Source organism: Sulfitobacter sp. SK012 (assembly GCF_003352085.1).
Taxonomy (GTDB): Bacteria; Pseudomonadota; Alphaproteobacteria; order Rhodobacterales; family Rhodobacteraceae; genus Sulfitobacter.
In genome coordinates, this window is sequence record NZ_CP025805.1 from 57,672 (window position 1) to 115,342 (window position 57,671).

A 57,671-nucleotide genomic window follows, 5' to 3' on the forward strand; every position below is an offset into this window, starting at 1 on the left:
CGGGCCAGATATCCTGACACTTCGGGTTGGAGATATGCATTCAGCGCTGTGGTCGAGAACCGCTCGAATTCGCGAATTTCTGGCAGGATCTCGGAGGAGCACGACACATGCGCGTTTGGCCATATTCCACGGACAGCCGCGACTGCCAGTACTTCGTTTTCGGGGTTTGCATAGGCATTTGCAAAAAGCACCGCCACTGCCAGACAATCATCCGCAATCAGTTGCTTTGCCGCCGCGCGCACGGCACCCAGATCAACAGGCAAGCGCACAGTGCCATCGGCCAAGGTACGCTCGGGCACCTCCAACCGCTGCGCGCGGTCCACGATCGGGATGAAATCACCGCGCAGCCCCCATGTGCGCGGACGGTCGCGGCGGCGCATTTCCAGCACATCGCGCAGACCTTGCGTGGTGATCACACCGATTTTTGCACCTTTACGCTCCAACAGCGCGTTAGTACCAGCCGTTGTACCATGCACGATAACCGAAACATCGGCCAGATTATCCACCCGCGCACCGATCCCGCTGAGGAACCCCACCGACTGGTCAGGGCGCGATGTCGGCACTTTTGCCACTTCTGCCAAACCAGTGGCCTCATCCAATACGAAGATATCTGTAAATGTACCGCCGACATCGACGCCGATCATCTTGCTCATGGAACTTCCTCCTGCCATGCGGTGCCGTATGTCTCGGACGCCTTTTTTGCTGACACCAACCCTGCGGCCACATCACGTGCCACCGCTGCGGGTGCACGCTTTGACGCAGGGCCATAGCCACCGCCGCCGGGTGTCTCCAACCGGACGGATTGACCTTGTTCCAGCTTGATTCCAACCATCTTGGAGGCCATGTTCGGATGGTGCCACCCGTCTGCCTGCTCATAGCTAAACACGTTAAGCGCGGCGTCACCGCCCCCCGCGACGCCCGTCGGCGCATAGCGGCCACGCTCGCCAAACAGAAACGCCGTTGCGCCGTTGCCTTCCAGCACTTCGATCTCGTAGACCGCTCCCATTCCGCCGCGGTGCGTGCCAGCGCCCGCACTGTCAGGTCGCAAAGCCCATTGCTTGAACATCACAGGATAGGCGGATTCGAGGATTTCCATCGGCGGTATGGTCGCTGTCGAGATCGGTGCATTGCCGTGGTTCAACCCGTCACCGTCAATTGCACCGCCATGCCCGCCGCCGTAAAAGCTGAACATTACCCACGGCTTGCCGTTTTCGCGCGTTCCAGAAATCGACAGCGCGTTTATAGTTCCATAGGCATTTGCAACAACGCGTTCGGGAGCTGCACCAGCGGCAGCCGCGAAAATCACGTCAATCATGCGCAGAATCGTCTCGGTGTAGCCACCAACGGGCGCAGGGAAGGGCGCTGATAAAAGCGATCCTTCGGGAATTTTAACCGTGATAGGCCGCATCACGCCAGCATTGGCAGGCAGGGCAGGGAATATATGCTTGATCGCCACATAGGCCGTTGCAACGGCTGTCGGCAGCGCGATGTTCACCGGCCCTGCGCAGCGTGGCGCTGTTCCCTCAAAATCCAGAGTCATCGTATCGCCGGAAATCTCCAGCGCGACAGTGATGGGCAAAGGCACATCCGTAATGCCATCGTTGTCGAGGTAATCTGTGGCCGTCCAGCGTCCATCAGGCAAGGTTGTCAACTCGGCGCGCATCAGCGTCTCGGCGCTGTCTTGCAGCGCGTCGAGGCCGTCGCGAACAGTCCCCGCACCGTATTCGCCCAGCAGCTCGTCCATCCGGCGCACGCCCAGATCAAGCGCACCCAGTTGCCCGTTCAGATCACCCTGCGCCGACTGAGGCAGGCGTGTGTTGCGCATCAGAATGTCGACAATGTCGGTCTGGATCACGCCGCCCTTTGCCAGTCGAACTGGCGGCAGGACAAATGCCTCTTGGAATGCGTCTGTCGCCGCGGGATTATAGTTTCCGGGCACCGCACCACCCACATCATGCCAATGCCCGACTGAGGCCAGATAGCAGAACAGCTTGCCCTCGTGATAGTAGGGCCTAACAAGGCGCATGTCGCTCAGGTGTGTGCCGCCTATATGGGCATCGTTGAAGATATAGATGTCGCCGTCTTTGAGGTCGCAATTCTCGGCTGCCTTGTCGATCACGGCTTTCACGGCAAAACTCATGACGCCGACAAAAATGGGAAGGCCGGATTTGCCCTGCACCAACGTGTCGCCGGACACGGCGTGGTACAGGCCATGCGAGGCGTCATGCGCCTCTGCGATAATGGGGTTAAAAGCGGCGCGAAATAGGGTCGCGTCCATCTCATCGGCAATCTGCTCCATCCGGCCCGCCAAAACGGCCAGTGTTACGGGATCAATAGTGGCGCTCATGTCTTCACCTTATGCTCAGCTATGTCGTTCCAGACGTCCTGCCGCGTGAGCAGTCCCGCCGTTATCTCGAAGCGGTCAATAAATCTGATACCCTCAAAGGACGTGCCGTCCGGCCATTCGCCACTGAGGCTTCCGCGACAGTAAACGATTGCGTGTTCAGCCGGTGATTGCAGCGCATCAAATCCGTCATAGGTCTTTGTGACAAAGCGGTAGCGCGGTGCTGCCCACTGTATCAGCGCATCCAGACTGTGCATCTGCGGTGCGCCGGGAAATGTCATGGTAAAGTCGGGCCCGAGCATTTTCTGCGCAGCCTCTAGATCGCGGGCCTCCATCGCGCTGAGAAAAGTGCGGGCCACATTCACCGGATCGGGCAGGGCCGGGGCAGGTACGCGGTGCTCGCGTCCTCGCATATAAGACGTGTGAGGCATCTCGTGGATCATCACCGTCACGGCCTCGGGAGGCGCAGGGACAACCATTCTGATGGCATCTGTGAGCACGTGGCCCATCCGGCTTTTGTCGTTTTCGGTGTACCCTTCAAGCACACGAAGCTCGAGTATCGGCATGTTGGCTCCCTCAGTAGATGTTTTTCTATAATACAGATATGGATACAGAGATAGAACAAATATTTCAGAACCTATAAGACAGTTTTCTTGCATTTACACAAAATACCGTTACGGTTGACCCAACTTCAGAGGTAATTCAGCAATGTCTGCGAAACTTGGCGATGCATCAGTGAGCAGCCTTCCGGAGGGGGGCAAGTCGCGGCGCGTCTACTTGCAATTGCTCGATGGCATCACCCGTGGCACATACGCGAACGGTGCTATTTTACCTGGGGAGCAGAAGTTGGCGGCCCTTCTGGATGTGTCGCGTGTTACCTTGCGGCGTGCGCTTGATGCGTTGGAGGGGGAAGGGCTGATTGATCGCCGTGCCGGTGTCGGGACGCGGGTGCGCGCAACGGCAGAGCGCCCTTCTATGGCTGCGGACTTTACTACCCTAATGCCTCAAGTGGTCCAAATGGGGCACGAGACAACAGCGCGGCTGATATCGTTCAGCTACAGTTTGCCGCCCGCTGCAGTTGCGGACGCCATGAAGATATCGCGGACCACAAATGTTCAGGCGGCCGTGCGGTTGCGATTGATCGAGGGGCAGCCGTTTTCACACCTGACGACTTATGTTCCCGAAGATATAGCACAAAATTATTCGGAATCAGAGCTGGCTACGACACCCCTTTTCAGTTTGCTGGAGCGGTCGGGTGTTGAAGTCGAGACAGCTGATCAAAGCGTCAGTGCGACATTGGCATCACCAGAGGTAGCAGGTCATTTGGGTCTGAGCGTGGGTGCGCCATTGCTGATGCTTGACCGTGTGGTGCGCGATGCCAACGGCAGGGGGGTGGAGTATCTCGCGGCACTTTACCGGCCTGATATGTTCAAGTTGGAAATGACGCTCAGCCGTGTGGGCGCAGGGGATGCCCGCCATTGGGAGCCTGTTGTAAAACCGGGCCGTCCGGAGGCTGCTGAATGACGGTGCCGCGTACCTTGATGGATAAAGTGTGGGACAGCCATGAGGTGTTGTGCCGTGACGATGGCACCTCGCTTTTGTGGGTCGACAGGCATCTTGTGCACGAGGGGTCGCATCATGCGTTTGCCAAACTTGCCGCGCGCGCGATGACGGTGGCACAACCAGAGCTGACATTTGGCGTTGTGGATCACTATGCCCCGACGCGACTCGGAGAGATGGCCCCTGACATACGCGCGATGATTGCGACGCTGGATCAAAATGCGCGCGATGCTGGCATCCGTTTGTTCGACCTGCACGATCCTGCGCAGGGTATTGTTCATGTAATCGGGCCCGAGCAGGGGCTGACATTACCCGGCCTTCTGATCAATTGTGGTGACAGTCATACGTCCACGCATGGCGCATTTGGTGCGTTGGCCTTTGGTGTGGGGGCCACGGAAGTCGCCCATATTCTGGCGACCCAGACCATTTGGCAAAAGCGGCCGAAAACCATGCGGATAACGTTTGACGGCGCGCTGGGTGCGGGGGTCACTGCCAAGGACTTGGCGCTGCACTGGATCGGCGAGTTGGGGGCGGACGCCGCACAGGGATTTGCCGTTGAATATTTGGGCGAGGCTGTTGCGGCGCTCAGCATGGAAGGGCGAATGACCCTGTGCAATTTGAGCATCGAAGGGGGGGCCCGTATGGGCATGGTTGCCCCTGATGCGGTGACATTTGAATATTTGCAAGGACGCCCGTTTGCGCCGCAGAATGACGCATGGGCCGCTGCGGTGGCAGAGTGGCAGGACCTCTATTCGGACGCTGACAGTGCGTTTGACCGCGAAATCACGTTTAATGCAAACCGCATCGCGCCCACAGTAACATGGGGCACATCGCCCGAGGATGCCTTGCCGATCACTGGTGCTGTCCCGTTTCCCGACAACCAAGGGGCTAAGGCTGAAAGTACGCGCGCCTCACTTGATTATATGGGGCTTGAGGCGGGAATGCCGCTGTCGCGCATTGCGGTGGATCAGGTATTTATCGGTTCCTGCACAAACGGGCGTATCGAGGATTTGCGCATGGCGGCGCAGGTTTTGAAGGGCAGGCAGGCTGTCGTGCCGGGCCTTGTCTCACCGGGTTCAGTGCTTGTGAAGAAGCAGGCCGAAGAGGAGGGGCTGGCGCAGATTTTTGTCTCTGCGGGGCTGGAATGGGCAGGGTCGGGTTGTTCAATGTGTGTGGGGATGAACGGTGATCTGGTTGAGGCTGGAAAACGCTGTGCCTCTTCCACCAATCGCAATTTCAAAGGCCGTCAGGGCCGTGGTGCGCGCACCCACCTGATGAGCCCTGCAATGGTGGCTGCCGCAGCGGTCACAGGCCATTTGACAGATGTACGCCCCTTGTTGGAGGGCCGGATATGAGTGGTTGGGAAACACTGAGCGGAACTGCCGTTGCATTGCAGCAGTCCAATATCGACACGGACCAACTTATCCCCGCGCGGTTTATGTCCCAGCCCCGCAGTGCGGGCTATGGCGGCTTTTTGCTCCATGATGTGCGCGCTGCACAGGACGGGCATCCGTTAGGGCAACACAAGCCAAAGGTGCTGGTGACGGGGCGCAATTTCGGCAGTGGTAGCAGCCGCGAGGCCGCAGTGTATGCGCTGGTGGATTTTGGTATCAAGGCGGTTTTTGCACCCAGTTTTGGCGATATCTTTATGGGCAACGCTGTAAACAACGGCTTGTTGGCGGCGCAGATTGGTACGGACATTGCGTCAGTTCTGATCGCAGCTTTGGGAGAGGATGCAGGTGCTGCTCAGGTTGACCTTCGCACGGGGCGCGCCACGATCGCCGGTCAGGACGTGGCTTTTGATCTGGACCCTGTAAGCCGTCAAAAATTGATAAATGGCTGGGACGACATTGACATGACCCTGCATCACTCGGAACAAATCAAGGCGTTTCGCGCGGCCCGACTGGCTGCGCATTCATGGGCACTGCCCGCAACATAAATCACCACCAATGGCGCAAAATGCGTCGATCATCAGGGAGAAAGAACAAATGAAACATACAATACTCGGCGGCATCCTCGCCACAACTGCACTGGCGGGTACTGCCTATGCCCAAGAAACGCTGACTGCTGTTCATGCCTTTCCTGAATCGCTCATCTATACAAAGAGCTTTTTGGAGTTTGTGGATAAGGTGAACACCGCAGGTGAAGGTGTGATTCAGATCGAAGTGCGCGGCGGACCCGAAGCGATCGGCATGTTCCAGCAGCCCGATGCGGTGCGCAGTGGCGTGGTTGACATGGTATACACACCTGGCAGCTTTTACGCCGGTGCCTTGCCTGAAAAAGACGCGCTTGTGACCTCGAACAAAGTTGCATCCGAAGTCCGCGAGAACGGCGGAATTGAACTGATCGACCAGATCCACCAGGAAAAAATGGGTGTGAAATATCTTGGCTGGTTCGATTCAGGTGTGTGCTACAATCTTTGGACACGTGACGCCCCAACCCTCGACGATGGCGGCAACCTTGATGTGTCGGGGCTCAAGCTGCGCGGCAATGCCGTCTATAACGCCTTCTTCTCCGACTACCTTGGCGCGCAGGTGATCGATCTTCCAACCACGGAGGTCTATTCTGCACTCGAACGTGGTGTTGTAGATGCAACGGGTTGGACACAGATCGGCCTGATCGACCTCAAATGGAACGAGTTCCTGAACTACCGCATCGAGCCATGCTTTTTCTCGACCGATCTGGGCACAATTGTGAACCTCGAAAAGTGGAACAGCCTGTCCGAAGAAGCGCGTACAATCGTGCAGGACGTGGCGATTGCTCACGAAGCAGAGTCTGCTGAAAAACTGGGTGCTGCGCGAGACGAGGATTTCAAAGCCCTCGAAGAGGCGGGCATGACAGTGATCACGTTGGAAGGGGATGCTGCCGATGCGTATCTTGGGGCCGCCGTGTCTAACACATGGGACCGCATGAGAGGTCTGATGGAAGAAAGCCCGCAGGGTGCTGGCAACTATGACAAGCTGATCGAGCTTTTCTATACTAAGTAAGCCAATTGCGCGCCGGAGCATACCCTCCGGCGCGCTTCTTTTTCAGGGGGCCATAATGAACGTCATCGGCAGGCTATACCTAGGGACACTATACGCTATGGCCGGGATCGCGGGTGCCATGCTGATCTGGCTGATGATTTCGGTCATTACCTCGGTTGTGATGCGTAATTTAGGGCTGCAACCCTTTGCATGGCTTTTCACCTCAAGCGAATATGCAATCCTTTATATGACGATGCTGGGGGCGCCTTGGCTTGTGCGCGAAAAGGGTCATGTCCATATCGAATTGGTGACTGCGGCGCTGCCACCTGCGGCGCGCCGTGTTGTAAGCCGCAGTGTAGCTGCCGCATGTGTTGGTGTCTGCGCGTTGCTGGCCTGGAAAGGTGGCGAGTTGATGCTCACCAACATTGTGCGCAACGATCTGGATGTGCGCGCTTATTATTTCCCCAAATGGATACTAACGGCGGCCTTTCCCATTAGCTTTGGTCTTATGGCTGTTGAATTCAGCCGCTTTGTTGTTGGCTCCGATCTTATGCACTCAGGCGAAGCAGGAATTCACGAATAATGGAATGGTTTGAAGCGCTTGGTCTGTTGTTGGGGTCTATTCTTGTTCTGATGGCCATCGGGATGCCCGTGGCGCTGGCCTTTCTGGCGGCCAACATTCTGGGCGCATGGTTGTTCATGGGGGGCGCGAGGGGCGTGACCCTGATGCTCAACAACGGCTTTGGCAGTTTGACGAATTTTGCACTGGTGCCGATCCCGCTATTTTTGCTCATGGGGGAGGTATTCTTTCACACCGGTCTGGGTGCGCGGATGTTCAATGCTATCGACAAGCTGTTGGGCCGTTTGCCCGGCAGGCTCAGCTATGTAACGGTATTGGGCGGTACTGCATTTTCCACGTTGTCCGGATCATCGATGGGATCAACGGCCCTGTTGGGGTCATTAATGGTGCCTGAAATGACCACACGGGGTTACAAAAAGAAAATGTCCATTGGTCCGATCCTTGGCACCGGCGGATTGGCGATCATCATCCCGCCCTCTGCATTGGCGGTGCTGCTTGCAACGCTGGCACGGGTGGATGTCGGCGCGTTGTTGATCGCGGGTATCATTCCCGGTCTGATCCTCGCCTGTTTCTACATCGCCACAATCTTCATCCAGACCAAGATGGACCCCGACGCAGCACCTGCCTACGATGTTGAGACGCTGAGCCTTGGCTATAAAACGGGTCTGCTCATCAAGGACATCCTGCCAATGTTGTCGGTGATGGTTTTGATCGTCTTTGGCATGGTGGGAGGATTGATCACCCCGTCCGAGGCTGCCGCATTCGGCGCGCTTGGGGTGCTTATCCTTGCTGTCATATTCCGCTGTCTTACGTGGGAAGTGATGAAACGGTCGGTTGTGGGGGCGCTGCGGGTGACGCTGATGGCATATCTCATCGTGTTTGGCTCTGCCACGTTCAGCCAGCTGTTGGCGTTCTCGGGCGCAAGCTCGGGGCTGATCCGCTGGGCAACCTCCTTTGATCTGGCACCCATCGCGATGCTGCTTGCGATGTTTACGGTGCTCTTGCTGTTAGGCATGTTTATGGAGCAGATATCCATGATGCTGCTCACTGTGCCGATCTTCTTCCCGCTCGCACTCACGCTGGGATTTGATCCGATCTGGTTTGCGCTGATCATTCTGCTGGCGCTGGAGATTAGTTTCACCACGCCGCCCTTTGGACTTTTGCTGTTTGTTATGAAGGGGGTTGCCCCCAAGGACACCACGATGCGCGAGATTTACGGAGCCGCGATCCCGTATATCGGCTGCTCGATGTTACTTGTTTTACTGCTTATCTTATTTCCGCAATTGGCTTTGTGGCTGCCAGGTTTGGGATAGCGCGCAATGGTATATTTGTGATGGATACGGCGTTGTTGCACAGATCGTCTCTTCACTGATATCATGTCGGTTTGTTCAATCCAGGATGTCGTAAATGCCGCATAAGTTCAACGTCGGTCGTCGTGACAAGATCCCAAAACAAAAGCATAGCGTGATCAACTGGCCCGAGTACAACGAAGGTCTGCGACGGCGCGCTGATCTGGCGGTTTGGATCAGTGAAGATGCACTTAGCTTGTGGTCGGCACAGCGCCGAAAGACGCGTGGTGGACAGCCGCGCTATTCGGATCTGGCGATTGAGCTTTGCATGACGCTCGGTATGGTGTTCCAACAACCGCTGCGCCAGACGCAAGGATTGATGCGCAGTATCGCGGCTTTACTGGGAGTCGAGATTGCGGTGCCTGATTTCTCGACGCTCTCGACGCTCTCGACGCTCTCGCGCCGGGGCAACGGCTTGGTTTTATGCTTTTGCTCATGCCATTTGCCCTCACCGAAGATCTTCAGGCCAGTACTGTCCACGACCGAATGGATTGGGTAGTGTCGCAAACTTTCGGAAGACTGTTGCGTTTTGTAACGCCCCGGTTCAATGGGTGCGCTTTCCAAGTCCAATATCAGGATTGAGACGTTGATCAGTTTCAAAGGTGCGCCTTACCCAAAACCTTTGATCTTGTACGCTGTCTATTTCTACGTTCGGTTTGGCGTTTCGTATCGCGATCTCGAAGAAATCATGGCTGAGCGTGGCGTGGCAGTGGATCACGCAACGCTCAATCGGTGGGTCGAAAAATATGCGGGGGCTATCGCTGATGAGGCCCGTCGTCGGAAGCTGCCAACCGGTCAATCCTGGCGGATGGATGAAACCTATATCAAGGTCAAAGGCAAATGGACGTAACTCTATAGAGCGGTCGACAAATGCGGCAAAACCCTTGATTTCATGCTATCTGAGCGTCGCGATGAAGCAGTTGCGACCGCGTTCTTCGCTAAAGCCATCAGCAACAATGGCTGGCCGGACAAGGTCGTCATCGACAAAAGCGGATCGAACGCGGCGGGGCTGTTCAACATGAATTGCCTGCTGGTTATGAATAACTGGTGCTGGTTGATCGACGTCCTGCAGGTGAAATATCTCAATAATATCATTGAGCAGGACCATAGCTTTATCATAAGAATTACGCGCCCTATGCAGACATTTAAATCGCTCAATTCAGCGGCAGCCACTCTGGCAGGCATCGAAGTCGTTCACATGATCCGTAAAGGGCAATTTGGCCGATCAGGACTGTCCGGCTTCGCGCAGTTCGGCGTGCTCGCGGGATAATTGTATCGAGCTGAAGCCTCAGCTCGCTTCACTCGAAAGCTTGCGACAGAACCTTTATGCCCGCCGGGCGCACGCTGTCATTTTTGGTCATGCCACCATTGCATGCCAACAATCCAAAGGGCGCGCAGATCAAGCATGATCACGGCAAAGCCCAGCGGGATCATCCAGAATCCGAGGATTGGCAGAAACCCAAAGACCCCCCCAGCAACAAGTAAAAGACCAATCAATGTTCTGACCCCAGGTGGAACGCGATCTCTGACCCATCGGAGCAATTTTGCAAGAGACCTTTGGAAACTCTGCGCTCTGTCTCCAGGCATTGATGGCATCTCCCTGTCTGTTACCGGATCAACACGCACGACTGATGTGTTATCAAGCGGTGCCTGGCCAGAATTGATCTGGATCATCTCGAAGCGCGTACGGCCTATTATCAGGCGTTGTTGCGTGTATACGCCGCGTTCTGCTAGGGATCTATTTACCTGACCGATTGGACGCTCCTGATGCCGCATAAGTTCAACGCATCGCGTCGGCATAAGTTTGAGAAGAAGCGGTATCGCATTACGACCTGGTCCGACGACACCGAAAGCCTGCGACGGCGTGGGGATGTGACGATTTGGTTGAGTCCCGGCAAACAACAGCCCAAACAAACGTAATCCGTTAGTATCCGACAAGCTGAAATGGTGCCCACAACGACGGATGGGCGAACTCGTCTCGGCTGGGGTCGGTGATAATGTCTTGCATGGATGCACGAAGGGCTTCAGCGCGCGACATTGTATGGGTTTCTTCCAGCCTGATGATGGCACCGGTTGTTAAGCGAACAGCGATGTCATCATCAATTGGCCAGTGCGACACCAAAAGTGAACCCGCCCCTGCATAAAGAAACGAACGGGCCAGCCCTGAGAGCCCTTCGGATCCTGAATAGTTGCCAGCAGCCGTGTCGCATGCGGATAGAATAACCCAATCCGCATTCAACTTCAGTTCGGCGGCCTCAGATGCGGTCAACAACCCGTCATCCATTCTGCTTGCGGGTAGACCAACATCATTGCTGTTTGCACCCGCGTTGCCAAACTGGATTGCACGTGCACCGCCGACAGGTGGGCTGAGGGCCAAAGCAGGCTCCATCACGTCATCAAATGCACCCGCCAACAATCCATGGGTGGCCAATAAGACAACACGGGCACGGCCCAACTGTCCGCTTTCGGAGGCTTCAACAAGCGCTGTTTCGTTTGCACGAGCCCCAAGAAGGTAACTTTCCTGCCCTGCACCTAGAATTTTTGCGACCGCTTCGACTTCTCTTCGGGTTCCCGGCAAACGTGGGAGATTTCGAACAGCGCCTAGATCAACTTGCCCGCTTCTTGAAACAAGCATTTCGACGGCAGGAAGCCCCCGATTGTCATTGTCAGGAACACCCGAGAAATTGGGATCTCCGACGCCAAAAAAGGGCGACCGATCATTTTGATCCTCCTCGGATGTTATCCTTCCCTTCAACATCGACACCGCTGGCAGGACTGACAAGGCGCGTTCGATCCCCAACCAACTTGTGCGCCGAAGCGCTGCAGGGTCGGAATTGTCGCCTTCGGGTTCCTCCATGACTAACGTGGCAAAGGGCACGTTGAACAAGGGGCCTTGGGGCACGATGATCCATTTCTGTCTATCCGCGAGCACTTCGGCAATATCTGCTGCACCAAACAATTCTTGGAAGAATTCATAGGCAAAGGCCCGGTCAAAGGCGGCAACTTGTTTCACTTCCTGCGGCTCTGTTTCCCCATCAAGGCTAAATGCACCGCGATTGCCGCCCTCCAAATTTGAACGCAATGTGTTGACCATCTGCTCCAACACACCGGTCTTCACGTCTGTTTTGGCCCAGGCATAGCTGTCCTGCGATATCGCCCAGGCAATCGTTTTCTGGCCCCTTGTGGTTCCGACCGAAAACACGATCAACACTTCATCAGGCCGTAATATCTCGCGCTGAATGGTTTCTATTGACACTGGGCTCTGACGGATCAATTGAACAATGCTTGGATCAAGTTGGCGCAATTCTTCTAATGCCTCTGCCGCTTCTTTGCGCTTGGTATACAGAAGGTCACCCCATTTCTGGCGTTGGGCTTCAAAGGCGTCGTCGCCGATAGCGGCACTTCCCTTACTAAGCATTTCCTGAAATCTGGCTTGGGCAAACTCGGCCTGTTCGGTTGTGGATTCCCACTTTTCATACGGCGCCTGAAGCTTGGCTGTCTCTGCAACACGTCGGCGCGCAGTCGTACGCACGGCGGCCATAGATGTTGAATTAACAGCCTTTTGAGCCAGCAAGAATCCTTCCTTAAGCAAGAGTTCCGGCTTGTTCTCGGGCAATGTCGTTGTGCCTGATTTAGCAGCGTCATGCAGGCGTGCCACACGTGTGAACAAATCCGATTTGTTGGTATCCTTCACCATGACGTCTGCTAGCCCTGCGTTAATCTCCCGAAGCAGGGTCAATGCAACATCATAATTATTTCGTTCCCACTCAAACCTAAGAAGGCGCGAATTCATGTAAGTTAGGTATACATCTTCTTCAAAGTTCCCGTTCTTTACGCGCATAAAGTCAATTGCATCCGTCAATGCGCTGCGGGCACCCGCCTCGTCGCCTTTTGCCACTTTCGTTTTTGACATACTCTCAGCAACGTCAGCATAAAAACTCATCGGGCCATCCGCATAATACGAAAGCAATGTCACATATTGAAACTCGGCTTCATCATACTGGCCATTTTCAAGAAAATATCCGGCGAGACTTCGTCTGGTGTGGTGGTCTTCAAGCTTGGCGTGACCCAACAGATCATCTCCAAGTTCTGCCCTTCTTAGCTGGATGCCTTCTTCGACTGGCAACAGGTCAATCGTACGTTCCCGAATTTCGATCATTTCACGGTCATCAGGCGACAATCTGCCAAGAGCCTGTCTGTAAGCACTGATGGTCACTGCTTTGTGTCTACCAAACACTTCGTTGTATTCATCGATGTGCCCCGAAAAGCGTAGAACATGCAGGAATTCCCGACGTGCATAATTTGCCATTTCGGATTCTTCGCCCAAAATGCGATCGATTGTCGCGACGATGTATCGCCCCAACACAAGCGCCTCTGTTTCGAACCCTGCGGCAAACAGATGCGAAAAGAGACTTACACCCTTCCCCAAGGTGACAGAATTTTCGGGGCCATAAATTCTTTTGCTCAGTCTATAAATTCCGCGTCTTTCGACAGTGTAGTCGAGCCTGGCAAGCACCCGGGCGGCTTCGTAGTCAATGAGACATTGAAGGCGAAGTTTAAGGAAGTCATCGCCAAGACCGAGGCACAGGTCCCAGTGTTCTCTGGCAGGTACGATCGCGCCCATAAAGTCGCCTTTTTGAATAAGCTCGCGTGCAAGTGAATTAAGATCGACGATCCGCGCTTTCGTGCGTTTGATAGACGGATTTTCAGACTTGTTTGCATCTGCCGGATAACCCACACCTATCTTATAAGTGGAGCTCAGCTTGCCTTGCGCCTTTTCATTGCCCTGTTGCGCAGCAAAGCGATACAAGCGCTCAGCTTCTTCAACATCTTGCGGAACACCTTTGCCAAACTCGTACAGTTCACCAAGATCGTATTGCGCATCCGCACTTCCTTGTTCCGCAGCAAGGCGATACCAACGAACGGCCTCTGTCATATCTCTCGGAACACCTTGGGCTGCTTTATACATATAACCAAGACGGGTTTGCGCATCTGCGCTGCCTTGTTCCCCGGCAAGACGGTACCAGCGCACAGCCTCTGCTAAATCTTGCAGCACGCCATTGGCACTGGAATACATATAGCCAAGACGCAACTGCGCATCTGCATTACCCTGTTCGCCCGCAAGACGGTACCAACGCGCTGCTTCGGCCATGTCTTTTGGTACGCCTTTGCCATACTCGTACATATCGCCAAGATTATACTGCCCTGACACATAGCCTTGTTCAGCGGCCAAACGATACCAGCGCACAGCCTCACCTAAATCTTTTGAAACCCCATTGCCGTATTCGTACATGGTACCAAGATCAGATTGCGCTAAGACATCTCCCTGTTCAGCGGCAAGACGAAACAATCGCGCGGCCTCTTCTGGGTTTTTTGGAACGCCTTCGCCATTTCTAAACATATCGGCAAGACTGGTTTGCGCATCTGCAGAGCCCTGATCGGCAGCAAGGCGATACAATCTGGCCCCCTCGGCCAAATCTTTCGGGACGCCAATTGCAAATTGATGAAAAACGCCAAGGACGTATTGCGCTGTAACGTGGCCCTGTTCCGCCGCAAGACGATACCAATGCACGGCCTTAACCAAGTCTTTCGGAACACCTTTCGCAGTGTAATACATATGGCCGAGTAGGTATTGCGCCCTCGGATTGCCATCTTCGGCCACGGGCTCCAATTCCTTCCACGCAGTTATAAAATCATCAGATTTTACTGCTGCATAACCTTTGTCAAAATCTTGTGCGAAAACGGTCGACGCCACAAAGATCAAAACGGCGGCGGCACGAAGTATTTGCAGCATTCAAGACCTCCTTGGGTTCGCCCCCAATCACTACTCAACAATGGTTATGCCGGAAAATGCGGTCGTTGTGATCTTCGCAACCTTCCAGAATTAGCCGCCTCAAAATAGTGTCCTATACCTAGAACTGCCCGTCGATTGCTAAGCAGTTCCGAGCCTCAATTGTCCAAGGCGCGACCTGCTTGCCGGAACGCCTCCCGACGCGGCAAAACGCGCCAGCTAAATGTTTCGACCCATATACCCGAAATGCCAAACCCACTCATAGATCCACGGGTGTCGGGGCGCGTTGCAATCTGACTTAGAAAATTCATTGCTTGGTTGGTCGCAGCACCACCGCGTGTTCCACCGGCAGCCGCGCCGCAGTTTTCAATCAAACCCTCAAGGTTTAACGCCTCACTGTTGGCTTTCCCCTCAGTGATAATCACAAATAGCCGCTCGTCGCCTGCGCCATCCCCGTCCGGGCAGTCAGAACACATCGTCATATCATCCCCCAGTCGGCGTGACACGGCATTGCCTTCGACGCGCTCATAATCCGCAAAAATGCAAAATTTCGAGTCGATATGCACACGGTTCACATCCCGCGCCCCCGCCGTTTCGCCCTGCACGGAAAAGCTAAGCTGATCGCATTGTTTCAGGTCGGCCCCTGCTATCAAAGGCTGTTTCGTTTCAGCGGTGATCTGCGACACAGCCTTGCGGCACTCCCGTTTTGGCGAAATCGGTCTACCAATTGCTGCTAGGTCCTGTACCGACACGGGGTTGTGTGCTGCGATAACCCGCACAGGATTGGGCGAAAGCGGAGAGCCGTTTTGTGCGACACCGTCCAGCATCCGCGCCAATGCTTCCGCACGCGCGATCCGCGTCAAAAGCGGGACAAGGTCGCCCTCCCCCGGTGTCCATGTCAAGCCAACCAATGTGTCCCCTGCCGTAACCCGCGGACCGAACCAAAGCGATGTCCCATCCCATATTACCTCAACCGAATAATCACTGTCTGAAAGCACAATACCCTGCTCAGCGTTGGCGTTCACACGTTCCAAAGCCGCGTCCAAAGGCAACTTTGTCGGGTGATCATTCCCTAGAGCGGTCCCATTGACCAAATCTTGCGGTACACGCAGGTGGGTTTTTGCGTCTACCGGACGTGCGATTATTTGGGCAAATCGGGCCTCTTTTACCAATTCGCCCAGAAATTCACACGGCCCGTCACTGCGTGGAATGCAATCTGCCGCGACAGGACGCAGATAGCTCAATGTTGGTGTCGTATCTTCAGTTTGGGCAAAGCCGATGATGGCCTCTGGTCCGTCAGCAGCATCCGCAACCAATCCGACAAGCGTGCCCTCAGGTATGCCATGCACCAAACCAGCAGCCAGTTCATCAACCGAGACGGCGTAGCGCCGCAAGCCCGTGGTCGCTTCCCCGCCAAATACTGCCGCATCAATCAACGGGCCTTCCCAAGATGGGGTCTGAAGCCGCGCCCCTCCAGGAATATGATCCGCATTCATATCACTTAATACGGCTTGGAAAAGTTGCCGAAAGCTAATCGCCTTTTGGGCTTGCAGGCGCGCTGCCAGTGTCGCCGAGAACAGGCCATACCAAGCCTCTGGTTGGCCTTCGGGGGCTAAATTAATCTCGCGTGCCACTTCAGTGGATCGCGCTGAATAAAAGGCCAGAAAACTGCCATCACTCGGTTGATCAACCGTGGTTGCCGCTTCGATAATCTGTGCCTCGGGCCTTGGACTGCTGGCTACCGCAATGCCTAGAATTGCAGGGTCCACAAAACGCGCAGCAGTTCCGGGAGCAGCGGCCCTAAGGCCAGAACCAGAATGACACGAATCCATCACCAACCAGACATTAGCGCCTTTGGTACGAATCTTCTTGACGGCAGCACCTATTTCATCGTCGAGCAATGCATTCGGGATGGTGTTTTGGCCCGGTTGCGCACGGCCTGTGTCAGCGGGCAAAAAAACCTCATCCAGACCATCTGTTTCGTCTCCATTTCGATCCGGCTGACGCGTCCCGTGACCAGAAAAGTGAATATAAACAAAATCACCTTTTTGCGCAGCCTCAGCAAGGTCTTCAAAAGCCTTAAGGATTGCAGCCCGCGTCGGAGCGATCCCACCCTCAACGCCATCTGCCAGAATTCTAATATCAGTCACTTCACGCAACCGCAGCATGTCTCGCAAAAGTGCTACGTCATTTGCCGGGCCTTTGAGGTCAACTATCCCTGTCTCATCATCGTAGTCGGATACACCAACCAACAAGGCGCGCGTTTCCGCAATTGACGCAGATGCCAGAAAAATTGCGCAAAAAACAGTGAATAATATTTGTTTCAAATTGTGCCCCAGTGTTTCGTAGGTCATGTACACACTACTCATGTCTGGCCGGAATACTAGTTTTTCGCACCCGCTCCCGTTTACTTCCAGCAATGTGCCCGTAAACTGTGGTTTGCTACAAAATGCACCGATGGCCTAAAATTTTCCGAGGGTACTATGTTTCAGCGACTTCAGTATGTTCTTTTGACCACAGCACTTCTCGCTTTCCCTTCAGCGCCGGTTTCAGCACAGGATGTCTATGTCAGGGCAGCACAGATCGATTTTTCTGCTCAGGCAGATGTCGTCGCAGTTCTTGCAGAAATTGATGGGTTGATTGCAGAAGTATCAACCCAGACGAACGCTGATCAGCGTCTGGTCTTTGATCTTGCCAGAGCCAAGGCTGATATCCTTATCAAAGCAGATCGGAAGCTTGAGGCAGCTGGTGTGCTGTCTGAGCTGGCGGCCCTTGCTGCACGGTTTCGCCAAGAACTGCAAAAAAATGTTGCGGCATTGCACCGCGAAGCAGCCAGTTTGCTCCGCCAGACGAACAACAATCGTGCCGCACGTGTCCAGCTTCTTGCATTGCTCGAAGAACAACGTGACGGCGCACAACCAGCGCAGGTTATAGCCAGTACGCTGGAAGAAATTGCAGAGGTTTCGGATTTGATGAATCGCGCGGCGGAGGCAAAGCAGTACCGTGACGCCGCCGCACAAGCACTGTCCCCGGATGCGGTTCCAACGCGCGGTGAAGGTGTGGGGTACCGTGAAGTTGAAGTGTTTTATGCAACGGATCGCGCGCGCAGTGGCAAAGAAATTCCAGACGAATTTTACGGCTGGGATCGTGGTGAACTTGAGCTTGGATTGGCAACTGTCACTATTCCAGACACACATATAAAGGGGTTGGTCGAAGCTCCTTCGGTTTGGCGATTGGAATTTGGCCCTTCCCCCGCAAAACACGTTGTGTTGCAAAGTGTGGTACCTCTTGAAAGCGAAGTATTCTTTACTGCTATGCAAGATCGGCTGGAGATGCGCCGCAACAAAGAGCTGTTCGTCTTCGTGCACGGATATAATGTGCAATTCGATCAAGCCGCCAAACGTGCCGCACAAGTCGCGTATGATATGAACTACGGTGGGCTGCCGGTGCTCTATTCATGGCCCTCGGCTGGATCTACGATTAGCTACATCTCTGATACAGCCGTTGTGCGCCTCAGCGGTCGGCGTTTGTCGCTGTTTTTGGAGGATCTGGTTGCCCAATCTGGCGCGCAAACGATCCATATTCTGGCGCATTCCATGGGCAACCGCGCCTTGACAGATGCGTTGGAGTTGATGGCCGCGCGGCGCGGACTAACGGAATCCTCCAAACCCCTTTTCGATCAAATCCTCTTTGCTGCTCCAGATGTAGACGCCGGACTTTTCATCCAAATGATGCAGACAATTCGGCCTATCGCAAAACGCCTGACACTGTATGCGTCCGAGAACGATTGGGCATTGGAATCTTCGCGCCGTCTACACGGGAACGCACCAAGGGCCGGACAAGGCGGCAATTATACTTTGTTCAGCGCGAATATCGACAGTATCGATATGTCTGAACTAGGCGAAGACATGTTGGCGCATAGCTACTTTGCAGATGACAGTTCCGCGCTTGCCGACATGATGGCCTTGTTCTGGCGCAACGTAGATCCATCACTGCGATGCGGCTTAGAGGCAAAAAAAACCTCGGCAGGAGGTTCGCAAAATTGGGTCTATAAGCGTGGTCAGTGTGAAAGTCAGACGTTGATTGACATCATGGCTTTGATGCAACGTGACAATGTACAGACCGAGCAAGAATTGCGGCAGATGTTGACGCGGTCGGGCGCGGATGCAGGAAAACTGGATTCTCTTGTACCGATGTTACTTGGCAATCTCGAGAAGTAGCGCGTGTTTGACCCCTGAAATGGGTATAGCTCCTAGCCTAAGTCAACTTGGCGGGCTTTGGCATGTTTGATCATCTCGCTCGGGCTTTTAGTTGGGCAAGGTTTTCATAACCACCTCAGCACTGGAGATGCGGCGAAAATCAAACAGCGCCGGACGTTGCACTTGCAGCAAATCTGCATCGTCACTTTCGACAAGCGAAAAAGAACCACGGGCAAGCGGAACGAACCCGCCTGTTTGCAATTCGCTGTAAAGCAGCGGCACGCGTTGTGTTGTAAATTCAAATAATTCGGAAAAGCTGGTGGCACCGTCCTTTGGTGCGCGGTCGGCATGCTCTGCTTCCAAACCTTCCCGCAGCATTGCATAGCTTAGTGCCCCGTGCAGCAACTGGTCACTTTCAAGCGCCAGTTCCTCAGATTGACTGGCTGCCAGAACCCGCATCGATTTGTCATAAGCCAGCTGCCCCAATCCGCGGCTTCCCATAGGGCCGGGTTTGAAACCGCCTCCTTCTACCGACGCAGCCGAGTTGCAGGCATCAATCACCAATAGCATATCACGCACATCGATCTGCATTAGAAGGTCTGCCAGACGGTCGCTATTGAGGGTGTTATTCAGCGTCGTGTCATCGATCATCCGACCCGTGGTGCCTGCGCCAAACTCTTGGGTAAAGAAATGAAATTGCCCGTCCTGAGTGGCAAGCCCATGACCAGCCAGAGCCAGATAGACAAGATCCTGTGGGCGCGCCGGTGGAAACGTCATGGCAATTTCTAAAACGTCTTGAGGCAGGTCATCCGGCAGGGGCAGTCCCGCGATCCTTCGTAACACAGCCTCAATAACGTCGCGCCGTGCCAGCTGAGGTTGGCCATCATCGCGTGAAATCAACGCGATTCTGTGAATTTTTTCGAAATCTCCACTGGCCTCAAGCCCTTGCGAGATCAGCTGGGTATTTGCCTCGGCATCCGAGGCCGCATAGCTCAAATTCCACGAGGGGTTCGCATAAGCATTTACCCCGACGGCGATGACATAGGCCTGCCGCTGTGTTTCAGTTTCCTGACCCAGACTTTCAAACAAGCGGGCCTCAGTTTCGCTTTTGATCCTGTCATTGTTGAAGGCGTAAGTCGAAAACACAAATACCGATTGATCTGGCGGCAGACGAATACCGTTGAACTGCACCGTAATGATGTCGGTTCCATCGAAACTATTTGTCGATGACGATCCGACCAATTGCCCATCGCGGAAAAGTTTGACGCTGCCAATGCCGCTTGCGACGCCGTTACGATATCTCTGCGTCAGTTCAATATCGACCGCGACGCGCGCAATCCCGTCTGCATCTGCACCCAAAGGTCTGATTTTCGCTATCCGGATATCGGGTGTGACGCGATTGCGTTCTGATGGCAGCGGAACCGCTGGGAATGCTTCAGCCAGCACCTTGCGGCTCAGAAGGCGCGGTTCATAGTAGTCCAGATAGTAAGTCTCAACAGGTTCGGGGCTGAGGGGGGCATCCGGCAGAACCCAGCTCAGGCCCACCACATTCCCTGGATCGGTGGCATCGTATCGCCCTTCAGGGCTTGCGACCGCCCATCCACCATCCCGCATCGAGACCAATCTGACCAAAAGCTCGCCTGTTTGTATCTTCCACAACGAGACAAATCCGGTCCTTTCGGCCAAGGCGACCAATGTGCCATCCGGCGAAAAGGCGACGCCCATCCTCCCCACGATCCGCGCATCAAGTAATTGACTTTTGCCAGTTGCGGCATTCCACAGCAAAGTTTTGCTAACAATTCCCGTCGCGACAATGCTCGACAAGTCAGAAGACGCGACAGCAGCTAATGGATCAATTCCCGAAAGTGACAGCGTAGCCTGCTTGGACCCGTCTTCAGACATTAGAACTGCCGTGTCATCCTCACCAATCCTGAGTAGCATGCTCTTATCCGCGTCCAACCCATAGCCGGGAACGCGAACCGGCAGAGGGCCCTCTTCGAAACTGCGGCGGTATTGCTCTGGAAGAGGACCGTTGTTGGGGCCTTTTGAGGAAATGCCGTCTTCGGTCAAAAAAACGCGGCTCATAAAACCGTGTGACACATGCTTTGTTACCCGCCCGGTTTCCAATGACCAAAGTGCGGTAGCGTCCCGAAAAGTCACCGCCAAACTTTTGCCATTCGAGCTAAACTGAACGCTCTGCGGCACGCGCATCGTCGTTGCGGGGCCTGCGCGGGGAACCAAATCGGGCACAGACCACCGGGTCATAATGCCAGGGGACGCCATCGCTGCTTGCGTGGTTGTAACTGCGAACTTCCCGTCGCGTGACAAAACCAAATGTTCAACATGCGCACCCGTCCCATTCTGTCCACCTGAAAACTCCGCTTGTCTTTGTACTGACAAGGTGTGGGGCGAGAGCACGAATAATTGCGCCGGAACATCCTTGCGGCCAACGTATCCAATCCCGTTCATCGCCACTAAAACCGCGCCGTCATGCAATTGGGTAATGCCGCGAATTGCGTATTCACCCAGTTCAATTTTGGAAAGAACGTTACCATCCGACGCGATTTTGTGCAGCCAGCCATCTTCTGTACCCAAATAAAGGGCACCGTCTTTTGCACAGGCGGCGTACGAAACAGGCAGATCAACCGAGATCATACGCGCTTGCCGCTCTGCCCCGAGGGACAAGAAAGCAATCTGCGAACGGTTCCCTTCCGTTTTCCGCAGGACAAACTGACCGTCGCACATGAGCGCTTGAGAAAAGTGGCGCCATGGCGTGTCGATCAATTCCGGCCACGTTCCGGACTGTGCACTAAAGCCCGAGCAACGACGGTTAGTGCAAGAAAAGAACCCCTCGGCATTGGCATCCGCTTGAAAGAAGATTGGGCGGCCGCTCAGAAAATCAGACCTATGAACAAGATCGCCAGACACTGTTTCGAACTGATAAAAACTCTGAGAATCTACGACGTAGAGATATCGACTATCCTCAGAAAAAAGCAGCGTGGACCCATAATCTGCCACAAGCAGTCCGTTGATTGCGCGGTTGGTTTGCATATCCCAAAGCCAAACAACACCATTGTCGCCTGCAGTGGCCATCAGACGCCCGTCAGACGAAATAACAACGTCCGAAATTTGGTCAGGGTGTCCCAGCCCCGCAACCAATCGCGGTATCAGTGTCGTCGTTGGTGGGGTTGGGTTTTGCGGCTCAGTTTGAGGTTGTTTATCAAGCGCGAACAGCTCTGTCCGGCCACTAAACCAAGTCACCGCCAACCTTGTCGCGTCTCCATTTAGCGCGGCCAAGGTTCCGTCTTTCCCCAAATCAACGCTACTCAAAAGTTCGGCATCGCGTGACGGAAACAAACGAAATACGCGCAATACCTGATCCTCCCGATCGGTATAATCCACAAGCGCTACAACCAATCCTGCATCCGAAAAACGCAGGCCTGCGATATACTGCCGCTTGTCTGGTTCAGGAAGATACAGGTCATACGCCACCTGTCCGGCGTAAAGATCATAAACTCTTATGACCTCATTAAATTCATCGTCACGGTATCCTTCAACCGCCATCAAACGCTCATCGTCGGACACAGCCACCTGACCCGGCATGAACACCTCACCACCAGCAATGCGGTTGATTTCGGATCCGGTTTGATCATAGATCGCCAGCCCATCACGCACGACCAGAGCAAATTCACCCGAACTGAGAGGGGCCCCGCTGGCAGTTCCAAAATCAGACGCAATTTCGAGCACCTGTTTTGTTTCAGAATAAACGACATGTGCAGTCTGGTACTTTGCCCCAAAAAGATGAACGCGGTGACTGCGATCCACCGCATTGAACGAGATGTGATTATTCGGAAAAAGCGGCAGCATGTCTGAAGACAGGTCAGGTCCACCGATGCCATTCAGACGACGTGTTTCAAAGAACTGGTTTTGACCATCCACAACAACCACCAAGTGAACACTTTCTCCGTCATCTGATAGGACTGCATTCGAAAAACTACGGCTGAACGCGCCGGCACCGAGACTGGCAATATGCGCGCCGTCAGCCGCGCCAAAGACAGAAACGCCACGCATAGCTCCCCGCAGCACCCGATTGCCGCTGAGATCAAAACCAATCGAATTCGGATTGGCGCCATCATCGAATATGCTCCATATCGGCACCGATGGAGCAGTACCAAAATAATTTTGAATGGTCGACTGGGACCAAGCAGGCAAGCACACCAAAATCGCGATGGCGCAAATCAGTACTGAAGTCAGGCGACGAACAGTTCGATACATTGGCAAATCCTGCGCTGGTTTCATTAAGACTACAACACGTGTTCAGTGTCGCCGTGGAAAGAACCATAGTCGATCATAAACAATACCCGTTTCCAAATTTGAGCAGCCCACCAGGGTTCTGTCGCAAAGTTTTCGCGGTTGGTTGGACTGGCTCGCGGGGGTTCTGTTGCAAAGTTTGGCAAATAGCGGATTCATAGCTGACGCTAGACACAGTTATCCAGCGAGGGCGGCGAATTGCTGGAATGCGGATTGTCAGTTTCTTGATGAACCGGTGGTCCTGCTCAATGATTTTGTTCAGATATTTGACCTGCAGGATTTCGATCAGCCAAAACCACCCGTTCAAAATCAGTAGGCAATTCATGTTGTGCAGCCCTGCGAGATTTGCCCCACTTTTGTCGATTACAACTCTGTCGGGGAAGCCGTTGTTGCCGATTGTGCGTGCAAAAAACGCCGTTGCTGCAGCCTCATCCCGGTGCTCCGAAAGCATAAAATCAAGGGTTTTCCCGAACTTGTCGATGGCTCGGTAATAATACGTCCACTTGCCTTTCACCTTGATATAAGTTTCATCCATGCGCCAGGATACAGCAGTCTTTCGCTTTCGTTTGTGCGCTTCCATCGCAATCAAGGGGGAGAACTTTATCACCCAACGGTTCAGCGTTGCATGGTCAACTTCGGCCCCACGTTCCGCCATAATCTCCTCCAGATCACGATACGAAACGGCATATCGTACATAGAAAAACACAGCGTACAGGATCACGGATCTGGGATAGTGGCTGCCTTTGAAATCAATCGTCACGTTTTGATGCTCACCCTCGAATTCAAAAGGCGGCGTCTACCACAGATTACCAAGCAGGCCCATATTCTAAAAGTTTGCGACAGAACCTTTCCGAATGCACTCTTTGGGTCTGGGCAAGGATGTAGGTGCCTAACACGGCACACTATCGGTCTTTACCTGATCTTAAGAATCACCTTTCCCGCGAGTTGGCGGGAGGCAAGGGCCGCGAACATATCGTTAACATCGTCGAGGGCGTGCGTTCCCTCAATCGGGCAAATCAGCGTTCCGTCCATAATCATGTCGAGCACCGACCTAGACCCCCGCATCCAATCCTCAGACCCATAGTCCATGTGGCCCAAATGCATGCGGGTAAATGTCAGTGATTTTTTGACCAATTGTTCCCAGAGGTTCGCAAAGGGTTTCCCTTCAGCCTCACCATAGCTGACGACATGCCCAAGCGGGCGGATAGTTTCAAAGCTGCGATCGAGGATAGAAGCGCCTGTGGAATCAATAACTTTGTCGACGCCGCGCCCTTTGGTAAAATCCGCGACGGCTTCAACAAAATCCTCTTTGCTCCTGTTAATGACAAGGTCCGCCCCAAAATCCAGCGCACGTTTTTCTTTGCCTGCAGTGCCAACGGTTCCGATCACCTGCGCGCCGGCGGCTTTGGCCAGTTGCGTCAGATACAGCCCAACGCCGCCGCCAATCGCATGGATAAGAACGGTATCACCCGGCTGTGTCTTGCTTACCGTATGGAGCAGGTTCCAAGCGGTCATGGCCTGCACATAAAACGCCGCACCGACATCAAATCCGATACCTTGCGGCAGTTTGATCAACCGCTCGGTCGGAACCGCGCAATACTCTGCAAAGGAACCGGCGTCCTCGCTGAAAGCTGCGACCCGGTCCCCTATGGCAATACCGGTCACATCTGGCCCGATCTGCGACACTGTGCCAGCCAGCTCAAGCCCCGCGACCAGTGGATAACCTTTAGGATGGGGGTAAATGCCGCTGCGCATCATTAGATCGGCATAGTTCAATCCGGCGTAGGCAACTTGGACGACGACTTGGCCAAGAAACGAGGTGGGCGCGGGAACGTCCTTGATCACCGTTGATTCTGGTCGTCCATCGGGTGTTTCAAAAACTACCGCGCGCATTGGGTTCCCTTTCAGTCAATGGAGTCTTGAGGCATGACGCACTGCTCGAAACCAGTCGGGCGTTCGATTGATGTTTGCGGCTCTATCATTACGCTATTGTGAATATGTCCAGCCCAAGAGAACAGGTTTGCGAAAGCGGACCGCTTTACATTCATTCGAACCGCCCAAAAAATGGGCAGACCGCTGCTTGTTGCCATGTGTGTCGGCACAACAATGGCACCTTGCCTGAGTTTATATGGTGCAGACTAGGCAATTGACGCGCTTGGCCCTCAGATTATGTAAAGCAACGCAGCGGGGGAGCTAACATGAAGACAATTGGCGTTGACGTCGGAGGGACATTTACCGACCTGATCTTTTTTGACCCCGACACTGGAGATCTGGGGATACACAAGGTTCCAACAACGCCCGACGATCCCTCCCGTGGCGTCATCGAGGGCATCAATGCGATCTGTGATTTGAATGGCTTCCAACCTGAGGACATCGACCACGTGTTTCACGGCACCACGACCGCGACAAATGCGGTGCTGGAGGGCAAAGGCGCGCGGGCAGGAATGATCACGAACGAAGGCTTTCGTGATGTGCTGCACATCGGGCGCCACCAACGGGTTGAGCATTATTCGATCATGCAGGAACTGCCGTGGCAAAACCGCCCGCTGATTGCACGACGTTACCGTAAGACTGTGGCTGGGCGGGTGACCCCGCCAACTGGCGCAGAACTGGTGCCCCTGAATGAGGTAGAGGTGCGCACCGCTGCAGAGCAATTGTTTGACGCGGGTGTTGACGCAGTTGCGATCTGTTTCCTGTTTTCTTACCTCAACCCCACCCATGAATTGCGCGCCAAAGCGATTGTGCAAGACGTCATGCCCGATGCCTTTGTAACCACGTCAGCAGAGATCTCTCCCCAGTTTCGCGAATTTGAACGATTTACTACAGCGGCTTTGGCGGCCTTTGTGGGCCCCAAGATGGGCAGTTATATCTCCGGTCTAGGTGAGGCTCTGCGCCGCATGGGTGTAAAAGGAGACCTGCGGATCATGGCCTCGAACGGTGGTGTTGCGACGCCAAGGATGGTGACCGAAAATCCGGCTCTTACCCTGATGTCCGGTCTTGCGGCGGGGGTTCTTGGTGGTGGATGGATCGGTGCGCAATGTGGACGCACACGGCTGATCACCTTTGATATCGGGGGCACCTCTGCGGATATCGGCATCGCCGTGGACGGGACATTTGCGCAAACCGATGCCCGCTCTACGTCTATCGCGGGGTTCCCATTGCTGATGCCGATGCTGGATATTCACACCATCGGTGCGGGTGGCGGGTCAATCGCCTATGTGGATAAAGGTGGGGCGTTTCGCGTCGGACCACAAAGCGCCGGTGCCGTGCCCGGACCTGCAGCTTACGGCAAGGGCGGGACGCAACCCACTGTGACGGACGCCAATTTGGTGTTGGGACGGCTGGAGCCTGGCGACTTTCTCGGCGGTGAGATGGGGTTGGACGCGGCCGCTTCTGACGCAGTGATCGGCCAGCTCGCAAGCGATCTGGGGATCGAGAAGCTGGCGGCAGCCGAAGGGGTCCTGACAATATTGAATGCCAATATGGCCAACGCAATTCGGTCTCGCACTGTGCAGAAAGGCATCGACCCACGCGGTTTTGCGCTTGTTGCAATGGGTGGGGCAGGGCCGCTGCACGGTGCCGAAGTAGCCATGATGTTGCAAATTCCCGAAGTCATCATTCCGCCCTATCCCGGCATAACCTCTGCCATGGGGCTCTTAACAGCGGACCTCAAATACGACGCGATCCGCACGCAGTTTCAGGTGTCAACGTCGTGTGATCTGGATTGGATCAATGCTGATTTTAGCGCGATGGAGGCCGATCTGATGGCGCGTTTTGCGCAAGACGGTGTCGAAGGGAATGATGTTGCGTTTCAACGGTCAGGCGATCTGCGGTATGTTGGGCAGGGATATGAATTGAAGGTGCCATTCGCAGCAGGTCTGATAGACGCGGTTGCCATTGCGGATGTGTGGAACATGTTCCATGGCATCCACGCCGCAGAATACGGCCACGCCTTTGAAGATAGCCCTATCGAGCTGGTGAATTTGCGCGTCACAGCCGTGGGGCACATGCCCAAGCTTGAACACATGCCACGCCTTGAAGGCGGTAGCCTTGAAACCGCGTTTTTGTATACACGTGAGAGCGTTTTCAGAGAGGCTGGCATTCTCAAAACCTTTGAGACAAGCGTCTATAGGCGGGATGCTTTGCCGGTCGGTACACCGATCAACGGCCCAGCCATCCTTTTGCAAAAAGACAGCACAACTGTCGTGCCCTCCAAGGCCACAGCCTTTGTGCACGCATCGGGAAGTATCATCATCACATTGGAGAGCCAGCCATGACCCGCATAGATCCTGTGACCGCCGCTGTCATCCAAGGTGGACTTGAGAACATCGCGGTTGAGATGGGTCATAAGCTGATGCGGATGTCCTATTCATCCATTATCCGCGAGTCCGAGGATTTTGGCGCGGCCCTCACAGACGCGGACGGCCTGCAGATGTGTGAATGCAAGATGTCCACGCCCCTGCAATCTGGGCCCATTCCGGGCTATGTGCGTAACGTTCTTGAAGTGCTCAAGGAACGCGGTGATCCGGCCAGGATCGGTGATGTGATCATGCACAACGATCCTTATGGCGGGGCCAGTCATGGGCCGGACGTCGCGTTCTGTGTGCCGGTCTTCTTGGCGGAGGAGCTGATCGGCTGGTCCGTCACCACGGCCCATCACCTTGATATCGGGGCGCTGTCACCGGGCAGTTGCGGGATTGTAGACGCGGTTGATACCTATGCCGAAGGGCTGCAATTCAAGGCGATCAAAGTCTATGATAGGGGGGTCAAGAACGAAGCCGTCTGGCACATCCTGCGGGCAAACATTCGTGCCCAAGATTTGGTTGTCGGTGACATGGAAGCACAGATTGAGTCTGCGCGCATTGGTGCTGCCCGTTTCCTTGAGCTGGTCGGCCACCACGGGTTAGAGCAGACGATGGCCGCTTTCCACGATCTAATGGATTATTCCGAACGCCTGATGCGCAGTGCGATCCGCGATCTACCCGACGGGGATTATAGTGCAACGACTTATCTTGACGGATTTTTGGATGATCCCGATCCATCACGCAGCAAACTGCCGTTGGTCGTGACGTTGAAAGTGCGCGGCGATGCGTTGACCGTCGATTTGACAGGCACCGCGCCACAACTGCCCGACAAACCGATCAACATGCCCCTGATTGGGACGGTCGATTGCGCGGTCTGGCTCACGATCCGGTCGATCCTGCTGGACACGGTGAGCTACGGCAATATCCCGCAAAACTCAGGCCTGACCCGCCCGATTGAAATCGTGGCACCCAAAGGTTGCCTTGCCAATCCGATCTTTCCCGCCCCCGTCATCGCGCGGTTCTGTTCTGGGAACCAATTGGCCGACACCGTGATGCGTGCCTTTGCCCAAGTTGTGCCGCAACAGGTCTCTGCCGGCATCGGGAACCTGCGCGTTGTCGCGATATCGGGCCTTAAGGCGGGCAACCATTGGGTACATATGGAGATCATGGAAGGCAGCTATGGTGGGCGGTTTGGCATGGACGGGATGGACGCCGTCGATACGCTGTATGCAAACACCCGCAATAATCCGGTTGAAGATATTGAATCGCATATCCCGCTGCGGGTTGAACGCTATGAGCTGCGCGAAGACGCCATGGCCGCAGGCCAGTGGCGCGGTGGCATTGGTGCGATCAGGGAGTTCACATTTCTGGAAGATGCGGGCTTTTCGCTGGAAGGTGACGGGCATGCCTTTGAACCTTGGGGGTTTGACGGCGGTGCAGATGGGCATGTGGCCTCTTTGACCTTGATACGTTCGGACGGAACGGAGCAGATGTTGCCGTCCAAAGTACCCTATTTCAAAGTGAAAGCTGGTGACAGACTGGTGTCTCTTGGCCCGTGTGGTGGGGGGTATGGCGACGCAGCGCTGCGCCCGCGCGAGGCGATTGCAGCAGATGTTGCGGACGGATTGATCTGCGCAGATGTCGCACGTCGGTTGTTCGCTCAAGCCGAGAAATGATTGAAGGAAGCGGCAAGCTGGTCTTGGGAAAAACCGCGGCCAATCACGGCGATGGTGTTGTCGCCCTCAACGGGTGTAGCACTTTCCGGCAAGATCTCCGGTGATTGAACCGAGCGGCGTACAGTTTGCAGCAAGAGCCTGCCTGCGGGCGTGACCACAACACCTTTAACCCGAACAATCTGATCACCGCGCGCATAGAGTAGGGCGGAGAGCCACACAGTAAAAGCAGTCCAATCCGGCGTGTCGCCAAGGTCAAGCTGGCAGGCGTTGATCGGGCTGCTGTCGTGTTCAGAAATCTCAGGCAAGGCAAAGGGCTCATCATCGGACCACGGGTCTTTAAGGCCCAAGGGGCTGCCAAAGCGTGCGGCGGATAAGGTGGCACCGGGTGCAATGGCTCTCAATGTGGCGCCCAATCGGGCCAAGTCTTTTGGGGCGGCAAGATCAGTTTTGGTCAGGATCAATCGGTCAGCTGCTTCTATTTGCTGTCGGCAAAGCACCTCTTGCTCCATCTGTGTTCTGGCGTTTAGCGCATCAACAATGACGATTGTTTCAACGACAACGATCTGACGTACCAAGACCGGATGTGCCTGTATCATGGCTAATATAGCTGCGGGGTCAGCAAGGCCGCTGGTTTCCAGCACGATATTTTCCACGCGCATGCTGGGATCTGCCAAACCGGAGCGGTCATCGCATAGGCCCAGTAGAACTCGAAGGAAATCGCTCTGGCCTGTGCAACAGACGCAGGCTCCCGCTAAAAGGGTCAGGCGGTCCGCAGCGCTGAGCAGTGCATCATCAACCGGGGCCGCCGCTGCTTCGTTCACGATTACATGTACGCGTCCAAATGCCCGTTCATGCAGGTGATGGCGCAGCCAAGTCGTCTTGCCAGACCCAAGGAAACCGCCCAGAATTGTGAGACGAAGACGACCCTCGGTCGCTTCCTTCATAACTCCAGCGGGTCAAAGACGCGTCCGCTGCGTTTTTCAAACTCGCTCCACAGCGCCTCAAGGTTGGGCACGATGGTTTGGCCGCCGCCAGCAGAGATCACCTGAATACCGGGAATGACCCCGCCATCATGGGTTTTGATGCCCGACCCCTGAAGTACCTCATTCAGAACCTGCACGCGGCGAAACCGTTCGCGCAGGCGCTCATGTGGTGTTGCGGTTCCTGCTTCGGTCCAATGGCCGGGGGCCGCTGGGAAACCGCAGGCGCTGCACATCAGATCACCTCTGGGCGGGCGTCGCCCTCGAACGGGAACCGCGCACGGAAATCGTTGGCGATGCTGTCAAACGTCATCCACTCGCACCCTTCATGGCCATTTATGTATTCGATCAGCCGCTCCAGCATCAGCAGAACCTGCGGACGACCGGACACATCGGGGTGGATAGTTATCGCAAACACCGCGTAATCCATCTCGCGGTAGACCCAGTCGAATTGATCTTTCCACAATTGCTCAATATCGCGGGGGTTCACAAAACCGTGGCTGTTGGGCGAATTTTTGATGAACATCATGGGCGGCAAATCATCGACATACCAATTGGCGGCGATATCCACCAAATCGATCTCGTGACCGTGTTCCAGCGGATGCATCCAATCGGCGGCTGTCTTTGTATAGTCGATCACATTCCATTCATCACCCGTGCGGGCATAGAAAGGCTGAAAGTCGCGATATCCTTGGCTATGATCGTAGGAAAAGTTGTATTTTTGCAGCAAGGCGGCTGTAGAATTCGACATCTCCCACCACGGGGCAACATAGCCGGTGGGCACCTTGCCAGTCAGTTTTTCAATCAGCTCAATTGATTTGACCAGCACGTCCTCTTCTTGGGTCGGCGTCATCGCGACGGGGTTTTCATGCATGTAGCCATGCGCGCCAACCTCATGGCCCGCATCGACGATCATCTGCATTTCCTTCGGAAAGGTCTCAAGGCTGTGACCGGGGATGAAAAAACTGGTCTGCATGTCGTATTTCTTGAACATACGCAGCAGGCGGGGAATACCCACTTCGGTGGCAAAGATGCCGCGTTGGATGTCGGAGGGGCTATCACCGCCGCCATACGACCCGATCCAGCCTGCAACAGAGTCGATGTCAGTGCCAATGGCACACATGATTTTCTTAGTCATTTTGGGATCTCCTAAGGGGCGTTAAACGCCGATGGGCATATGTTTCGGGTCACGTGCAACGGGGCGCGGCGCGATCAATTCCTTCCAAACAGAGAGTGCTTGGCTGGTGGGCGGAAATGCGGGGCGTTCAATGAACTTGCCACGGCCCGGTTGCGCCTGACTGCCAGCACCAGCGTCCCAAACCACGTCGCCGCGTGATAACGTAAAGCGCGGCATGCCTGTCACATCGAACCCTTCAAAGACGTTGTAATCGATGGCGGATTTCTGGGTCTTGGCGCTAATCGTCTTGCTGGCCTTTGGATCCCAAACAACAAGGTCGGCATCCGCGCCAACCAACACAGCCCCTTTGCGGGGATATATATTCAGAATCTTGGCAATGTTGGTCGAGGTTAGTGCCACAAATTCATTCATCGTCAGCCGACCCGTCACAACGCCGTGAGTCCACAGCAAGGACATGCGGTCCTCAAGGCCGCCGGTGCCGTTTGGAATTTGGGTAAAGTCACCAATCCCCATTCGCTTTTGTTCTGTCGTAAAGGCGCAATGGTCCGTCGCCACGACCTGCAAAGATCCCGCAGCCAAGCCCGCCCAAAGCCCATCTTGGTGTTTCTTGTCGCGGAAGGGGGGGGACATAACGCGCTGTGCGGCATGATCCCAATCGGGGTTCGCGTATTCGCTCTCATCCAGCAACAAATGTTGGATCAACGGCTCGCCCCAGACCCGCTGGCCGTTCTGGCGCGCGCGCCGGATCGCTTCATGCGCATCTTCACTGCTGGTGTGAACGATATAGACCGGAACGCCCGCGTTGTCGGCGATTGTGATGGCGCGGTTCGTCGCTTCCCCCTCGACAGAAGCGGGGCGTGAAAAGGCATGTGCCTCTGGTCCGCTGTTGCCCTCGGCCAGAAATTTCTGCTGCAATGACGCGACCAGATCGCCGTTTTCAGCGTGCACAAAAGGCAGTGCCCCCAAAGCCGCACAGCGCGAGAAGGACGCAAACATTTCGTCGTCGTTCACCATCAATGCGCCCTTGTAGGCCATGAAGTGTTTAAAGCTGTTCACGCCGCGATCAACCACAGTGGCCATGTCGTTAAATATCTGTTCCGACCAACCGGTGATGGCCATGTGAAAGCTGTAGTCACAAGACGCTTGGCGCGCAGCACGTTCAGCCCATTCATCCAAGGCGGGCAGGATCCCGTCGTCGCCGGGGATGATGTAATCGACAACCATCGTGGTCCCGCCAGAAGCCGCAGCAAAGGTGCCGCTTTCCCATGTCTCGGCGGTGCACGTGCCCATGAACGGCATTTCCAGATGCGTATGGGGGTCGATGCCGCCGGGCATGATAAAACAGCCCGTGGCGTCAATAACGGTATCTCCGCTCAAGTCAGGGCCGATCTCGGTGATGACCTCACCTTCAATCAAGATATCTGCGGTATAAGTGCGGTCAGCGGTGACAATGGTGCCGCCTTTGATGACTTTTGACATGTTTTTCCTCAGCTCTTCGGGGGGATGGCGCCGGTGCGCTCAACAATAAGACCGTAGTGTTCGGGGCGGCGGTGGGCCGCGAAATCAAAGACCGTTTCTTTGTAGCGCTTGCCCAAATCCAGATCGCAGGCGGCGGTGATGACCTCGTCCTCCACGGTCACGGCCTGTGCCACAATCTCACCCGACGGCGCGATAATCACGCTTTGCCCGCCCATTTTGGAGCCTTCTTCATTGCCGCATTTAGCGGTGCCCACGACCCATGTGGCGTTCTGATAGGCCCCCGCCTGCATCGAGAGGTGATTGTGAAACAGCGTCAGGCTGTCCATCGCCTGTTCGCCCACATGTCCAAAGGGCGTGTTATAGCCCAGCATGACCATCTCAACGTCCTGCAGCCCCATCACACGGTAGGTTTCAGGCCATCGCCGGTCATTGCAAATTGCCATGCCCATGTTGCCGCCAAACCCTTTGACCACCGGAAATCCCAGATCCCCCGGTTCGAAATACCGCTTCTCAAGGTGTTGAAAATCACGGCCAGGCTGTGGTTCAGAATGTCCGGGCAAATGGACCTTGCGGTAGGTACTGATGATCTGCGCCTTTTGGTTCACAAGGATCGAGGTGTTGAAACGCCGCTTTACGCCGTTCTCTACCCGCAGTTCTGCATAGCCAAGATAGAACCCGATCCCCAGCTTTTTGGCCTCATCAAACAGCGGTTGCGTGGCCGCACTTGGCATTTCAGTCTCGTAGTAGCTGTCCAGCTCTGCCTCATCCTCGATCATCCAGCGGGGGAAAAAGGTGGTGAGCGCAAGTTCGGTGAAAACGACTAATTCACAGCCACGCCCCTTTGCCTCGCGCATCATCTCAAGCAGGCGGCCCACCGTATCGGCTCGGGTTTCCAATTTCGCGATGGGCCCCATTTGGGCGGCGGCGGTGATCAGTTTACGCATCATTCGGTCTCCGGTCTGGGGCTGACACTTGGGCAGCAAAAGCCTGTGCAATATTGCCAGCAGTGGTCAGCCAGATATCGGAACGACGAGCGCAGACATGGCGCAGCGCTTGGCGCAGATGACGCAGCCGGGCGGGTTGGCCGACGATGTAGGGATGCAAGGCAATCCCCATGACCAAAGGTTGCTGTGTGGCCTGATCCAGCATCTCGTCAAAACTGTCGGTGATCAGGGCAGCGAAGTCTGCCGGCCCATCCTTGCGCGCGATGATGGCGGGAATGTCGTTGACCTCTTGCGGATACGGCACAGACAAAAGCGGCCCGCTGCGCGTGCGCATCCAGACGGGTTGATCGTCCATGCACCAGTTCAAAGTATAGCTGTATCCGGCCTCTTGCAGCAGGTCTGGCGTGATCCGGCTTTCTGCAATCCAAGGGCTGAGCCAGCCCGCAGGAGGCTGTCCTTCAGCGGTGGTAATGACAGCCGTGGCCTCGGCGATCAGGGCGGTTTCTTCGGCCTCACTCAGCGTGCTTTGACGCTCTGAATTGCTGCGCCCATGGGCTGCAATCTCATCGCCACGCGCGCGGTGTGCTGAGATCAGGGAAGGGGCATAACTGGAAACCTCTGAGTTGACCAAAACAGTGGCTGGCAGATCGAGAGCATCCATCATATCAAGCATACGCCACGCGCCAACGCGGTTACCATAGTCGCGCCATGCATAGTTCAGCACATCGGGTTGCGGGCCACCGGGGGCCAGCTCTGCCCCTAACCCCTCGCCAAAGGCAAAGTGTTCAAGGTTGATACCTAGATAGACTGCAAGCCCCTTGCCCTGTGGCCACACAAAAGAGGGGCGCTGGGTGATCGGCGCATAGTCATAGCGGTTATGGACGCTGAGCGTCACAGCGGAGCCTCGGCGAGTCCCGCGCGCTCCAATAGCCATTCAGCGCTGTCATTCCAGACATGGGTTTCCACGATCAGACCGTCGCGCAGCACGAAGGTGTCCATATAGCGGTTGCCATCGAATGGTGTGCCGTCAGGCCACACGCCATAAAGGTGGCCCGTGCTATAGACGCGCACTTCTCCGGTTTCAGGGTCCAGCACGGGATCCATCCGTAAAGGCCGCTTTTTTACCCAAGCGTAGCGTTTGGCGTTAAAGGCTGCAGTTTGGGCGGGCGCAGTGAATTGCCGTCCGCCAGTGAAGGTAATTTGCAACTCCGGTGAGACAAACGCCGCCGCGCCTTCGGGGTCTGGCACCATAGAGCGTTCAAGATAGGCCGTAACGATCGCGCAGGCATTGGCAAGGGGATCGTCGATCATAACAAGGCTCCGATCTGCACGGCAGCTTTGACACCGTCGATCAGACGAACGGTTATTTCAGAGCCGGCACGTGCGGGAATATGTGACATGCCAGCACAGCCCAGCACGACGGATTGGATGTCGTCTTGGGTTTGGGCGTTGGCAATCTCGGCCAGCACGCGGTCGGCAGACGCTTCAACGCTTGTTTCCAAGTCCAGCACGGGCACGCCCGAGGCGCGAACTTGGGCAAGGCTACCACCCAGCCCATAGTTTTTGATGTTCTGCTCAAGGATCGGGGATGAGACGGCCAAGGTCGTGACAACCGAAAACCGCGCACCAGCGAGGACGGCCAGATGATAGGCGGCTTGGCCAATCCCGATGACGGGGCAGCTGGCGGTGCCGCGCGCCTCGGTCAACCCCGTGTCGTCAAAACAGCCGATGATGATCGCCCGCGCGCCCCGTTCAGAGGCTTTGGCAACCAGTTTTAACAACGGCGGTACGCAGGCCTCGCCGTCTTCAGGACCTTGGATGGCGGGCGGTCCGTCTCGGGACGTCCATGCTTCGATGTGAGCATCGGGGCAGGCGCTGCGCGCCGTTACCAGCATGGCCTCTGTCATCGACACGGTGCTGTTGGGGTTAATGATGACAATCATACCAAGCCCTTGCCTGCGTCATTGCCTTTGGCTGCGCGGCGTCGGTTCATGATGACCGCGATGGTCAGGAAGATGCCGATAATGACCAGCGAAAAGATCGTGGTCAGTGTCCCCAGCGCATACAGCACAGGCGAGGTGACATTGGTGGTCATCCCGTAAATCTCAAGTGGCAGGGTGTTGCGGCTGCCCGAGGTCAGCAAGGTGCGGGCGAATTCATCATAGCTGAGCGTGAAGCCGAACAGGGCCACACCAATCAGCGAAGGGGCGATAATCGGCAGCACCACAAAACGGATGGTTTGCCATGCGGTGGCCCCTTGATCGCGCGCGGCTTCTTCATAGCTTTTGTCAAAACGGTTAAAGACCGCGAACATGATCAGCAATCCAAAGGGCAGCGTCCACGTCAGCTGCGCGCCAAAGCCAGAGGTCGCCCAATGCACATTGATCCCCGCCTGAGAGAACAGCAAGCCGACACCCAGCGAGATCAGGATCGACGGGATCACCAGCGCCGTGATGATCAGATAAAACAGGATGGTGGAGCCGGGGAACTTCTTGCGAAAGGCCAACCCGCCCATCACCGACACGACAATAGTGGTCACCATGACCATAAAGCCCAAGATGATACTGCGCCTGAAACTGCCCCAGATGTCGCCCACAGCCTGCTGTTCAAACAGGTCGAAGAACCAATACATCGACACCCCACGCATTGGGAAAGTCAAGCCGCCGCCAGGGCCCTGGAACGACAGAATGCCGATGGTGATTGTGGGACCATAGAGGAAGATAACGAAAAGAACGAAGAACGCGGTTAGGACGTAGAATGATCTTGAGCGCGGCTCCATGTCAAAGCTCCTTTCGGATGTCGACGAACCGCAGCAGGATGCCGATGGTGATCAACACCGTCAGCAGCAGCACGATCGCGGTGGCAGAGGCGCTGGGATATTGCAGCAAGGAAATGTCGTTCGAAATCAGCCGCCCCACATTGGCCGACTGGCTGCCCGACATGATCCGCACGGTAAAGAAATCTCCCATCACCAGCGTCACCACAAAGATCGTGCCGATCATGATGCCCGGCTTGGTCAGTGGCAGGATCACGTTCCACAGGATTTGGGCACCATTGGCACCGCCGTCGCGGGCGGCCTCGATCAGGCTTTTGTCGATCCGCATCATGGTGTTGAAAATCGGCACAACCATGAACAGCGTGTAGATATGCACAAAGGCCAGCACGACTGAAAAGTCGCTGAACAGCAACCATTCCAGCGGCTCGTCTATCACGCCCCATGACATCAGTGTCGAATTCGCAATGCCATTGCGGCCCAGAAACGGGATCCAGCTGATCATGCGGATGATGTTCGAGGTCCAGAACGGGATCGTGCACAGTAAGAACAGCGCGATCTGCCACGTCAAACTTCGGATGTGAAAGGCGAGGTAATAGGCGACGGTGAACCCGATGACAAAGGTGAACATCCACGTCAGGATCGCATATTTAAAGGTGTTTATGAAAACGGTGTAGGTGACCGGAGAGCCAAAGAGGAATTCGTAATTGTCGAATTCAAACGCCGGAATGATCGAGAATTCGGTCGCGCGCCAAAAGCTGACCACAAGGATCATCACAATGGGCAGCACCAGAAAGAAGAACAGCACCACCGCAAGCGGCGACACCATAAGCCAGCCTGTCACGCTGTTGTTTTTGAGAAATTTCTGCATGTGTTCCGGCTGACTTCCAAGGGAGGTTGGGGGGCACCGTCAAGCGCCCCCGCAAGGTCTTAGGCCGCGATGAATTCGTTCCACTTGCGGACCATGTACTGGTTTTCATCCATGACGGAGTTCCAGCAAGCCACGGCACCCATGCGGTCGATGAACGAACCGCCGTCGCGCACGGCACCTGGACCCTCAAGGGTGGACCCACTTGGGCTGACGATATCGCCCGTGGATTCCTTGCCTTCGTACCAAAAGCCCCATTCGTCGTCGGACATGAACAGCTTGGAAGTTTCTGGCACAGCAGAGTAATACCCCTGACGCATCAAGAAGCCGCCAACCCAACCGGACAGATACCAGTTGATGTATTCATAGGCCGCATCCAGTTTCGCGCCTTCAAGCGATGCCGCCAAACCCATGCCGCCGCCCCACGAGCGATAGCCTTCTTCCAGCGGTTGGTAGACACAAGGAATGCCCTGTGATTTCACAGCCGTGATCGCGGGCGACCACATGGACTGGATCACAACTTCGCCCGAGGCCATCAGGTTGACGCTTTCGTCAAATGACTTCCAGAAGGCGCGGAACTGGCCGTTCTTCTTGGCTTCGGTAAAGATGCCAAGCGTCAGGTCAATCTCCTCCTTGGTCATGTTGCCTTTGTCGGGGTATTTATATTCGCCCATGGATTCCACGACCATCGCCATATCCATGATCCCGATGGAGGAAATGTCGAGAATAGATGCTTTGCCCTTGAATTCAGGGTTCAGCAGCTCGGACCATTTGGTGATAGGACGGCCAATCAGGTCAGGGCGGATGCCCAGCGTGTCCGCGTTATAGATTGTCGGGATCAGGGTCATCCAACCGGATTCTTCTTGTACGAAATCCGTACCATTGGCACCTGAGGTAAAGCCGACAGTATGCGGCGCGGTGCCCTGTGCAATATCGCTGGTGGGGGTCAGCTTGCCCGAACGGAAGGTGCCGGCGATCTTGTCGTAGTTTGCGATTTTTGATGTATCCATCGCTTGCAGATTGCCCGTGGGCCAGACCTTTTTGCAGATCCAGTATTCGATGTCGGCGATGTCAAAGCTGTCAGGCTGGGTGGCGACGCGCTGTGTCACGCTGTCAGAATCCAGCGCCGTCATTTCCATGGTGATGCCCAGATCTTCTTTGGCTTTTGCCGCAATCTCGTTAAAGGCGGAAACGCCTGTTCCTGCTTGGCGCAGAACGATGTTGGATTGCGCCCAGACCATCGGGGCGGCCAATGTTCCTGCTGCTGCGGCAACGCCGGTCTTCAGCATTGTGCGACGGCTCAGGCCATTACGCTTGGTATAAAGTGTCATTCGTCTCTCCTTTTCAGTGATAGATGCCGCGGCTTATGCGGTCAGTTGGTGTTGACTTGTCTGGTCCCAAAGCAGGCCAACCTGATCTCCGGGATTGTGGGGTTGGGCGAAGAACGCCGCGTCCGGTATCAAGGCTGTTACCTCTTGATCGCCGGCAATTTTGGTGAGGATCGACACATGGGTGCCTTGGTATTCGATGGCCACAACATTGGCCTCGATCCGGCCGTTTTCGACCGTTGTCATTGAGACAGCATCGGTGCGGATGGCGACGTCGCCGTCGGGCAGATTGATCACGTTGTGCCCGCCCATGAACTGCGCAACGAACTTGGTTTTTGGGGCGTTGAACACGTCTCGCGCAGAGCCTGCCTGTTCAATCGTGGCATTGTTCATCACCACAATTTCATCCGCCAGCGCCAGCGCTTCGTCCTGACCGTGGGTGACATGCAAAAAGCTGATACCGAGTTCCTTTTGCAGCTTGCGGAGTTCGCTGCGCATCCGGATGCGTAAGAACGGATCAAGCGCGGACAGGGGTTCATCGAGCAGCAAAACCTGCGGCCGTGTGATCAACGCACGCGCTAAGGCAACCCGTTGTTGCTGGCCGCCCGACAGCTGTGCGGGCAGTCTGTCAGACAAGGAGGTCAGATCGACCAACTCCAGCATCTCGCCGGCCTTTTTGCGTCGGTCGGCCTTGTCAACACCCTTCATCTTGAGGCTGAAGGAGACGTTGTCGAGAACACTCAGATGGGGAAAGAGCGCGTAGTTCTGAAACATCATCGCCGTCCCACGCTTGGCCGGTGGGAGGTTCGAAATGTCACGCCCGGCCAGTAAAACAGAACCGTCCGAGACTGTTTCATGCCCCGCAATCATGCGGAGCGTTGATGATTTTCCACAGCCTGAGGGGCCCAACAAACAGGTGTATGTGGAGGTCTTGAAATGGTGGCTGATCGCGTCGACTGCGACAGTTGGTCCATACCTTTTGGTGACGGAAACCAATTCCAAATCTTGTTTTACATCGCTCATGCCAGGCTCCAATTCACCTCAAGCAAGACGTAGTAATTGCTGTGTCGGAAAGTGAGTCGGATCAAAATTTGACGGATTTTCTGACCGGCGGCGCAAAATTAGGCGCTCAATGGGCGCAACGCTCAAATATCTTGCACAATATTGTATACAAATTTATTTCAGATTTTGAACTGTAGTGTCCAACCTTGTCGGCAAGGCTCGGTCATGACATCACACACGCAACCAAAGGACCTAGCCATGATCAATCCAGACGCCGTTGCGATTGATGCCCCAAGCAGCACGTCAACGAGTGGCACCGTGGCCGCGGCCTTGTCGCGCGCTATTCATGAGCATCGTTTGGCGCCGGGCACCAAGCTGGGTGAGGATGAGTTGGCAGAAGTCTACGGTGTGTCGCGGACCATTATCCGCACCGCACTACAGTCACTTGCACATGCCAAGCTGGTAGAAATCCAACGAAATCGCGGTGCTTTCGTATCGCAACCCACACCAAAAGAAGCACAAGAAGTATTCGAAGCACGCGAGTTGCTTGAACCGCGCACCGCACGCACCGCTGCGCTGAAGGCAACTGCACAAGACATTGCGTTCCTTAAAGCGCATATCGATCAAGAGCACGCCGCGACAGCAAAAGGTGACCATGGGCTGGCGCTATACCTATCTGGACAGCTTCACGTTCATATCGCGATGATCGCAGATCAAAATACCATCGCAAACTTTATTGAAGCACTTATAGCGCGATCGTCTTTGATTGTGGCCCTGTACTGGAAACGGGAAAGTGCCCTGTGCGAAAGCCATGCACATGGGGCCTTGATAAATGCAATCGAAAGCAAAGATGGTAATGCAGCCGAAGCCCTGATGCGCAGCCATCTGGTCGATTTGCATTCCGCATTGGACTTGCGTGGCAAAGCGTCGGTGGGAGCTTCGCTGAAAGAGATATTGGGCTAACCACCGCAGAATAGGTGGTATCTAAATCGCTAAACATTCTAACGGACGGGTGGAGCAAGTTTAACATAAGATTGATTATACGATAATTCTATGTAGCCGGGCGCGCGCTACCTTCAACTGCGACTCTTGTTAGAAAACAGTAGTTTATCTAGCAGGAGGAATCGGTATGGGAGCCGTTTACAAGCAACTGAGTATCACGGAACGACGCAGAATAGAACGCTGGAGACATGCAAAGGTCCCTGTCGACGAGATGGCGCGCGTATTGAAGCGCTGCAGGTCGACGATATTCCGTGAGTTGAAGCGCAATCATTTCAGCGATGAAAGCATGCCGAAATGTGATGGGTACTACGGTGCCGCAGCTCACTTGATACAGGCTGATCGACGTGCGCGAGCACCGTAAGCTGATCATATATCCTGATCTATGCAAACGAGTGATTGAGCGCATCAAGAATGGCTGGACGCCTGAACAGATCGGCAATCGCATGATCCATGAAGGTGCTAAGTTGCGGGTCTGCCAAGAGACAATTTATCGCTACATCTATTCCAAGGAGGGTCTGCGTGAGGACCTGTGGTGGTATCTTCCCACGCACCGCGTCGCCCGTCGTCCACGGCGCACGAGACGGCGCCGTGAACCCAAATTCCACCGTGATGTGAGCATCTTGTTCCGTCCCGACGACGTCGCCCACCGCCGTCAGTTCGGTCACTGGGAAGGCGATTTTATGCTGTTTAAACAGAAGCTTGGACAGGCAAACGTCACCTCACTGGTCGAGCGTGTTAGCCGCTTCACTGTGATTCTCAAAAATCCAAACAAGCGCACCAAACCGGTCATGGGGAAGATCATCAAAGCCATCAAAGACCTGCCCCATCAAGCCCGTCGTTCGATCACTTTTGATCGTGGTTCAGAGTTTATGAACTGGCCACACCTTCAGGCCGAAACAGGCACGAAAACTTGGTTCTGCGATCCTTCCTCGCCCTGGCAGAAAGGCACTGTCGAGAACACCAATCGTCGAGCCAGACGCTGGCTTCCACGCAAGCGCGACATCAGATCAATGACAGATCAGGACATGAAAGAGATCTGTGATCGCCTAAACAACACGCCTCGGAAATGCTTGGGATGGAAAGACACCCGCTGAAGTCTTTCGCGAAAAAATGATAGAGGAAATGCGATGACCACCCTACCCTGAGGCCAACAGGAGTCGCGGTTCAAATATCGCTCACATGGGGCACATGCGCTTGAAAGCCTGGCGCCTCGATTGATCCCTGTGCGGTCTGGCCCGGCGGCGTCTGAAAAGCCGCACACATGAGGCCTGGCACACGGCCGCAATCAATCTTGTTCTATACCCTCAGAAAATCTTTGCAAAACCGAAGGCGCCCGCCGCCGGCCATTGAAACTTGGTTTTAACTTCAATCGATTAAGCTGTGCATGTAATACTAGGAAAAATATTCATGCATGACACAAGATCTAAACAGAATACTGAATCTACGAATTTCACAACAAAAGATGGAGTCGGAGTTAACTTTTACTACGATTTTCGTACGCCATCCCAAACGGAAGCTAGGACCTTTCTTGTAGACACGCTGCGATCCTGCAAACGCGTTCTAGCTCCGAACAATGAAGCATGGCTTGATCAAGGCGGGTATTCAGATGACTTCAAAAGGTCCCAGTTGAAGTTGGCTGGCAGAGTTTTGTCGGCGAGTGAGCATTATGCATTCGATTTTTTTGCACTTGCGAAGGCTAGGTCGCTAAAGATCTCTACCCCCCTGGATTTGCAACATGTCGTGCAATCAGTCTTGTCTGGGCCTCCCAAAACCATCTGGCTGGAGGCCGACTTAGAGCATCGGCTCATAGCTCTTTCCGGCTTAAATAGATTTTCAGGCCGACTGCTGACATGTTACGAACCCGCAACTTCGCGCGTTGGATTGCTGGTTGAAATTCTGGGAAATGGTAAGGCGACGCTGCGAACGGTTTCGTTCACTTGTGATCCTGAGGATGCATCAACGCCAGACATCGAATACTCGCCCCTGGATATTGCCGATGATGACCTCATGAGTACCTACTCATACCCAGCATCTGCTACAATCGACGTCTCACAAGATACGAGTTTTCCGACGCTTGACGCGTTCAAGTCTCTTTTGAACACCGGTGATCAAACCGCCTTGTCTCATTACGCAGCAACAAAGTCCCAGAGTACTATTATGTGGATTGAGCAGCTACTTTCCGACAGAGAAATCACCGAAGCTGCCTGGTGGAGATATTGCATCGAGCAGATGATTTCGCCTGACCTCAACCACGACGCCTACGACGAGCTCTACATCAATGACATGACACGCATGGGCTACACTCGAAGCGAAATCATACAGGAAGCGCAGCAACTCTTGTCCTCTGAATTCATAAACATGGCTGCGCTGTTATCTGTTTTGTCAGCGGCTGGACGGTTATCCAAAGACGCAGATATGCCCGCGGTTGAACACCTGAGATCATCTCGTGATGCAAATGACCGAAGCCAAACAGACGCCTCGTTTGATCGAAAGCTATGCATTGTTTCCCTAACCTCCGGAGACAGCATTGCCAATTTGAACGCGGCTGTGAGCCGGGATAACGGGCCATCATAAAAACCACGGCGACAATGCCGTGCATGAGGGGGGTTTTGTTTTCCCCGAGAGATCATCTCCAATGCCATCCGGGCTTACCACCGGTTCGCGCTCAGCAGGGCCGATGTAGAAGATCTGCTTGCCGAGCTCGGCGTGTTTTCGGGCCGCCACTGCGTGTCCAAGGTGGTAAGTTTTCCAAAAGATAACGATTGCGGCGAGCAAATTGATGCCTGCCATACGGTAGTGCTGAGCCTCGGCAGTTCTGTCACGGATTTCGCCCTGGCGCCCGATGCGCAACTGCCCGCTCTTGTCGAAAGCGACGCACCCTAGAACTCATCAAGATCGAATGCTGGCGTCTGATGTTTGAGGGTCAAACGTGAGGTCTAGAGAGAAGGCCCGAAACGACCGCAGGTCGCCGAAACGCCAAAAACGTTAAAGTTCTCTTAATCATTTTTGACGTAAGACAGTTTCAGCAAATTACTGCTCACAACAATCAATAAATTGAGGTTTATAACTTATGCCAACAACAAATAACGCGGTCTCAACCCAGGTTTCATCCGATCTTCATGCGCAAATGATTAACGCAAACGGCCGGATCGACCCATTCGACCAAATCGAATCCCAAGAAGCGAGCGAGATATCATCCGGTGCACTTCTTCCCTTCGTTCACGAAGATGCATTACGTGCGATCAATGACAATCCAATGGTGCAAAGTCAGAAACCACTGGCTTACCTTTTTCTCACCCGCATCCGCCCTGGTAAGTCGTTTCTGCGCTTCACTCAGAGCGACATTGAGATGTCACTTCGAAAGTTGGGTATGAAGGTGCCCAGAAACCTGCCGGACATTCCCTACCAAGCACAAAAAAAGCCCATGCCTCTGATCATCGCCTGCACAGCTCACTTTGACACAGAGTGGATCATCGAGCCCATGGGCGGCGGTGCGTTCTGCTTCAAGCTGGTTAACCTGTGCAAGATCTACCCTGATGTAGCCGCTGAGCCCAAGCGCATCACTGACAGTGCCTCAGCGTTTATCGACGCTTTCGAATTGACCGAGCAGGCTCGTCTGGAACTTCAGGTGCGTGAAAACCATCTGCTTGACGACTTTTTGGGTTGTGAAATGAGCTTTGTCACAAGACCTCCACGTGGATTCATAAAGAACGTCGGACAAGTGGATTTCGATGCCCTCTATGTCACCACACATGAAGTAGAACTGCGGCGCATGGCAACCGTTCAGATGGAAACCCAGCCGCAACCGATATGTGGGCACAAGGCCGCACGCATGCTGCAATATGCAGCAATTGGATACCCCCACTGGAAAACGAAAGGCGTGATCATTCAGAGACTGGGCGATGATCGGATTGCATTCTTCGAAGTAGCGAAAGATCTGGATGGAGTCCGGGTCACGAGGGAAGAGCACTACGTGCCGGAGTGATCGCTTGATAGCATGCCCATGAGAAACCTGCCGTTGGCTCTCACCGGCAGGTTACTTCATTGAAGTGGGCACATACTGATAGCCGCAAAACGTAAATTAGCACTGCTATATGCCCCTGTTCGAAATCCCAGTTTAATCTGAACAATCTACTTTGTTCTGAAACAAACACTGGATTTACATATGAAACATTTCAGAACAACATTTGACGCAGCGTCCACCTTCCAAAACAGTCAACACTTTCTATTAAAAGAAGGAGCGGTACTTGCGAGCATCGGTGAGGCACGCAAAAAACTTGTGCTGCTTTTGCGCGATTACACCAACACAGATCGCAATAGCGCAGCCCAACATATTTGCGCGCAGATCCTAGGCGTTTGGTGGTCACAAAGAATGGCCAACGTCGAACAAGCACCGATAATGCGCGCCGCTCCCATCCGCTGGAAACGGGTGCTTATTTGCAGCGCTGTGACCGAACTCGTTCAACATCTCGGAACATTGGCTGCCCAGTTGAAGCCGACATCAGCCGCCTACGAGATCGGCCTCACTTATACATCCCTGACTTCAAAAGCTAACAGATCAGCAGGCGGATTGTTTTACACGCCCCCTCATCTCGCAGAACACATGGTCGATATGGCCACTCAGAACGGCGCCGATTGGTCGACAGCGCGCGTTCTAGAACTCGCCTGCGGCGGTGGAACGCTTATGCTCGCATGTGCGCGACGCATGTTAGAGGTGATGTTTGTCTGTTATAACGACAACGTTTTGGCCGAGATATCAAAACGACTGGTCGGCTATGAAATCGATCCATTTGGCGCTTGGCTAGCCCAAGTCGCGCTGGATGCAATGCTGCTCCCGTTCTGTGCTCCCGGTTATTTACCACCGGCCCTCGTTCAAGTTCGGGACACACTTGAAATTGCGCCCGCCGCCGACTTTGATGTTGTTCTGGGCAACCCACCTTACGGCAAGGTCAAACTCTGTAGCAGCCTAAGGCAGAAATTTGCGCAAAGCCTTTACGGTCATGCGAACGCATATGGCCTATTTTTCGATCAGGCAGTCAGGATGACACGCCCCGGCGGATCAATCGTTTTTGTCACACCTACAAGCTTTGTCTCAGGAGCGTATTTCCAGAATCTGCGCAAGACTCTGCGTACAGAAGCGTCGCCTCAAATGCTGGAATTCGCATCGAGGCGGACTGGCGTTTTCAAAGATGTGCGTCAAGATTTCGTTTTGTCGTGTTTCTCGCGAAACGCGGCGACACGCGTGACCAATGTACGGTCGCTGGATTTGACCCGATCATCTGAAACGGTAACGTCAGACTTGGGAGATTTCACTCTACCCGAAGACCTGATGGCTCCATGGATCTTTCCAAGAGTGCCTGACCAGGTGCCTCTTGTCAGATCTCTGAGTGCCCTCCCCCATCGCCTGTCTGACTGGGGGTACATTGTTTCAACGGGCCCGGTCATTTGGAACCGACATAAGGCACGCCTTTCTACTTGCCCCACGCCCTCATCTGTCCCGATGATATGGGCAGAGGCAATTGGACAGGACGGGTGTTTCAATTGGCAAGCTGAACGCAAGCAGAAATTGACTTGGTTTGATGCCCGAAATGTTGACGAAAAACTGCTCTGCCGGGAGCCCTGCGTTCTTCTTCAAAGGACGACGTCGACAGAGCAGTCAAAGCGTCTGATCGCGACCGTCCTCCCAGATCAGTTCGTAAACGAGCATAAGGCCGTAGTCGTCGAAAACCACGTTAACCTTCTTCGCCCGACCACCCTTAGGCCTGCAGTGAGCCTGGAAACACTCGTAGCATTTTTGAATAGCAACGCAGCGGATCAGGCTTTTCGCTGCTTGAGCGGTTCCACCGCTGTTTCTGCAAGTGAACTTCGGTCTTTACCCCTGCCCGACCCTGAAAACCTTTCCACTCTGGCACGGCTAGTACGCCACGGCGGATCTCGGGAGCAGATCGAAAACGAGTGTTGGAATTTGATGCTCAAAGGAAAAACCTGAAATCATTAACTACTTTATAACCAAGAAAGCCCCGATCTATTTTGGACGGCCTGGAGCAGTCGCTCATAATAACACACTAATTTTTTTTGAGGTAAACATGAACACCAAAACTAATACAATATACCAACACTCGATCTCCCCCAGTATCCTTGGTCTGAAGGCATTCCAAGAGGACCAGTGTTCTTCGTGCCGTCTGGGCGACACTGGAGGCAGCACCATCGAATCCATGCACGGCCCCTCTTCGCCAAGCTGAAGAGCGGTATTCTGGACACAATTACGCTGCGAGGGTCGCAAACTGCTTGAATGGGGAGACCCCGGTTTGGCCTAGCTGGACTTTGCGCATCATAGAAAAACACAGCGAACAAAATCATGCTTTTGGGGAAATGGTTCCATTAGAAATCAGTTTCACAGTCAGTAGCTAGCCTTCAAGAACAAAGACCCGCATCTAACACAATCCAGTTGCCTCACCCAAACGCGAGAACTTTGCGACAGAACCTGGGTGAGCCTGTGGTTTTTGGGATGACCGTTTATTGCTCGAATTTCAGGGATCAGCCAAAACCGAAAATTGGGCAGCTCCCCCTGTTACTTCGTCTAAAAGAAACCAGAATCTTGAACTCTGTATCCCAGAATGTTGACCTCAAACATAACCAAAAACTCCTAGTTTGAAACCATTTTCCACAGAACCAGAGTAGCTGATCGACTATTGTGTAGGCTGTACTGAAGGGCTTTTCTCGCCTGCTTCCGTGTGAATCCCGGAGACAAAATGGCCATGGAAATGGTTGGGTAATCTGACCGTCGCGGAGTAAAATTCCGCAATCTAACATCTGGTGCTGTCGAGCAACGGGTGGGGAAGATGTATTCTGTGGATTTGTACAGTCGGGTGCGCCGTGCGTGCCATGTCGAAGGTAAGAACAATAGTGAGGCGGCCCGTCTGTTTGGGATTGACCGCAAAACAGTGGCGAAGATTTTGAAGCATTCGGTTCCGCCGGGTTATCAAAGAACGACCGCGCCAGTTCGTCCGAAGTTGGATCCGTTCATTGGGATAATTGATCAGATCCTGAAAGACGATAAACGGGTCATCAAAAAGCAACGCCACACAGCCAAACGTATTCATGCGCGATTGCGTGATGAACATGGGTTCACTGGCGGGATCACCATCGTCACGGACTATGTTCGTGAGAAGCAGCGACGTACCCAAGAGGTGTTTGTTCCTCTGGTTCACACCCCTGGCCATGCTCAGGTCGATTTTGGCGAGACCCTTGGTGTGATTGGTGGTGTTGAACGAAAGCTGCATTACATTGCGATATCGTTGCCGCATTCGGATGCGTTCTTCATGAAGGCATATCCGGCAGAAACGACAGAAGCCTTCTGTGATGGTCACAACGCTGCGTTTGCGTTCTTCGGTGGTGTGCCCTTGTCGGCACTGTACGATAACACCGTGATAGCGGTTGCAAAGATCTTGGGAGGAGGCAAGCGGATCCGGACCAGAACTTTCTCGGAACTACAATCGCATTATCTGTTTGAGGACCGGTTTGGCCGCCCTGGTAAAGGTAACGACAAAGGTAATGTCGAAGGTGTCATTGGCTACGGACGGAGGAACTTCCTAATCCCTGCTCCCCGGTTCGATAGTTTTGATGCTTTGAACGCCTGGTTGGAGGAACAATGTTTGAAGCGTCAGGACGATGTTGTTCGCGGGCATAGTGAGAGTATTGGTGAACGGTTGCTACGAGACCTGGACGCGTTGATGGCATTGCCCCCAACACCTTACGATGCGTGTGATAAGGTCAGTACTCGGGCAACTTCAATATCGATGATCCGTTATCGCAATAACGATTACTCCGTCCCTGTCGCCTTTGCCCATCATGAGGTTCAGGTACGCGGCTATGTCCATGAGGTCGTGATCGGCTGTGGGACCGAGATTGTCGCCCGACATCGACGATCTTACGAGAAGGCAGATATGATTTTCGACCCGATGCATTACTTGCCATTGTTGGAGCAGAAGGTTGGTGCTCTCGACCAGGCGGCACCCTTGCAGGGTTGGGATCTGCCCGATGCGTTCACGACCCTTCATCGATTGTTGGAAGCCCGCATGGGTAAGGCGGGGAAGCGCGAATATGTTCAGATCTTGCGACTATTGGAAACCTTCGAGATGGAGCACGTTCATGCTGCAATCAAACAAGCCTTGGACCTGGGCGCACTTGGCTACGATGCGATCAAGCATCTGATCCTTTGCCGGATTGAGCGTCGTCCGCCTAGGCTTGATCTCGATATCTATCCTTATCTGCCGAAAGCGGTGGTTGAGACGACAAAGCCTTCCAGCTATGCCGTGCTGTTGTCCGAGGTGGCCGCATGAACGATACTGTTACTGATACACCGCAGGTTCTGCTCAGGCATCACCTGACCAAACTTCGGCTGCCAACCTTCCAAAGCGAATACACCAAACAGGCCCAACAATGCGCCGCAGAGAACAAGGATCATGTCCAATATCTCCTGCGCTTGTGTGAGCTGGAGCTGATCGAACGTGAGCGACGGATGGTAGAGCGGCGTATCAAAGCCGCGAAGTTTCCGGCAACCAAGAGCCTGGATAGCTTTGACTTCAAAACGATCCCGTCACTGAACAAGGTGCTGGTGATGGAATTGGCCCGCTGCGAGTACACCGCAAAGCGTCAAAACGTTATCGCGCTAGGACCAAGTGGGACCGGTAAAACACATGTTGCTCTCGGCCTTGGACTGGCAGCTTGCCAAAAGGGCTTGAAGGTACGTTTCACCACAGCCGCTGCACTGGTTCATGAAATGATCGAGGCAGTTGACGAACGCCGACTGCAACGACACCAAAAACAACTAGCAGCCCAAGATTTGCTGATCATTGACGAACTTGGGTTCGTGCCACTCTCCAAGACCGGGGCCGAGTTGCTGTTCGAAGTGATCAGTCAACGATATGAACGCGGCTCCATCATCATCACATCCAACCTGCCGTTCGATGAATGGACAGAGGTCTTCGGATCAGAACGCCTCACGGGTGCCATCCTCGACCGCCTGACACACCACGTCCATATCCTGGAGATGAATGGTGAAAGCTATCGGCTGAACCAAAGCCGAAACCGCACAGCCTGAACAAACCCAACTGAAGCCAAGGAGCTGACAAATTGGCCAATTTCTCTCCGGGACGCTGACCGATTTTACTCCGGGATTGACATTCCGTCTACCGAATTGCTGCCGGGCATTTCACGGAAACGCCCGTGATCGTGGTCGGCGCCGCGCCGGACGACGCGGGGCGGTCAACGGACTTATTCAGACCTGGCGATCGAGAGATCGCCTGGCCCTGAGCCCAGTCTGCAAGCAACCGTTGCGCTAGACCTAGGATGTTGAGGCCACCAAAAGCCAGAATATGCCGCTTCGGGCCAGCTAGGTCTATTAGGGGTGAAAATTAAAACGGCGATCTCAGGACGTATCATTTTGCCCATTCCCGTTGGGCCTGGGCGGGATTTGCGTACTGTGCTCCAGCAGCGTATTCAAGCCGGAGGTGCCAAACACAACCAAAGGGCATCGAGCGACTTCAAGAAGGCGCGCTAGGTCTGCTAGTTTATGAACGGGCCCATTTTCCAGATCAACCAGCACAGCTTGCGCATTCGTGCGTGTCAGGGCCTTTAATGCTTGGTCAAGTGACTTAAACTGAAATGTGTCTGAGGGCTGAACAGCAGTTATCTTGTCGCCCTCATGATCGACCGAAAACACGACCCGGTCTGCGGACAAATTTTTTGCCACGCGATCAGAAACCGCTGTCACAGCATCCCGCGGCGAACTGGCTGATTCAAGTATGACAATTTTTCCGGGGATCTGGTGAACCTGACGATATCCAATCACAAGGACATCCCACCCGGCCGCGGCGCGCAGGGCAGTACCGACAAGCTCGCCTTTGTCCTGCGCAAAGACCCAGCCCGCACCGGTTGGATCTGCGGTGCGTGCCAGAGACTTCTGAAACGCCCGTGCATCGGATTTCAGAAGTGCCCGCACCTGCGAGAGGCTGGGTGCCATAGCCGTGGCCCCGCTTGCCGACACGACAAGTTGACGGGGGATTTGGCAGGTCGCAAGCATATCGCTTTCTTCAACAAGAACACCCCCAAGGCCAGCCAGGAAACCACCAGGCAATCGCGCAACGATACGCAGTGCCGCAGCGGCATCAATAAAACAGCCCGCGCCGACAAGAATGCGCAAGCCCGGGCGGACGGTCTGCTCCATTAGTTCGCCTCCCCGTCAGGGTCTTTCCGAACTTGAGACCCAAAACTGCGGCGCGTCTCGGCAAAGCTGCGCAATTTCGCCTCAACCAGGCCGTTGATGCTGCTGGTAGGAAAATCGCCGCCGCGTCTGCGCCGGCCAGAAGCAGTCCCGGTCAACACCTCTATCCCTTGGTCAATCGTCTTGATCGGAATGACCCGGAAAGTGCCTGCCGCTGCGGCTTCAACAACGTCACGGCGCAACATCAGGTGATCAATATTTGACGCCGGGATCAAAACACCTTGTTCTTCGCTCAAGCCACGTGCGCGACAAATATCGAAAAAGCCCTCGATCTTTTCGTTAACACCGCCAATGGCCTGCACCTCGCCATTCTGGCTCACGGATCCGGTCACAGCGAGCCCCTGACGGATTGGAAGACCTGATAGGGCGGAAAGCAGCGCGTATAGCTCCGCCGAAGACGCGCTGTCCCCGTCAATGCCGCCATAGCTTTGCTCAAAAACCAGGCTCGCGTGCAATGACATCGGAACGTCCAGCGCATAACGCGACGCAAGATAACTGCCCAAGATCAGCACACCTTTGGAATGCAGAGGGCCGCCAAGCTCGACCTCGCGTTCTATATCAATCAACTTGCCTGCACCCATCCGAACCCGCGCCGTGATCCGCGACGGGCGGCCAAAATGATGCGTGCCAATGCCGACCACCGCAAGACCGTTAACCTGACCAACCGCACTGCCATCCGTGTCGATCAGGATCGTCTTGCGTGTCACGGCCTCTTGCATGCGATCTTTGATACGCGAAGCCCTGCGTTCTGATTGTTGGACCGCCTGAGCGATGTCCTGGTCTGAAATCAAGTCGCGCTTGTTCCGGGTTGCATAGAAATCAGCCTCTCGCATCACATCCGTCAATGCGCCCAGTTCAAGCGTGAGTTTCTTGGTATCATCCGCTAGGCGTACTGCATGATCAAGCAAGGCAGCAACCGCTGCCGCTGTCATCGGCCTAAGATCCTCTTTGGCAGCATATCCCGCCACAACTCTTGCCAGCGCACGAGTGTTCTTGGCACTACGCGGCAAGTCATCTTCAAAATCAGCTTGTATCTTGAAGAGCTGGTCAAATTCTGGATCAAGCATCGTCAGCAACATATGGAGCCGCCGGTCACCGATCAGGACCACGCGAACGTCAAGCGGAATCGGATCGGGTTCTAGCGTGATAGTGGACGACAGGCTGAGCCGTTCAGCAAGGGATGCAATCGTAATTGACTGGCTTTGCAGACAGCGTTTAAGCGCATCCCAAGCGTAGGGTTCGGACAAAAGGCGCTGCGCGTCCAGCACAAGATATCCGCCGTTGGCCCGGTGCAACGCGCCCGGTTTGATCAGCGTGAAATTGGTGGCAAGAGTGCCCATCTCCGAAATGTGTTCAATCCGGCCGGTCAAATTGTTGAGCGTTGGCAGGTCCTCCCTGACAATCGGTGCGGATCGCGGGCCCGCTTCATGGGACACCATTATGTTCACGCTATAGCGGTCAAAAATCGGGTTCTGGTGGTATTTTCGGATGACTTCAGGGAACGGGCCGTTGTTGGACCCTTCCTTGGACACCAGAAACAGATCCGCATTGGACACCATATCTGTGCGCACATTTTCCAGATATGCGCCGATGTTTGCTTTGTCGCCAAATTCGGCCTGAACTTCGCCAACTCTGAGTGAAACGGCGCGTTCCGCCATCGCCGCATGCAACGCCTCTACCTTTTGCCGATGTTCTTTTTCCAGCTGTGGTCCCTGTTTCAAAACGCTCGACAGATGCTCTTGCAGCTTTTCGATCTTTTCATCAATCTCAGCGCGTTCTTTGGGTGATAATGCCTCGTAGGCATCTGGTTGAATGGGCTTTTCGTCCACAATAGCGGAAAGCATAAATCCCGTTGGCGTTCGCAGCAGGGCCACATTCTCCGCCTGCGCGCGCTCGGCAAATTCGGCAATCGGCTCCTCGTGTTTTTGCCCAAATTCTTCCTCAATGGCACGACGTTGGGTCTGGTATTCTTCTGACTCGAACAAGGCAGGGATTTCGATGGCAAGGTCATCGACCAAAAGCTGCATTGCGGACTTCAAAGCCGAGGCGATACCCGGCGGCAGCTTCATTGTGTTGGGTTTGTGGGGGGCATCGAAGTTGTTGACATACACCCAATCGCACGGGATCGGGCGGGTCGCAGCAGCTTTTGACAACAGCTGCGCAACAGCACTGTGGCGCCCGGTCCCCTCACGCCCCAAAACGTAGAGATTGAAATCTCTGTGGTCGATTTCCGCAGATAGTTTGATCGCATCTATGGCACGGGCCTGACCAATAAATCCCGGCGCTGGTTTCAATGATGCAGTTGTCTCAAAGCCAAGCGTCTTGGGATCGCATTCCGCGCGCAAACGCACAGAAGGCAGGCCACCTGGGAGGCGAGAGAGTTTAGATGTTTTGTCAACCACGTCGGCGCTCCTTGGACTGTTATGAGACATGTGGGGTCAGGACGCAGGCATCTTGGCCGTTGTGGCCATATGCGGCTTGGCCCCACATGTCTCATTCTATCGCTACTGTCGCAGACTCTGACCTCAATTTGATTGATACGTGTCAATCCACTCGTCAACGCAGCGTCAAAAAAAGCGCGCGCAATTTTTAGGGTGGCGAATTGTAAACTCACCCAAAATGCGAATTGATCGTGGTCAAACAGCCCTGGCAATCGTCGGGTAGTTTCGCACATGAATGAGGGCAAAATATGTGTTGGAACGCCGAAATATCGGTTGCGATGGTCGGGATTGGTGTAGTCGCAGCCGCTGCCACGTTCCGTAGCGGTGCCGCTTCTGCGATCTGGCTGACGATTGGGTTTTTCGCCGTTATGGAAGCACTTCAGGTCTGGGGATATGCCGTGCTGGGTCAATGTGGCGCATCGTCGAACCAAGCAGTCACAATCTTGTCTTATCTCCATATCGTTGTGCAGCCGTTTTTCATCAATGCCTTTGCCATGGAACTGGTCCCGCAAACCATCAAACGCCGCGCCAGGGTTTGGGTGTTCAGTGCCTGCGCAGTGTCCAGCCTGATCATGTTGGTACAGATCATGTCGACGCCCGCATTGGGGTCTTGCCTGCCAGGCAGCCCACTTTGCGCCGACCGGTGGTGCACTGTTGCGGGTGATTGGCATATTGCGTGGGACGTACCCTACAACGGACTGCTTGTTGGGATCGAACAGTTTATCGGGATTTACGCAGGATTCCCTAGCTATTTGATTGCAGCGTTCCTATTGCCATTGATCTACGGCGCGTGGCGGTTTGTGCTTGTTCACGCCGTTGCAGGTCCAGGCCTGGCCGCCACATTGACGGCAAACCCCAATGAGATGCCTGCGATATGGTGCCTCTTTTCAATAACAATCCTTCTGATTGGCTTGAGCACGCCCATCAGAAGGACGGTCACCGCAACCAGTTGGTGGGGCAGGCAGGTTGAGAACACGATGTGATGACTGAAGGAAAGAATAACGATGCAAGACGCAATAAAACTAACCTGCCTGACCTGCGGACAAGCAAACCGGTTTCCCTTTGCCAAGCTTGAGGCGGGTCCAAAGTGCGCCAAATGCGGTGTATTGCTAATTGGGGGTGATGTTACTGACCTAGATGATCTGCAACATGATAAGGCAACCCGTGCGGATGATCTGCCATTGATCGTTGATTATTGGGCGCCCTGGTGCGGACCATGTAGAACGATGGCCCCGGAATTTGCGGCGGCTGCAAAAGCGTTGCGGCTTTCGACCCGTTTTGCCAAGATCGACACAGAGCAGTTTCCAACTATCTCCCAGCGTTTGCAGATCAGGGGAATTCCGCTCTTGATCCTCTATGCCAAGGGAAAAGAGGTCGCACGATTGTCCGGAGCGCGGCCCGCTGCGGGTATCGAATCCTTCGTGCGCCAGCATCTTTGACGCTGGCCTTTTAGCGGGTTTGGAATGCAATGCCGTTTTGTCCTGCCATCAGGCGGGCTAACGCATTGCGCACACTTGCCTATCCGCGGAATTTGATGCTGTTTGCGAAGCCCTCAGATTTGCAGCCTTGGCCAATTGTCACAGATCAATCCTCAGAAACGTAACACGGCTAATGTAGCAGCGAGGTATTGGCTGCTTAGGATAAAAGCATCAGGATGCCTTCAATTTCGACTTTGGGGGCGACGATCATGGGAAATCACAGTGCACCACCGGAACCGCCTAAACAGCCTCCGCTGAAACAGTTTTTGTGGTATTTTATTTTCGGTCTGGCGGTCTTTGCTCTCTTTTCAACGCAATCCCCGACAAATCAGCGAACACAGACGGTTGCGTCCTACAGCGCTATCAAGGACCTGATCCGCAATGGCAATGTTACCGAAGCGACACTCGAAGCCACGGCCATTGTAGCCGTCTTGCGCTCGCCCACCTCTGAGGGTGTGCAACAGTACCGGGCGATCACGCCGCAACAACCTGATCCGGATTTACTGCCATTGCTTGAAAACGCAGGCGTTACAATCACAGCCAAAGAGCCTTCGACCCCGTCGGTTCTGCTGTCATTCCTGCCGTGGATCCTGATCCTTGCGGTCTATCTCTGGATCAGCCGGCGGATGATGGGCGGGGGTATCAGCGGTGGGCTGCCGGGTGGGATTGGCGATTTTCTCGGGGGCAGGTCTACCAAACCGACAGAACCCACCAGCAAAGTCACGTTTGCGGATGTGGCAGGTCAGGACGAAGCCAAGCGCGAGGTTTCTGAATTGGTCGAGTTCCTGCGCGACCCCGACAGATTTCAGAAAGTCGGCGCGACAGTCCCACATGGTGTCTTGCTGATGGGTCCGCCGGGCACTGGCAAGACGCTGTTGGCCCGCGCCCTCGCAGGTGAGGCTGAAGTGCCGTTCTTTTCCACTTCGGGGTCAGAATTCATCGAGGTGTTTGTCGGCGTCGGCGCGGGTCGGGTGCGCAAGATGTTTGAAGAAGCGCGAAAACAGGCCCCATCAATTATCTTTATCGACGAACTAGACAGCATCGGGCGTACCCGAGGCACTGGCCTTGGTGGAGGTCACGATGAGCGCGAACAGACGTTGAACCAGATCTTAGCTGAATTGGATGGGTTTGCAGCGCGTGAAGCCGTGGTGGTTTTGGCGGCGACGAACCGTCCCGATGTGCTCGACCCGGCACTTCTGCGTCCGGGTCGATTTGACCGCCACGTCACTTTGTCGTTGCCAGACAAGGTGGCGCGCCGTGCGATATTGGATGTGCATGTCAAAGGTCTGCCAATGCACCAAGACGTCAATCTGGATCAGGTGGCGGCAGGCACGCCGGGGTTTTCAGGGGCTGACCTAAAGAACCTTTTGAACGAAGCCGCAATCACGGCAGCGCGCCATTCAGCCAGTGATATCACGTCCGCCGATCTGGACGAGGCGCGCGACAAGATCATGATGGGAACAGTGCGCACTCTCGCGATCCAACCCGACGAAAAGCACCGTCTTGCGGTGCATGAAGCCGGGCATACGGCAGCTTCCTATTACAACCCCGGTGCCGATCCGCTTTACAAAGTAACGATCATTCCGCGCGGGCGCAGTTTGGGCAGCACGCGTATGCTGCCAGAAGTCGAACGCCACACCCTGCCCGAGGCTTATCTGCGCGTTCAGCTGACCACGTTGTTGGCCGGGCGAGCGGCGGAAAAACTGTTTTTGGGTTCGCTCAGTTCGGGAGCCGATGACGACATCCGCCGCGCCACTGCAATGGCACGCTCGATGGTGGCACGTTGGGGGATGGACCCCGATATCGGCCCGGTGGATTTGCGCGATAGTGATGACCATCCGTTCCTTGGCCAGCAGATTGCCCAGCCTCGGTCCTTTGCGGACGAAACCGCAGCGCAGGTGGATCAGGCCGTGATGAAACTCCTGCACACCGCCGAAGATCAGGCCAAGCAGCTTATTGGCGACCACCGCGATCAGGTTGCAATGCTGGTGGCGCGGCTTGAAGCCGAAGAGACGTTGGATCTGGATGATATCAAAGCCTGCCTTGAAGCTAACGATAAGATTCGTCCTCTTGTGAAGAAGCGCAAGGGCAGCAAGCCAAGTGCGCCGGAGCAGCGCAAGTGAGACAACCAGAAAAAGTCTCGCACCAAAAGTTGTTTATGCAATCGCGAGGCAAGAGTAACGAATGACATTGCAAGACGATCATAATCCATCGGATCGAAGGACTTGGTTCCAGCGCGCCATTCTAGATCTCGCGCAGCAGATGCGATGGTCGTTTCTACCGCCCCTTATGGGTTATTTCGCGGCTGGGGTGTCGGGCCTTACATCGGTCGTTGGGGCATTTTACCTCAAAGACTATCTGGATTTGTCAGCCGAGTTCATTGCAGGACTGGCGTTTTGGGCGGGACTGCCGTGGATTCTCAAAGTCCCATGGGTCATGTCGTCGATCTGTTCTGGAAATGGAAAGCCTTACTGATTTTGGTCGCTGCATGGCTGACTACGCTGTCATTAGTGATCAGGTTTTATCTAGTGCCGCACCCGTATGAGATGGGCGAAATCCTCGATTTAATGTGGTGACGTGGGGTTCAAAATGTCTATCGGTTTTTGCGAAATCTGCTGATCAAATGACAATAAGCCTCGGGTAAAACTAGTTTATTTTTTTGATTGAGGCGCTCTACTGATCAGCGTTTTGAAATGAGAATTGCGCAGTTGATTTCTTGTCGAAAACGGATCGACCGTCCACTTCCCCTTCTGAGTAGAATTAGCAAATTTTGAAAACAGGCGGGAGAAACCGCACGATTGATGCTTCACATGAACAGCTGAACCACGCATTGTAGATAGAAAAGGTTAGCCTGCGGAGGGGCCTCAAAATGA

General features: G+C 54.5%; 42 protein-coding genes and 5 pseudogenes (1 of these 47 only partly in view). 23 read left to right on the forward strand and 24 right to left on the reverse strand.

Annotated elements, in window-relative coordinates:
- The 3 genes in view from C1J03_RS23610 to C1J03_RS23620 are tightly spaced (each overlapping or abutting the next) and all read right to left on the reverse strand, a layout consistent with a single transcriptional unit that may run on beyond the window.
- Positions 1–653: the start of a hydantoinase/oxoprolinase family protein gene (locus C1J03_RS23610; protein WP_174234518.1), read on the reverse strand. 1,405 nt of this gene lie to the left of the window's left edge; the window shows 653 of its 2,058 coding nt (coding positions 1–653); its start codon is at positions 651–653; the stop codon falls past the left edge of the window.
- On the reverse strand, positions 650–2,347 hold the full coding sequence (locus tag C1J03_RS23615; RefSeq protein ID WP_114889205.1) for a hydantoinase B/oxoprolinase family protein: 1,698 nt from the start codon (positions 2,345–2,347) through the stop codon (positions 650–652). Before C1J03_RS23615 ends, C1J03_RS23610 begins: the two co-directional genes overlap by 4 nt.
- Entirely contained in the window at positions 2,344–2,910 is a 567-nt protein-coding gene (locus tag C1J03_RS23620; RefSeq protein ID WP_114889206.1) for a DUF4440 domain-containing protein, read from the reverse strand. Before C1J03_RS23620 ends, C1J03_RS23615 begins: the two co-directional genes overlap by 4 nt.
- Positions 2,911–3,052: 142 nt before the next feature.
- On the opposite strand from C1J03_RS23620, the gene C1J03_RS23625 reads away from it, so the two are divergent.
- From C1J03_RS23625 to C1J03_RS23660, 8 genes and pseudogenes are all read left to right on the forward strand, one after another.
- Positions 3,053–3,868 carry a GntR family transcriptional regulator gene (locus tag C1J03_RS23625; protein WP_114889207.1) on the forward strand — a complete coding sequence of 272 codons (816 nt, stop codon included), beginning with the start codon at positions 3,053–3,055 and terminating at the stop codon, positions 3,866–3,868.
- Positions 3,865–5,259: a 3-isopropylmalate dehydratase large subunit gene (gene leuC / locus C1J03_RS23630; RefSeq protein WP_114889208.1), complete on the forward strand. Its 1,395-nt coding sequence runs from the start codon at positions 3,865–3,867 to the stop codon at positions 5,257–5,259. Before C1J03_RS23625 ends, leuC begins: the two co-directional genes overlap by 4 nt.
- Positions 5,256–5,843, forward strand: a complete 588-nt coding sequence (leuD, locus tag C1J03_RS23635; protein WP_114889209.1) for a 3-isopropylmalate dehydratase small subunit — start codon at positions 5,256–5,258, stop codon at positions 5,841–5,843. Before leuC ends, leuD begins: the two co-directional genes overlap by 4 nt.
- 49 nt (positions 5,844–5,892) lie before the next feature.
- Positions 5,893–6,891 carry a TRAP transporter substrate-binding protein DctP gene (dctP, locus tag C1J03_RS23640; RefSeq protein ID WP_114889301.1) on the forward strand — a complete coding sequence of 333 codons (999 nt, stop codon included), beginning with the start codon at positions 5,893–5,895 and terminating at the stop codon, positions 6,889–6,891.
- Between the two features lie 55 nt (positions 6,892–6,946).
- Positions 6,947–7,453: a TRAP transporter small permease gene (locus C1J03_RS23645; RefSeq protein ID WP_114889210.1), complete on the forward strand. Its 507-nt coding sequence runs from the start codon at positions 6,947–6,949 to the stop codon at positions 7,451–7,453.
- Positions 7,453–8,763, forward strand: a complete 1,311-nt coding sequence (locus tag C1J03_RS23650; protein ID WP_114889211.1) for a TRAP transporter large permease — start codon at positions 7,453–7,455, stop codon at positions 8,761–8,763. Before C1J03_RS23645 ends, C1J03_RS23650 begins: the two co-directional genes overlap by 1 nt.
- Before the next feature lie 94 nt (positions 8,764–8,857).
- Positions 8,858–9,298 (forward strand): transposase, encoded by a 441-nt coding sequence (locus C1J03_RS23655; RefSeq protein WP_441351150.1) that lies wholly within the window; start codon positions 8,858–8,860, stop codon positions 9,296–9,298.
- A gap of 48 nt (positions 9,299–9,346) precedes the next feature.
- A pseudogene (locus C1J03_RS23660) lies at positions 9,347–10,069 on the forward strand (IS6 family transposase).
- A 77-nt stretch (positions 10,070–10,146) separates the two neighbouring features.
- Here C1J03_RS23660 and C1J03_RS25860 read toward each other — a convergent pair.
- The 3 genes from C1J03_RS25860 to C1J03_RS23680 all read right to left on the reverse strand — a co-directional run bounded on the left by C1J03_RS25860 (position 10,147) and on the right by C1J03_RS23680 (position 16,917).
- Entirely contained in the window at positions 10,147–10,737 is a 591-nt protein-coding gene (locus tag C1J03_RS25860; RefSeq protein ID WP_254694309.1) for a hypothetical protein, read from the reverse strand.
- Positions 10,724–14,593 (reverse strand): CHAT domain-containing protein, encoded by a 3,870-nt coding sequence (locus tag C1J03_RS23675; RefSeq protein WP_114889212.1) that lies wholly within the window; start codon positions 14,591–14,593, stop codon positions 10,724–10,726. The genes C1J03_RS25860 and C1J03_RS23675 overlap by 14 nt, the downstream gene beginning before the upstream one ends.
- A gap of 155 nt (positions 14,594–14,748) precedes the next feature.
- A complete protein-coding gene (locus C1J03_RS23680) occupies positions 14,749–16,917 on the reverse strand; it encodes a caspase family protein (RefSeq protein WP_162798659.1) in 2,169 nt (722 codons plus the stop codon).
- 156 nt (positions 16,918–17,073) lie between these two features.
- On the opposite strand from C1J03_RS23680, the gene C1J03_RS23685 reads away from it, so the two are divergent.
- Positions 17,074–18,810, forward strand: coding sequence for an alpha/beta hydrolase (locus tag C1J03_RS23685; RefSeq protein WP_114889214.1), 1,737 nt, complete (start codon positions 17,074–17,076; stop codon positions 18,808–18,810).
- Positions 18,811–18,897: 87 nt separating this feature from the next.
- On the opposite strand, the gene C1J03_RS23690 is transcribed toward C1J03_RS23685, so the two are convergent.
- From C1J03_RS23690 to C1J03_RS23700, 3 genes and pseudogenes are all read right to left on the reverse strand, one after another.
- On the reverse strand, positions 18,898–23,064 hold the full coding sequence (locus C1J03_RS23690; RefSeq protein ID WP_114889215.1) for a WD40 repeat domain-containing protein: 4,167 nt from the start codon (positions 23,062–23,064) through the stop codon (positions 18,898–18,900).
- A gap of 250 nt (positions 23,065–23,314) precedes the next feature.
- Positions 23,315–23,860: pseudogene (locus C1J03_RS23695) on the reverse strand (IS6 family transposase); the annotation flags it as partial.
- Between the two features lie 152 nt (positions 23,861–24,012).
- Positions 24,013–24,993, reverse strand: coding sequence for a quinone oxidoreductase family protein (locus C1J03_RS23700; protein WP_114889216.1), 981 nt, complete (start codon positions 24,991–24,993; stop codon positions 24,013–24,015).
- A 305-nt stretch (positions 24,994–25,298) separates the two neighbouring features.
- On the opposite strand from C1J03_RS23700, the gene C1J03_RS23705 reads away from it, so the two are divergent.
- Both C1J03_RS23705 and C1J03_RS23710 read left to right on the forward strand, forming a co-directional pair.
- Positions 25,299–27,377, forward strand: a complete 2,079-nt coding sequence (locus C1J03_RS23705; protein WP_114889217.1) for a hydantoinase/oxoprolinase family protein — start codon at positions 25,299–25,301, stop codon at positions 27,375–27,377.
- Complete coding sequence (locus C1J03_RS23710; RefSeq protein WP_114889218.1) at positions 27,374–29,080, forward strand: hydantoinase B/oxoprolinase family protein; 1,707 nt, start codon at positions 27,374–27,376, stop codon at positions 29,078–29,080. Before C1J03_RS23705 ends, C1J03_RS23710 begins: the two co-directional genes overlap by 4 nt.
- Here the strand turns inward: C1J03_RS23710 and C1J03_RS23715 are convergent.
- Genes C1J03_RS23715 through C1J03_RS23770 form a run of 12 tightly spaced genes read right to left on the reverse strand, consistent with a single transcriptional unit; the run spans position 29,065 to position 39,613 of the window.
- Positions 29,065–30,024: a CobW family GTP-binding protein gene (locus C1J03_RS23715; protein ID WP_114889219.1), complete on the reverse strand. Its 960-nt coding sequence runs from the start codon at positions 30,022–30,024 to the stop codon at positions 29,065–29,067. The genes C1J03_RS23710 and C1J03_RS23715 overlap by 16 nt on opposite strands.
- The gene (locus tag C1J03_RS23720) at positions 30,021–30,296 is read right to left on the reverse strand and encodes a hypothetical protein (RefSeq protein ID WP_114889220.1); all 276 of its coding nucleotides are present in this window, start codon (positions 30,294–30,296) and stop codon (positions 30,021–30,023) included. Before C1J03_RS23720 ends, C1J03_RS23715 begins: the two co-directional genes overlap by 4 nt.
- Positions 30,296–31,198: a polysaccharide deacetylase family protein gene (locus tag C1J03_RS23725; protein WP_114889221.1), complete on the reverse strand. Its 903-nt coding sequence runs from the start codon at positions 31,196–31,198 to the stop codon at positions 30,296–30,298. The genes C1J03_RS23720 and C1J03_RS23725 overlap by 1 nt, the downstream gene beginning before the upstream one ends.
- Positions 31,199–31,219: 21 nt before the next feature.
- Complete coding sequence (gene hydA, locus C1J03_RS23730; protein WP_114889222.1) at positions 31,220–32,677, reverse strand: dihydropyrimidinase; 1,458 nt, start codon at positions 32,675–32,677, stop codon at positions 31,220–31,222.
- Positions 32,678–32,685: 8 nt separating this feature from the next.
- The gene (locus C1J03_RS23735; protein WP_114889223.1) at positions 32,686–33,624 is read right to left on the reverse strand and encodes an N-carbamoyl-D-amino-acid hydrolase; all 939 of its coding nucleotides are present in this window, start codon (positions 33,622–33,624) and stop codon (positions 32,686–32,688) included.
- On the reverse strand, positions 33,614–34,555 hold the full coding sequence (locus C1J03_RS23740; protein ID WP_114889224.1) for a polysaccharide deacetylase family protein: 942 nt from the start codon (positions 34,553–34,555) through the stop codon (positions 33,614–33,616). Before C1J03_RS23740 ends, C1J03_RS23735 begins: the two co-directional genes overlap by 11 nt.
- A complete protein-coding gene (locus tag C1J03_RS23745) occupies positions 34,513–34,932 on the reverse strand; it encodes a nuclear transport factor 2 family protein (RefSeq protein WP_114889225.1) in 420 nt (139 codons plus the stop codon). Before C1J03_RS23745 ends, C1J03_RS23740 begins: the two co-directional genes overlap by 43 nt.
- Positions 34,929–35,564 (reverse strand): aspartate/glutamate racemase family protein, encoded by a 636-nt coding sequence (locus C1J03_RS23750; protein ID WP_114889226.1) that lies wholly within the window; start codon positions 35,562–35,564, stop codon positions 34,929–34,931. The genes C1J03_RS23745 and C1J03_RS23750 overlap by 4 nt, the downstream gene beginning before the upstream one ends.
- Positions 35,561–36,400: an ABC transporter permease gene (locus C1J03_RS23755; protein WP_114889227.1), complete on the reverse strand. Its 840-nt coding sequence runs from the start codon at positions 36,398–36,400 to the stop codon at positions 35,561–35,563. Before C1J03_RS23755 ends, C1J03_RS23750 begins: the two co-directional genes overlap by 4 nt.
- Position 36,401: 1 nt before the next feature.
- Positions 36,402–37,265 (reverse strand): ABC transporter permease, encoded by an 864-nt coding sequence (locus tag C1J03_RS23760; protein ID WP_114889228.1) that lies wholly within the window; start codon positions 37,263–37,265, stop codon positions 36,402–36,404.
- Between the two features lie 59 nt (positions 37,266–37,324).
- The gene (locus tag C1J03_RS23765; RefSeq protein WP_114889229.1) at positions 37,325–38,593 is read right to left on the reverse strand and encodes an ABC transporter substrate-binding protein; all 1,269 of its coding nucleotides are present in this window, start codon (positions 38,591–38,593) and stop codon (positions 37,325–37,327) included.
- Positions 38,594–38,626: 33 nt separating this feature from the next.
- The gene (locus C1J03_RS23770; RefSeq protein ID WP_114889230.1) at positions 38,627–39,613 is read right to left on the reverse strand and encodes an ABC transporter ATP-binding protein; all 987 of its coding nucleotides are present in this window, start codon (positions 39,611–39,613) and stop codon (positions 38,627–38,629) included.
- A gap of 237 nt (positions 39,614–39,850) precedes the next feature.
- Here C1J03_RS23770 and C1J03_RS23775 point away from each other — a divergent pair, with 237 nt between their 5' ends.
- From C1J03_RS23775 to C1J03_RS23790, 4 genes and pseudogenes are all read left to right on the forward strand, one after another.
- Positions 39,851–40,555 (forward strand): GntR family transcriptional regulator, encoded by a 705-nt coding sequence (locus C1J03_RS23775; protein ID WP_114889231.1) that lies wholly within the window; start codon positions 39,851–39,853, stop codon positions 40,553–40,555.
- 166 nt (positions 40,556–40,721) lie between these two features.
- Positions 40,722–41,725 (forward strand): annotated as a pseudogene (locus tag C1J03_RS23780) (IS30 family transposase).
- Between the two features lie 276 nt (positions 41,726–42,001).
- Complete coding sequence (locus C1J03_RS23785; RefSeq protein ID WP_114889232.1) at positions 42,002–43,168, forward strand: hypothetical protein; 1,167 nt, start codon at positions 42,002–42,004, stop codon at positions 43,166–43,168.
- 51 nt (positions 43,169–43,219) lie between these two features.
- A pseudogene (locus C1J03_RS23790) lies at positions 43,220–43,324 on the forward strand (IS6 family transposase); the annotation flags it as partial.
- Here the strand turns inward: C1J03_RS23790 and C1J03_RS23795 are convergent.
- Positions 43,292–43,444: pseudogene (locus C1J03_RS23795) on the reverse strand (Tn3 family transposase); the annotation flags it as partial. The pseudogenes C1J03_RS23790 and C1J03_RS23795 overlap by 33 nt on opposite strands.
- A 220-nt stretch (positions 43,445–43,664) precedes the next feature.
- On the opposite strand from C1J03_RS23795, the gene C1J03_RS23800 reads away from it, so the two are divergent.
- The 4 genes from C1J03_RS23800 (at position 43,665) to istB (ending at position 49,697) form a co-directional block, all read left to right on the forward strand.
- The gene (locus C1J03_RS23800) at positions 43,665–44,579 is read left to right on the forward strand and encodes a hypothetical protein (RefSeq protein WP_114889233.1); all 915 of its coding nucleotides are present in this window, start codon (positions 43,665–43,667) and stop codon (positions 44,577–44,579) included.
- Between the two features lie 180 nt (positions 44,580–44,759).
- A complete protein-coding gene (locus tag C1J03_RS23805; protein ID WP_114889234.1) occupies positions 44,760–46,583 on the forward strand; it encodes an HsdM family class I SAM-dependent methyltransferase in 1,824 nt (607 codons plus the stop codon).
- Positions 46,584–47,436: 853 nt separating this feature from the next.
- The gene (istA, locus tag C1J03_RS23810; RefSeq protein ID WP_114882484.1) at positions 47,437–48,936 is read left to right on the forward strand and encodes an IS21 family transposase; all 1,500 of its coding nucleotides are present in this window, start codon (positions 47,437–47,439) and stop codon (positions 48,934–48,936) included.
- Positions 48,933–49,697 carry an IS21-like element helper ATPase IstB gene (gene istB, locus C1J03_RS23815; protein ID WP_114882482.1) on the forward strand — a complete coding sequence of 255 codons (765 nt, stop codon included), beginning with the start codon at positions 48,933–48,935 and terminating at the stop codon, positions 49,695–49,697. Before istA ends, istB begins: the two co-directional genes overlap by 4 nt.
- Before the next feature lie 327 nt (positions 49,698–50,024).
- Here istB and C1J03_RS23820 read toward each other — a convergent pair whose 3' ends face one another.
- Positions 50,025–50,822, reverse strand: coding sequence for a hypothetical protein (locus tag C1J03_RS23820; protein WP_114889235.1), 798 nt, complete (start codon positions 50,820–50,822; stop codon positions 50,025–50,027).
- Positions 50,822–53,281, reverse strand: a complete 2,460-nt coding sequence (locus C1J03_RS23825; protein ID WP_254694298.1) for a Lon protease family protein — start codon at positions 53,279–53,281, stop codon at positions 50,822–50,824. The genes C1J03_RS23820 and C1J03_RS23825 overlap by 1 nt, the downstream gene beginning before the upstream one ends.
- A 287-nt stretch (positions 53,282–53,568) precedes the next feature.
- On the opposite strand from C1J03_RS23825, the gene C1J03_RS23830 reads away from it, so the two are divergent.
- From C1J03_RS23830 to C1J03_RS23845, 4 genes are all read left to right on the forward strand, one after another.
- Positions 53,569–54,303: a DUF5765 domain-containing protein gene (locus C1J03_RS23830; RefSeq protein ID WP_174234519.1), complete on the forward strand. Its 735-nt coding sequence runs from the start codon at positions 53,569–53,571 to the stop codon at positions 54,301–54,303.
- Between the two features lie 21 nt (positions 54,304–54,324).
- Positions 54,325–54,759 (forward strand): thioredoxin domain-containing protein, encoded by a 435-nt coding sequence (locus C1J03_RS23835; protein WP_114889237.1) that lies wholly within the window; start codon positions 54,325–54,327, stop codon positions 54,757–54,759.
- A gap of 248 nt (positions 54,760–55,007) precedes the next feature.
- Positions 55,008–56,921 (forward strand): ATP-dependent zinc metalloprotease FtsH, encoded by a 1,914-nt coding sequence (gene ftsH / locus C1J03_RS23840; RefSeq protein WP_114889304.1) that lies wholly within the window; start codon positions 55,008–55,010, stop codon positions 56,919–56,921.
- A gap of 61 nt (positions 56,922–56,982) precedes the next feature.
- Positions 56,983–57,273, forward strand: a complete 291-nt coding sequence (locus C1J03_RS23845) for a hypothetical protein (protein ID WP_441351149.1) — start codon at positions 56,983–56,985, stop codon at positions 57,271–57,273.
- The last annotated feature ends 398 nt before the right edge of the window (positions 57,274–57,671 follow it).

Coding starts and splice junctions, on each gene's coding strand:
- C1J03_RS23805 (WP_114889234.1), top strand. CDS start 44,760: ATGAAACATTTCAGAACAACATTTGACGCAGCGTCCACCTTCCAAAAC.
- C1J03_RS23615 (WP_114889205.1), bottom strand. CDS start 2,347: ATGAGCGCCACTATTGATCCCGTAACACTGGCCGTTTTGGCGGGCCGG.
- C1J03_RS23715 (WP_114889219.1), bottom strand. CDS start 30,024: ATGAAGGAAGCGACCGAGGGTCGTCTTCGTCTCACAATTCTGGGCGGT.
- C1J03_RS23685 (WP_114889214.1), top strand. CDS start 17,074: ATGTTTCAGCGACTTCAGTATGTTCTTTTGACCACAGCACTTCTCGCT.
- C1J03_RS23690 (WP_114889215.1), bottom strand. CDS start 23,064: ATGTATCGAACTGTTCGTCGCCTGACTTCAGTACTGATTTGCGCCATC.
- C1J03_RS23625 (WP_114889207.1), top strand. CDS start 3,053: ATGTCTGCGAAACTTGGCGATGCATCAGTGAGCAGCCTTCCGGAGGGG.
- C1J03_RS23710 (WP_114889218.1), top strand. CDS start 27,374: ATGACCCGCATAGATCCTGTGACCGCCGCTGTCATCCAAGGTGGACTT.
- C1J03_RS23750 (WP_114889226.1), bottom strand. CDS start 35,564: ATGATTGTCATCATTAACCCCAACAGCACCGTGTCGATGACAGAGGCC.
- C1J03_RS23675 (WP_114889212.1), bottom strand. CDS start 14,593: ATGCTGCAAATACTTCGTGCCGCCGCCGTTTTGATCTTTGTGGCGTCG.
- C1J03_RS23650 (WP_114889211.1), top strand. CDS start 7,453: ATGGAATGGTTTGAAGCGCTTGGTCTGTTGTTGGGGTCTATTCTTGTT.
- C1J03_RS23830 (WP_174234519.1), top strand. CDS start 53,569: ATGTGTTGGAACGCCGAAATATCGGTTGCGATGGTCGGGATTGGTGTA.
- C1J03_RS23745 (WP_114889225.1), bottom strand. CDS start 34,932: ATGATCGACGATCCCCTTGCCAATGCCTGCGCGATCGTTACGGCCTAT.
- istB (WP_114882482.1), top strand. CDS start 48,933: ATGAACGATACTGTTACTGATACACCGCAGGTTCTGCTCAGGCATCAC.
- C1J03_RS23785 (WP_114889232.1), top strand. CDS start 42,002: ATGCATGACACAAGATCTAAACAGAATACTGAATCTACGAATTTCACA.
- C1J03_RS23770 (WP_114889230.1), bottom strand. CDS start 39,613: ATGAGCGATGTAAAACAAGATTTGGAATTGGTTTCCGTCACCAAAAGG.
- leuC (WP_114889208.1), top strand. CDS start 3,865: ATGACGGTGCCGCGTACCTTGATGGATAAAGTGTGGGACAGCCATGAG.
- dctP (WP_114889301.1), top strand. CDS start 5,893: ATGAAACATACAATACTCGGCGGCATCCTCGCCACAACTGCACTGGCG.
- hydA (WP_114889222.1), bottom strand. CDS start 32,677: ATGTCAAAAGTCATCAAAGGCGGCACCATTGTCACCGCTGACCGCACT.
- C1J03_RS23725 (WP_114889221.1), bottom strand. CDS start 31,198: ATGACTAAGAAAATCATGTGTGCCATTGGCACTGACATCGACTCTGTT.
- C1J03_RS23655 (WP_441351150.1), top strand. CDS start 8,858: ATGCCGCATAAGTTCAACGTCGGTCGTCGTGACAAGATCCCAAAACAA.
- C1J03_RS23620 (WP_114889206.1), bottom strand. CDS start 2,910: ATGCCGATACTCGAGCTTCGTGTGCTTGAAGGGTACACCGAAAACGAC.
- C1J03_RS23740 (WP_114889224.1), bottom strand. CDS start 34,555: ATGGCTATTGGAGCGCGCGGGACTCGCCGAGGCTCCGCTGTGACGCTC.
- leuD (WP_114889209.1), top strand. CDS start 5,256: ATGAGTGGTTGGGAAACACTGAGCGGAACTGCCGTTGCATTGCAGCAG.
- C1J03_RS23820 (WP_114889235.1), bottom strand. CDS start 50,822: ATGGAGCAGACCGTCCGCCCGGGCTTGCGCATTCTTGTCGGCGCGGGC.
- C1J03_RS23755 (WP_114889227.1), bottom strand. CDS start 36,400: ATGGAGCCGCGCTCAAGATCATTCTACGTCCTAACCGCGTTCTTCGTT.
- C1J03_RS23835 (WP_114889237.1), top strand. CDS start 54,325: ATGCAAGACGCAATAAAACTAACCTGCCTGACCTGCGGACAAGCAAAC.
- C1J03_RS23760 (WP_114889228.1), bottom strand. CDS start 37,265: ATGCAGAAATTTCTCAAAAACAACAGCGTGACAGGCTGGCTTATGGTG.
- istA (WP_114882484.1), top strand. CDS start 47,437: ATGTATTCTGTGGATTTGTACAGTCGGGTGCGCCGTGCGTGCCATGTC.
- C1J03_RS23720 (WP_114889220.1), bottom strand. CDS start 30,296: ATGTGCAGCGCCTGCGGTTTCCCAGCGGCCCCCGGCCATTGGACCGAA.
- C1J03_RS23800 (WP_114889233.1), top strand. CDS start 43,665: ATGCCAACAACAAATAACGCGGTCTCAACCCAGGTTTCATCCGATCTT.
- C1J03_RS23645 (WP_114889210.1), top strand. CDS start 6,947: ATGAACGTCATCGGCAGGCTATACCTAGGGACACTATACGCTATGGCC.
- C1J03_RS23765 (WP_114889229.1), bottom strand. CDS start 38,593: ATGACACTTTATACCAAGCGTAATGGCCTGAGCCGTCGCACAATGCTG.
- C1J03_RS23775 (WP_114889231.1), top strand. CDS start 39,851: ATGATCAATCCAGACGCCGTTGCGATTGATGCCCCAAGCAGCACGTCA.
- C1J03_RS23700 (WP_114889216.1), bottom strand. CDS start 24,993: ATGCGCGCGGTAGTTTTTGAAACACCCGATGGACGACCAGAATCAACG.
- C1J03_RS23845 (WP_441351149.1), top strand. CDS start 56,983: ATGACATTGCAAGACGATCATAATCCATCGGATCGAAGGACTTGGTTC.
- C1J03_RS23735 (WP_114889223.1), bottom strand. CDS start 33,624: ATGATGCGTAAACTGATCACCGCCGCCGCCCAAATGGGGCCCATCGCG.
- C1J03_RS23705 (WP_114889217.1), top strand. CDS start 25,299: ATGAAGACAATTGGCGTTGACGTCGGAGGGACATTTACCGACCTGATC.
- ftsH (WP_114889304.1), top strand. CDS start 55,008: ATGGGAAATCACAGTGCACCACCGGAACCGCCTAAACAGCCTCCGCTG.